This is a genomic window from Seonamhaeicola marinus (assembly GCF_008085455.1).
The window spans coordinates 1,102,784-1,160,454 of sequence record NZ_VSDQ01000679.1 but is presented as its reverse complement, the minus strand read 5'-3'; the positions used below and the strand labels follow the sequence as shown (position 1 = coordinate 1,160,454).

Sequence of the window (57,671 nt, the reverse complement as noted above, 5' to 3'; positions counted from 1 at the left end):
GTAATTAACTGATTAGGATTTTCTTGATGCCATTCTAAACTTCCTTTTTCACCATACACTTTAATAGCCAAATTATTTTCTTCACCTAAAGCTATTTGAGAAAAAGACATCGTTCCTTTAGCGCCATTCTCCATTCTAATTAACACATTACCATCATCATCTAAAACACGACCTTCTCCAAACCTTCCTAAATCTGCGGCAAGTTCTTCTATTCTTAAACCAGTAATATATTCTACCAAATTTTCAGCATGGGTTCCAATATCTCCTAAAGCACCTCCAATTCCCGAACGCTTAGGATCAACCCTCCAAGCAGCTTGTTTTTGCCCTGTAGCTTCCACAGCTGTAGACAACCACCCTTGTAGATACTGTACTTGGATTTTTCTAATCTTACCCAAATCTCCATTATCTACCATCGCTTTTGCCTGTTTAACTAAGGAATTTCCTGTATAATTGTGCGTTAAAGCAAATAACTTTCCACTTTTAGCAACTATCTTTTCTAATTCCACCGCTTCATCTAATGTTAATGTCATTGGTTTATCACAAACCACATGAAAGCCATTTTCTAAAGCCATTTTAGCAGGCGGAAAGTGCATATGATTTGGCGTTACAATAGCTACAAAGTCCATTCTAACATCTTCTGGCAATTCCTTTTCTTTCTGAATCATTTCTTCAAAACTACCATAACACCTATCTTCTGGAAGATACAGTGCTTTACCAGATGCAATTGATTTTTCAGCACTACTACTAAAAGCGCCACAGACCAAATCTATCATCCCGTCTATTGATGCTGCTTTTCGGTGCACATCACCGATGAATGAGCCGGTGCCACCACCGATCATTCCCATTCTTAATTTTCTTGACATTTTTATAATTTAGAATTATATGTTTTAAACTCTTTTAGCTTCCAATTTTTTACGTTGTGTAAATAGAATTCCAAATAGCAGAATTAGCGCTAATGGAAAGAATGCAATATTGCTTAATGTTTCTTGTCCTGCCATTAATTCTGCTTGTTCTACAGAAGCTCCCGCATCTATAGCCGTAGCTTTAGCGCTATCTAACCACGATCCAATTACGGGTTGCCAGATACTTGTAGCAAACATACCTACGCCTCCAATTAAAGACATGCCTAAGGCTCCTGTTTTTGGTAAATATTCACTAACAAAACCAATCATAGTTGGCCAGAAGTAACACACTCCAATTGCAAATAAAATAGCTGCTACATATACCATACTTCCTGTAGCAGAACTCATTAAGAATATAGCTATTGTAGCAATAATTGCCGAAGCAAATAAAACTCCAGGAGGATTTAATTTATGAATAATAGGACCTGCAAAATATCTTCCAACTGCCATTAATCCAGTTACCATTGCTAAAATTAACATTGGACTAGCTCCCGAATTTCCAAGAATTTTTTCAACCCACTGCTGTGTACCTAGCTCTGTTGTTGCTGTAAGCGTCATACAGATTGCCATAAATATGAATAATGGCGATAATAAACTTTTGATATTTACTTTAGTATCAGATACGATATTTTCGTTTTTCGGAAATGTTTGCCCGAAGAATAAGAATCCGTAAATTAATGTTGGAATTAACATAATACCTATTTGTAATTGCCACCCCATATCAAAGTCCGTCATAAATTTAGAAGCCAAAGCTCCAATTACGATACCGCCTGGAAACCAAACATGAAACTTATTCAACATAGTTGTTCTGTTATCTGTATACATATCGGCAATTAAAGGATTACAAGCTGCTTCAACCGAACCGTTAGCAAACCCTATAAAAAATGTAGAAATTAAAAGTGTCCAGAATCCACCTGCAAATATTGTTAAAAGCAAACCTAATACATGCGACACAAAAGCTATAATCATTAGTTTTCTTGCTCCGAAAGAATTGTACACCAAGCCACCAAAAATTGTTGCTATTGGAAATCCTAAAAACGCCATACTATTTACCCATCCTAATTCAGTATCCGACAATTCAAAGTCCGCTCCTAATTGCCCCAGAATACCTGCTCTAATTGCAAATGTCATAGCCGTTACGATTAACGAAATACAAGACGCCATGAACAACCTGTTCTTGTTTATATTTTCCATAAAAATTTAGATTAGTTAGTTATATTTTATGCTAATTGCTTTCTCACTTTAATAAGCAAATCTCTTGTTAATTCAATTCCTTTTTCTTCCGGCTCCTTATGACCTTCATATTCAATACCAACAAAACCACTATACCCTACTTCCTTAACCATTTCCATTACACGTAAATAATCTATAGTAGTTTCATTACCTTCTGCATCAAATTCATAGGATTTAGCACTTACCGCTTTTGCAAACGGCAATAGTTCTTTCATTCCTTTATACCTATCATAATCGTCAAAACATGGTCTTACGCCATTTGCATCCTTTTCACCCTTTTTAATGCAGAAATTCCCAAAATCTGGAAGCGTACCACAGTTGTCGTTTTTCACTTGAGAAAACACCTTATGCATCCACGTTCCATTGGAAGAAAAACCTCCATGATTTTCAACCAAAACATTAATACCTGACCCTTTAGCAAATTCAGATAATTGCCCTAATGACTCAATTGCCGTTTTTATACCTTCATCATAGTCACTCGCACCTGCTAAATTCACTCTAATGGCATGACAACCTAAAAAATGGGCTGCTTCTACCCATTTATAATGATTTTCAATAGCTTTTTTACGTTTTGCTTCATCTGGTGTTGCCAAACCTCCTTCACCATCAATCATAATTAACACATTTTGCTGACCTTCGGCATTAGCCCTAGACTTCATCTCCTTTAAATAAGACATATCTTTAGCTTTATCTTTAAAAAAGCCATTAACATATTCCACGCCTTCACAACCAAAACTTCTTGCTTTGGCCGCAAAATCTAAATTATCCATTTCACCGGCAAACAATGCTTTATGCAACGACCATTGCGCTAATGATATCTTAAATTCCCAAGGAGGTGTTATAATTTTCGAAGTTGTTTCTTCTGAAGCTGTTTTCTTTTCTGAATTCTTACAAGAAGCCAAACCCAGAAATGACAAAGCAAGACCAGATTGACCTGCTTTATAAATAAAATCACGTCTTTTCATACCATATGTTTAGTTAGTTGATATCGGTAATCACGTGAAAATATATAATTAAAATGTATTACATGTTTATTTTTATTCAGTGAAAGAATTTAAACAAAACTGTTAAATTTCAGGATAGGCCGTTAAGGATTCATTTACACAATGCAATCTTCTGTATTCATTTGGTGAACACTTTTCGTGCTTTTTAAACACTGTTGAGAAATACTGACTTGTAGTAAAACCACACATATAAGCCACCTCACTAACCGTTAATTTATCATTTTCTTTTAGAATCTTTTTAGACATCTCTAACCTACGCATTGTAAGATAGCGCATTGGTGTTAAATTCGTTAACTGCTTACAATGATGCGTAAAACGGGTTAACCCAACTCCTGCTGATTGTGACATTTGCTCTATAGTCCAGTTTTCAGACAAGTTCTTATCTAATTCCTTCAAAAAATAACTCACACTTCTAGAACTATCTGTTAAGGCTTCATTTAGCTCTATTTTTTCAGTATCCAATAAATCCAAAATAAGAATAAGCAGATAGTTTACCAGCAACCTTATTCTTGAGGCGTTACTCCCTTGTTTATCAGTATTAACCGCCAAATTGATTCGCTTAAAACAATCCCTAACACGTTGATCTGTTTTTAAAATAGATTTTTCATTATGTCTTAGCATTCTCGTAAGCCTAGATAAATCTGAATCTGTTAAAGTAATCCAATCTGGCCAAACCCATTCTTGATGCGGCCTTCTTACTCCCAAATCTAAAATAACCCAATAAAATTTACCCATCCCAATATTAGGATTACCTACTCTATGCGCTTCCCAAGGACGCGTTATAGTCAAGTGATTTGGCGTTAACAACACTTCCTTATTTTCTTGAGCATACGGCATTGTTCCCGACTCTAAAAAATGAAATTCAATCCCTTCATTCCTATGCCAATCTAACCCCCAATCTTGTGGCTCATCAGCATCCCAATATCCAATACTATTTAAACCCAAAGTATTATCATCTAACCTATCTCCAGGATATGTATGTCTTGCAAGTGCTTTAAACTTTAACTTTCTCCTTCCATAAGCATCAATTAAAGGCAAACAGGTATCAGCATGATACACAACCCCATCGGCTTCATATGGCTCAATTGTTTGTACGTTTACTTTCACTGAAATATTTTAAACATTATTGATTTGCAAAATAGCTATTTTTCAACTTAATATAAAAATTATTGCAATTTTCAACACTTTTAGCAATAGAACTTATATTACATTACCACTTTTAAACTAAAATAAAACAAACTAAATGAACAGTAATTCTGCTATAGAACAAACTGAACACTACGATGCTATAGTTATAGGAACAGGCGTTAGTGGAGGTTGGGCAGCTAAGGAACTCTGCGAGAACGGACTTAAAACTTTAGTCTTGGAGCGGGGACGTATGGTAAAACATATTGAAGACTACCCAACCATGAATATGGATCCATGGGATTTTAAACACAGAGAGAAACAACATCCAGACGATACCAAAAACCAACATAAACAAAGTAGATTATGGGGAGGTGCGTTAACAAAACCAGCTACAAAGCACTGGTTTGTTGATGACTTAAAACACCCATACAATGAGGTAAAAGAATACCTATGGCTACGCGGGTATCACGTTGGAGGGCGCTCAATAATGTGGGGTAAACAATCTTACAGACTGAGTGACTTAGATTTTGAAGCTAACAAAAAAGACGGCCATGGTGTAGATTGGCCCATTCGATACAAAGATATTGAACCTTGGTATGACAAGGTAGAAGAATACATTGGTGTTTCAGGTCAAAACTTAGGATTGGCTCAACTACCAGACCAAAAGCTAGAACCACCAATGGAGCTTAATTGTGTTGAGGAAGACTTACAAGAAAGCATTGAGACGAGTTTTGATGATGACCGCCTATTAACTATTGGTCGCGTTGCCCATATTACAAGTGATAAACCTCATGAAGGCAGAAGCAAATGCCAATTTAGAAATAGATGCATAAGAGGATGTCCTTTTGGTGGTTATTTTAGTAGTAACTCTTGCACCTTACCTGCTGCAGAACGCACTGGTAATATGACACTGAGACCACACTCTATTGCATATGAGATAGTTTATGATGACAACTTAAAAAAAGCTACAGGTGTAAAAATTATAGATGCCGAAACAAAAGAGAAACTCTTCTTTAAAGCAGATATCATTTTTTGTTGTGCCTCAGCAATAGCATCAGCTTCAATTTTAATGCAATCTAAATCTGAACGTTTTCCTAACGGCTTAGGAAATGATTCAGGAGAATTAGGACATAACCTAATGGACCATCATTACGCCGTTGGCGCATCGGCTGAAGTTGAAGGTTTTGATGATAAATATTATAAAGGACGAAGACCGAATGGTTTCTACATTCCAAGATTTAGAAATTTAGGAGATTCAAAAACCAAAAAAGACTTTTTAAGAGGTTACGGATATCAAGGAAGTGCCAGCAGAACCAATTGGCAACATGCCGTTCCAGAATTATCATTTGGAAAGGATTTAAAAGACAAAATACTAAAACCTGGTCCATGGCGTATTGGAATGTCTGGATTTGGAGAGTGCCTACCTTATCATGAAAATAAAATTTCTTTAAATTATCATAAATTAGATGAATGGGGACTTCCAACAATTGATTTTGATGCCGAAATAAAAGAAAACGAGCAAAAAATGCGCGAAGACATGCGAGATCAAGCTGTTGCAATGTTAAAAGCTGCTGGTTATAAAAATGTAAAAGGCCATTTAGGCAAAGCCATACCTGGCGCATGTATTCATGAAATGGGAACGGCTAGAATGGGACATGATCCAAAAACGTCTGTCTTAAACAAACACAACCAAATACATACTTGCAAAAACGTTTATGTAACAGATGGTGCTTTTATGACGTCTTCGGCGTGTCAAAATCCATCATTAACCTATATGGCATTTACAGCTAGAGCAGCAAATCATGCCGCAAAAGAGTTTAAAAAAAATAAAAACAGTTAATTTATGGACAGAAGAACCGCACTTAAAAATTTAACTGCAGACATAGGTTATACTGTAGCTACTCCAACCATATTAAGCATTTTATCTTCATGTAAAAATGATGAACAAACATGGACACCTTTATTCCTATCTGAAGATGAAAAATACATGGTTACACATTTGTCTGATATCATCTTACCAAAAACAGAACTCCCCGGAGCTATAGACGTTAATATTCCGCAGTTCATTGATTTGATGTACAATGACGTTGAAACAGACGAGAATAAGAAAATCTTTAAAAAAGGAGCTCAATTGTTTGCCGAAAAATCCCAAAAGAGCCTAAACAAATCCATTTCAGATATTTCTAAAGAAGATTTTAATGTACTTTTAGATGCATATTTCAATGTTTCGGTTGAAGAATCAAAAAAAATTGTAAACCAACTAAAGAAAAATGTAAAGAACATACCAGAAGCCAAATTAGACACCTATCATATATACAAATTCCTTTATTCAATTAGGCAATATACCATCTTTGGTTATTGTACTTCTGAAGAAGTTGGAGAAAATGTATTAGCATATGACCCAGTGCCTGGTGCTCAATTAGGCTGTATCTCAACCGATGAAACCAACGGAAGAGCATGGTCTTTATAACCTAAGACAAACTAATTATGGAAACTATTAACGAGAAATACGATGCAATTGTTATTGGCACAGGAATTACAGGTGGTTGGGCCGCCAAAGAATTATGTGAAGGAGGATTAAAGACGTTAGTTCTGGAACGCGGTAGAATGGTAAAACATATTGAAGACTATCCTACCATGAATCTAGATCCGTGGGATCAAGAATTAAAAGGAGATATCACTGCTGAAGAAAAGAAAAATTATCCAAAGCAAAGTAGAACTGGCTATACCGTAAAAAACGAAAGCAAACATTGGTTTGTTAATGATTTAGAACACCCTTACAATGAAACAAAACGCTTTGATTGGATGCGTGGTTATCACGTTGGCGGACGTTCTATTATGTGGGGAAAACAAAGTTATAGGTTAAGCGACTTAGACTTTACAGCCAATAAACGTGATGGGCATGGCGTAGATTGGCCCATTAGATATAAAGATATTGAACCTTGGTATAGCTACGTAGAAAAATATATCGGTGTTAGCGGAGAAGCGTTAGGACTTCCTCAACTTCCGGATAGTGTTTTTGAACCACCAATGGAACTCAATTGTGTAGAAGAACACCTTAAGGAAAGCATGGCAAAAGATTTTGGAAGGGTCTTAACCATTGGAAGGGCTGCTCATCTAACCAGCGTTAAAGGACGCGAAGGCAGAAGTAAATGTCAGAACAGAAATAGATGTATTAGAGGCTGTCCTTTTGGAGGTTATTTTAGCAGTAATGCATCTACCCTACCTGCTGCAGAGCGTACAGGAAACATGACATTAAGACCACATTCTATAGCTTACGAAATTGTTTATGATGCAGATAAAAAGAAGGCTACCGGTGTTAAAGTAATTGATGCAGAAACTAATGAAAAATTAGAGTTTAAAGCTGATATTATTTTCTGCTGTGCATCTGCTATGGCATCCGCTTCTATTTTAATGCAGTCCAAATCGGACCGTTTCCCAAATGGTTTAGGAAACGACTCTGGAGAATTAGGTCATAATATCATGGATCATCATTTAGGTGCTGGTGCCTCTGGAAAAATAGACGGTTACGAAGACAAATATTACTACGGCAGAAGACCAAACGGTTTATACATACCGAGATTTGTTAACCTTGGTGATAAAGCTAGTGAAAACAAAAACTTTCTAAGAGGTTACGGCTATCAAGGTAGAGGTTCAAGAGGAGATTATACAACTTCTATGGAAGAACTGGCCTACGGTGCTGAATTTAAGGAGAAAATCCTCGAGCCAGGTGGCTGGCGATTGGGTATGGGAGGCTTCGGAGAGTGCCTACCTTATCATGATAATAAAATGACCTTAGATTATGACAAACTAGATAAATGGGGATTACCAACCATCACGTTTGATGCTGAATGGAAAGAGAATGAATATGCCATGAGAAAAGACATGATTAACCAAGCAGTTGCTATGTTAGAAAAGGCTGGCTTTAAGGACATACAAGTTAGAGACCAACCTAAAGCTCCTGGTATTGGTATTCACGAAATGGGAACGGCAAGAATGGGAAGAGACCCTAAAACCTCGGTTTTAAACAAATACAACCAGATCCATACTGTGCCAAATGTATATGTTACAGACGGTGCTTGTATGACATCATCAGCTTGCCAAAATCCTTCGTTAACCTATATGGCCTTAACAGCAAGAGCTGCTAATCATGCCATTAAACAATTTAAAGCTCAGAACTCATGAAACGTAGAGACGCATTAAAAAACATAGGATTATCTTTAGGATATGCAGCGGTTGCTCCTAGTGCCTTAAGCATTTTACAAAGCTGTACCTCAGAAGCAGAAAAATGGGTACCACAATTTCTTTCTATAGAGCAGGGAGAAGTGGTTAAAAGCCTTGTAGATTTAATTCTACCGAAAACGGAATCGTCTCCGGGAGCTTTAGATGTTAATGTACCCGAGTTTATAGATTTATTAGCATTTAAATCGTACAATGAAGAGGCACAATCTAAATTTTTAGAAGAAATCAATGCTATCGTTTCTGAACTAATAAAAGGAAAGCCTGCAGAATTTCAAATTAAAGATTTAAAAACCGAGGATTACGATGCGCTTTTAGCAAGTTATCTAAAAACCAAACCTGAAGACCGTAAAGATTACAACACCAATCAAAAACTAATTTTTAAAGGTCTAAATGGTTTAAGATCTAGAGCAGTATGGGCTTTTAAAAACAGTGAAGTTGTTGGCGAAGAAATACTGGCTTACAATCCTGTTCCTGGTAATCAAAAAGGTTGCATGGATGTAAATGAAGCTACCAAAGGCAAAGGCTGGTCACTGCAATACTAAAATTCAAAAAATATGAACAAAACAATTTACCTATTACTTTTAGGACTTATAGTTTTAAATAGTTGTGAACCTAAAGAAAAGTGGGTTAAACTTTTTAACGGAAAGGATTTAAATGATTGGGTAATTAAAATAAAAGGACACCCAGCAGGAGACAACTACAATAACACCTTTGTGGTTGAAGACGGTATTCTTAAAGTCAATTACGAAAAATATCAAGATTCATTTCATAACACCTTCGGACATATTTATTACAAAAAGCCTTTTTCAAATTACCGTTTTAGAATGGATTACAGATTTGTAGGCAAACAATTGGCCGATGGTGCAGGTTGGGCCAATAGAAATAGCGGTATTATGATACATTGTGAAGATCCCAATAAAATAGGCTTAGACCAAAATTTTCCAGTGTCTATTGAGGTGCAATTATTAGGAGGAAATGGGAAAGATGATAGAACCACAGCTAATTTATGCACGCCTGGAACTAATGTTATAATGAGTGATGAATTACAAACTGCACACTGCATAAGCTCTAACTCAAAAACCTATCATGGAGAACAATGGGTGAATATTGAAATTGAAGTTAGAAACGACTCCATCATTAAGCATTTTATTAATGGTGAAGAAGTAATGCGCTATTCTAAGCCACAGTATGGTGGTGGTAATGTAGACTATAACATTGAACATTGGAAATCACTTGAAGGCCACCCCTTAAAAGAGGGTTATATTTCTTTACAAAGTGAAAGCCACCCAGTTGAGTTTAAAAATATTGAGATTTTAGAGCTATAAAACCACTCTTAAAAGAGAATTCGGTTTACATTAAAAGGCACAGGTAAGAGCAACTAAATAATAGAAAACACCTATTACTATTTTGGAATTTTAATTTCTACCAACATGAAAAAAAGCAAAATCCTAACGAGACGCAATTTTGTAAAAGATTCATCATTGATTACTGGAGGCTTAATTTTAACGCCTTCTGTAATGATGGGAAACTCTTCCTCCAAACCCATAAAAGAAAACACCTTAAAACTAGCTATTGTGGGTTGTGGCGGACGAGGTACTGGCGCAGCAGCTCAAGCCTTAAAAGCAGATAACAACGTTAAGCTAGTGGCATTAGCAGATGCATTTAAAGATCGTTTAGATAAAGCTCATGAAAGCCTTTCCAAAATGTTCGACTCTAGCAAAGTGGATGTTGCTGCAACAAAACAATTTGTAGGTTTTGGTTCTTATAAAAAAGCCATTGATGAAGCAGATGTTGTTATACTTGCAACACCTCCGGGATTTAGACCTCAGCATTTTGAATATGCTATTGCTCAAGGAAAACATGTATTCATGGAAAAGCCTGTAGCTACAGATGTAGCTGGAGTAAAAAAGGTTTTGCAAGCTGCTAAATTGGCAAAAACAAAAAACTTAAATGTTGTTGTTGGCCTTCAAAGACGGTATCAGAAAAATTATCTAGCAGCTTATGATAGGATAAAAAAAGGAAGTATTGGCAAAATTACTGGTGGTCAGGTGTACTGGAATGGTGGAGGCGTTTGGGTAAGACCAAGACAAGAAGAATGGTCTGAAATGCAATACCAAATGCGTAATTGGTATTACTTTAATTGGCTTTGTGGCGATCATATTTTAGAACAGCATATTCACAACATAGATGTAGCAAATTGGTTTATTGGAGAATACCCAATAAAAGCGCAAGGCATGGGTGGTAGACAAGTAAGAAAAGGAAAGGATCACGGTGAAATCTTTGATCATCACTTCGTAGAATTTGAATACCCAAGTGGCGCCATTATTTCTAGTCAATGTAGACATCAAAAAGACTGTTTTAGAAGAGTAGCAGAATCGTTTCAAGGTACTAAAGGCACTGTAGATGTTAGCGGAAGAAATATTGCAAACCTAAAATCATACAAAGGCAAAACTATTTATGAACATAGTGGAGCAAAAGACCCAAGTCCTTATCAAATTGAACATGACAAACTGTTTCAGGCTATAAGAGGACAACGAGCTTATATCAATGATGCAGAATATGGAGCCAAAAGCACAATGTCTGCAATTCTAGGAAGAATGGCGACTTACTCAGGAAAAGAAATTACATGGAAACAGGCTATGGATTCTAATTACCAAATTGTACCAGATGAAGATAGCCTAACTTGGGATAGTATACCGCCTACCATATGCGATGAACACGGAAATTATCCTATTCCTACACCAGGAAAGACAAACTTTATAACGACCTAAGCTATGGAAAGACGTGACTTCATTAAAAAAAGTGCTACGGCAGCATCTATTGCAGGTCTTGGCATTACTGCTGCAAATGCGATTACAAATCCTTTAGAAGATTCACCTAATCCCAAGCGTTTTAATATGAAATTTGCCCCGCACTTCGGCATGTTTAAAAATCATGCAGGAGAAGACCTTATTGATCAAATTAATTTTATGGCAGATCAAGGGTTTACGGCTTTTGAGGACAATAACATGATGAAGAGAACCATTGAGGTTCAAACTAAAATTGGAGAGGCTCTAGCCAAACGAAATATGACTATGGGTGTTTTTGTTATTCAAAAAGGTGGTAATTTAAAGAACACGCTGGCCGCTGGAAAACAAGAATTTATTGATATATTTCTAGATGGATGCAGAAAGTCCATTGAGGTTGCTAAACGGGTAAATGCTAAATGGCTCACAGTTGTTCCTGGAGCATTCCAAAGGAGACTTCCCATAGGAATTCAAGATGCCAACGTTATTGAAGCCTTAAGACGTGGCGCTGATATTCTTGAACCGCATGGCCTAACAATGGTTTTAGAACCGCTATCGGACTCTCCCGATTTATATTTGCAGCGTTCCGACCAAACCTATATGATTTGTAAAGCCGTTAATAGTCCTGCTTGTAAAATCTTATTTGACATTTATCATCTTCAAAAAACCGAAGGCCATATCATTAGAAACATAGATTTAACTTGGGATGAAATTGCCTATTTCCAAATTGGAGACAACCCAGGTAGAAAAGAACCTACCACTGGTGAAATAAATTACAAAAACATCTTCAAACATATTCAAAACAAAGGCTATGAAGGTGTTTTAGGAATGGAACATGGTAATTCCCAAAATGGCAAAGACGGAGAATTAGCCGTTATTAAAGCTTACAAAGACACATCTAATTTCTAAACAACTATTTAATGAGCAAAAACAGAAAAATCGCAAACATTGTTTTATGTCTTATTTTCGTCTCTTTCGCCATTATGCAATTAAATGATCCAGATGGCTGGCTATGGTTTATTATTTATTTGGTTGTTGCGGCTTTATGCTTAATCAATAACTTTAGAACAATAAACAAAGGAATTTTATGGGTTACTTTTATAGGCCTTTTGGCTTATTCCGCTTTTCACTTTTCTCTGTTTATAGATTATCTTCAGACTGATAACAAAGAAGAGATTTTCGGCGAAATGGTTTATGAAAAACCATACCTTGAAGGCTCAAGAGAGTTTTTGGGATTATTATTGGCTGCTTTAGCTATATTTTACCAAATACGTGGCAAAAAGACACAATAGTATTTGTGCAATTTTTTTCACTGGGCAATTCCAAACACAGATTAGGCAATAATTGTGCATCTTTGCTTAAACTAAAACTAAATTTTCCCAGAACATTTAACTATGAAGCATTTTAGCACAAAACTGTTATTCATTTTTACCATTTTAACCAGTCATTTTCTTTGGTCGCAATCATCTTTAAAAGGATCAGTACATGACGCTAATGAAACACCAATACAAGGTGCGCTGATTTCATTATCGCCTTCAAATCAATCTACAATCACAAGCGCTGATGGCGATTTTATTGTTCAAAATCTTTCATCAGGAAGCTATACTTTAAAAATCACACATTTAGGATATAAACCTCAAAGCATAAATTTTGAAGTATCAAATGAAGATACCATTCTATCTATTACGCTTGAAGAAGATTTACTAAATCTACAAACGGTTGTAGTTACTGGTACTTTTGATCCCAGAAAAACTATTGAATCCTCAACATCGGTAAGCGCGTTAACATCAAAAGACATTCAACAAAATTTCCCAAGAGGGACTGCCGGTTTATTACAAAATATACCAGGAACATTTACAGATGCCTCCGCTGGCGAAGTATTTACTAGAGTTTATACAAGAGGTATTTCTGCTTCAGCTGAAGATGATATGGGTTGGTATTATACCTCTTTGCAAGAAGACGGTTTACCTGTAAGCCTTGTTCAACATTCTTACAATGGACCAGATTTATTCCATAGAACTGATTTAACAACAAGAAAACTAGAAGCTATTAGAGGAGGAAGTTCTTCAATTACTGCAATGAATGCGCCTGGAGGTATTTACAATTTCATATCCCAAGGCCCTAGACAAAGTCTTGGCGGTGAAGTTCAATTAACTCAAGGTTTCCAAGGCAACAACAATAATTTACTACATAGAATTGATGCTAATTTTGGAGCACCCCTTCAGAACAACTGGTTTTTTAACTTAGGTGGTCATTATAGAAAAGATGATGGCGCTAGAAACAACGACTTTACTTTTAGTAAAGGCGGACAGCTAAAATTCAACCTTATAAAAACAAACAAGAATGGGTATTTTAAATTCTACGGAAAGTATTTAAATGATTACACCAATAGGTATACTGGTGTAGCGGCTACAGATTGGAATAATCCAAAAGCAGCATTTGGTCAGGACTTTAATTCAACATCATTATTAATGCCTTCTTTTGACGTTAATATTCCCGACGGCAGAAATCCCAATAACACCAACACTTTTAATCCAACAAATGGTGTAAATGCTAAAGATTTGGCTTTAGGGTTTGATTTTTCTCAAGATTTAGGAAACGCGTGGACTTTAAGTAACAACATTAAATTCTCCTCTAAAAATGCTAATTGGCAAACCTCAATTAGCAATGCCTTTGTCTCTTTAAACGATCCTACGGCTTACCTTTTAAGTGACCTAACTGTTTTCTCCAGAATGGATGCTACGCTTCCTTTTGGACAAATAGTGTTTAAAGATGCTCAATCGGGTTCTGAAGTTGCTCGTGTAGATAATAGTGGATTGTTTAGCGGAAGTCCTTTTCAATATTTAACTGGAGGTTCTTTACCAAATGATGCTATTATGGGAACATCTGCATGGTACAAAGATATAGATGCCAACGAATGGATGCAGCAATTAACAATTAATAAAAAAACAGAACACCATAACCTAACCTTAGGATTTGCAGGAGGCTTATCTAACACGTCTTATTTCGGACAAGGATCTTTTGTTTACGCCACATACGAACCAAACCCTAGGATGTTACAAGTTACCTTAGAAAATCCGGGGCAACCCGTTTTAGGGCTTTCAGATGAAAACGGCGCTAGTAATTATGGTGGTTTGTTTTATGTAAATGCAGAAGCAGACGTTACACAGTTAGCAGCATTTGCAAATGACAAATGGCACATTGCTGAAAACATCTATTTAGATCTTGGTTTACGTTACGAAAGTATTCAGCATAAAGGCCACAAAGATCGTTTTGCCCCTCTTGGATTATCTGGTGGTGTAGATGGAGATCCAAACACAGCTTATGATAGCGGTCTTGTTGGTCCAACTGGAGAAATAGACAATTTCAATTATACTTACAATTACCTTTCCTATTCGTTTGGTATTAACTTTAAACTAAACGAAAACTCGGCAGTTTTTGCAAGATTATCAAAAGGAAATAAAGCTCCAGAATTAAATTATTACTTTGATAATTTTCAAAATGTTCCGATTAATGCGGAAGGCGAAGTACAAAAGATTAATCAATTGGAGTTAGGATTTAAGCTGAGCTCAAACACAGTTTCATTTACCGGAACAGCCTTTTGGAGTAGATTAAAAGATATAGGTACGTCAAATTTTGAATTTGACGACACCAGCGGTTCAATATTCTATACGCCAATTCAGTTTAATAGTTCTAGAACAATTGGATTCGAATGGGAAAGTGTTCTAAAAGCAACAAACCAATTATCTTTTGAGTTTAATGGTGTTATTCAAGATCCAAAAGCAACAAACTGGAAGATTTACGATGCAGCAGGAACTGTAGAAACCAATGACGACACCGTTCTTGATTTCTCTGGAAACAGACTTGCTTTCAATCCAAAGCTAATGTTTAATCTCGGAACACTTTATCAAACCAATAAACTATCTGTTTTTTTTAAATGGCAATTTATGGGTAAAAGAGAAGGTAACGTTTCTAATGGCTTTCAGTTAGACGCCTACAGCACCTTTAATACCGGTATTGGTTATAAAATATCCAAAAGCATTTCTGCAAACGTAGTGGTAAGCAACTTATTTAATTCTGAAGGATTAGCAAACTTCTTTGGAGCCAACTCCTTTGGAGCCAGTGGTAGCGGTGCTACACCAGAATTTATTCAAGCTAACCCCGATGCTAGTTTTGTAGTAGTACCTATTTTACCAAGAAGTTCATTAATTAAACTAAATTATATATTCTAAGTTACAAACAACCTAAACAACTAAACAAAATGAAACAGTACATGCTTTTATGCAGCTTAATATTGCTTGTATGCTCTTGTAAAGAAGACCCAGAAGTAATATTCACCCAAGCTGCTGTAAAAAAAGAGGAGAAAAAGAAATCCTTATCCTATTTGCCCTTTACGCAAATAGAATTAAATGACTTAGGAGGTTTTAAACCTACTGGAGAAAATTGGATTATTGTTGGAGACGTTATATCAGATCGTAAAACAAAAAGAACTGTAACTTTTTCTGAAGGTACAGGTATTATTTTAAATAAAAACGACCAAGAAAAGGAAAAAAACAAAAACCTTTATACACCTTTTGAGCATGGTGATATAGAACTAGAACTAGATGTTATGGTTCCTGTTGGTTCTAATTCTGGACTTTATTTCCAAGGACGTTATGAGGTTCAAATTTATGATAGTTGGAAAGTTAAAAAGCCAAAATATGTGGATATGGGCGGGATCTACCAGCGTTGGGATAAAGAAGCCCCTAAAGGAAAAGAAGGATACGAAGGAACATCCCCAAGGGTAAATGCTGCAAAAGCACCTGGCCTTTGGCAGCATTTAAAAGTTATTTTCCATGCAGCTAAATTTAATAAAGCAGGTAAAAAAACAAAAAATGCTTGGTTTGAAGAAGTTTGGCTTAATGGTGTACTAGTCCAAGAAAATGTAGAATTAACAGGACCAACAAGAGGCGGAGGCACTAATGCCGATGAAAAACCAAGAGGACCATTAATGATTCAGGGGGACCATGGCCCAGTAGCCTTTAAAAATATTAAATACAAACTGTATGAAGACAACAAGCTTAAAATTTCTAATCTAGTTAGAACTGAATATAAACACTCAGGCAAAACAATTGGAAACTTAGATACAATAGCAAAAGTAAGTGAGGAAAAAGCAAAGGTCTTATCCTTTAGTGATGTTACCAGCAAAAGAGAAAGAAAAATGGTTGCTTTTTCTGGTACGCTTTCTGTGCCTAAATCTGGAGATTACCTTTTTGCAAGTCAAACAACAGGTATTGCTGAACTGTACTTAAACAAGAAAAAAGCGTTTCGCTTTAAAGGTAGCCGAGATGAATTTGGTTTTAATACCGTAACTCTAGAAAAAGGCAATATTCCATTCACCGTTGTTTATAACCAGCATGCTCCTTGGGCTCGTGGATGTAACTTGTTTGTAGAAGGACCTGAAATGAAGGCCTATTCACTTTTTGAAGGTGTGAAGAAAGGCGCTGGAGAATTTGACCCATTAAAAGGCATCATTGTTGAGCCCAAAGATAAACCAGTAATGCAACGTAGTTTTGTAAACCATAAAGACCAAAAGCATACGCATGCCATATCCGTTGGAACACCTCAAGGCGTTCATTATTCCTATAATCTTGCAACTGGGTCTTTATTAAAAGTTTGGAGAGGATCGTTTCTAAATACCACACATATGTGGCTTTCAAGAGGATTTAAACAATTAGGTGAACCAGTAGGGTTTGCAATAGCTATGCACGGAGATTTGGAATTTGCACCACTTGAAACCGAAAATACCCCATGGCCTATTCCTTTACCTGAAAATAAAGGTTTTAAACAACTTGGTTATGAATTAGACGCCTCAAGAATGCCGACATTCTCTTATCAGCTTGGAAAAACCGTAATTACTAATACGTTTACAGTACCTGAAGGTAGTCGCCAGTTGAACAAATCAATAACTGTTTCCAAAGGAAAAAATCTATGGCATAAAATTGCAGATGGTGAAAACATCAAGGAACTTCCAGATAATATTTATGTAGTTAACAATGAGAGTTATTATGTCGATTTATCTGGTAATGAGCTTAAGGCAACTATCAGAAATATTGATGGCAAAGATGAACTTTTAATTAAAGTTCCTGATGGAGACAGTAAGATTAATTATAGCATTATCTGGTAAACTAAAAACAATATTAACATGCAAAAAATAGCAAAAATTTTATCCGTAGCCTTATGTTTTTGTATTGGTCAATGCGTTTTTGGTCAATTAAAAACTATAAAAGAAAAAGAAGCTGAATTCTATAAAATTGTAGATGTTCCAATCCCAAAAGACATTAAGTTAGAAGTAGGTGGTTTAGCCTTAACCGATAAAGACAAGTTGGGTGTTTCAACACGTCGTGGTGAAGTTTGGTTAATTGATAAGCCTTATAGCGAAACACCAAAATTCAAATTATTTGCACATGGCTTACACGAAGCTTTAGGGTTAGGTTTTAGAGATGGTGGATTCTACCTATCACAACGTGGTGAGTTAACACGACTTTTAGATAAAGATGGTGACGACGAAGCTGATGTTTATAAAACTATTTTTTCGTGGCCGTTATCTGGAAATTATCATGGTTACTCATATGGACCAAAATTCACAGAAAATGGCGATATGATAGTGAACCTAAATCTAGCCTGGATGAACGGAGGCCAAAGCCCTGTAAGATGGCGTGGTTGGATGTTAAAAATTACGCCTGAAGGCGAAATGACACCAATTGCAACAGGATTACGCTCTCCTGCTGGGATAGGCATTAACCCTGAAGGTGATTATTTCTACACCGAAAACCAAGGAGATTGGGTAGGTTCTGGTAGAATGACACATTTAGAAGTTGGTGATTTTGCAGGACATCCTTCGGGATTAAAATGGAGCGATGACCCACAATCTCCCTTAACATTGAAACCTGAAGACATTCAGGACAATTCAGGGATGACATTATATGAGTATGCCAAAAAGGAAAAAGAATTAAAAGCACCAGCTATTTGGTTCCCTCACACAATTTTGGGTATTTCTACATCTGATATTTTATACGACACCACCAATGGTAAGTTTGGCCCTTTTAGTGGACAACAGTTTATTGGAGACCAAGGCCATAGTAAAATCATGCGTGTATACATGGAAAAAGTAAATGGGGTTTATCAAGGTGCCGCCTTCCCTTTTGTCGAAGGATTTTCTTCTGGAATATTGCGTATGATTTGGGGAAGCGACAATAACATGTTTGTTGGTATGACCAGTAGAGGTTGGGCCTCTACAGGTAAGAAAGAATTTGGCTTACAGCGTTTGGTTTGGACTGGTAAAATGCCATTTGAAATCAAAACTATGAAAGCTAAAGATGATGGCTTTGAATTAGAATTTACGAAACCTATTAGCAAAGAACAGGCTGAGGATATTACGAACTATAAAATGACAACATTTACGTATAAGTATCATAAAACCTATGGAAGCCCAATTATTGACCAACAAAAAGCCATGATTCATAAGGCCGATGTATCTGAAGATGGCCTAACTGTAAAACTAACAGTTCATGGCATGCGTTTAGGATTCATTCACCAATTAGAAATTCCAAAGCTACAGGCCAGTTCTGGTGAAAAATTATTACATAAAAAAGCTTACTATACTTTAAACGAAGTGCCTGGAGGTGAATTGAAATCCATGCAAATGGAAATGAAAAAATCCGATAAGAAAATAGAACAACCTAAACGCGTTAACACAATACCTCATGAATGGGGCGAAGCTGGTGCTGACCAAAAAGTTGTTATTGGAACCGTACCAGGATTGAAGTTTGATCTTCAAGAAATCACTATCAATAGAAATAGCAAGATTGAGCTTACACTTAACAATAATGATGACATGATTCACAATGTTGTATTGACTAGTAAGCCAGGTAAAGACATCGCGCTTAAAGTAGGACAAGAAGCCTTAGGTTTAGGTCTTGATGGTCCAGACCTTAGCTATGTTCCATTTAGTGATTTAGTACAAGCACATACAGGAACTGTAGGACCTGAGGATAAGGAAACAATATATTTTACTTCGCCAAGCGAACCTGGTGAATATTGGATTGTTTGTACATTTCCAGGACATTATTTAACGATGCTTACAAAAGTAACGGTTAAGTAAATAGCTAAAATGAGTTCATAAAAAAAAGCGGCCTAATGGCCGCTTTTTTTATATGTTTCGATTGGATTATTCTACTACAAATTTTCCTTTCATCATTGCGTAATGCCCAGGAAAACTACAGATAAAATCATAAGTTCCAGCTTCCGGAGCTACAAACTCAATAGATGTTGTTTGTCCCCCACCAATAACACCAGTGTGTGCAATAATCTCAGATTCTGAACCAGCAGGAATATAATTTGTTTCTCTTGCTGAAGCTGCTTTTCCAGCAAATGCAGCTAAATCTACTCCCTTTGCAAGAATTACAACGTTATGCCCCATAACATTAACATCTAATTTTCCTTTATGACGCAATGTTAATTTTACTTTCTGACCAGCCTTTGCTTTTATTTCAGTTTTATCAAACTTCATTAAATCATCTCCAACTAAAACAATATTTGCCTCATTAGATGCTTCCTTTACTTCTTCCTTTGAAGATTTATTCTCATAAGAGAATGATTCTTTTTCCTTTTTCTTTTCTCCTCCTCCACAATTCACCATCATCATACAGGTCAAAGTAGCGGCAACTATATACTTAACTTTTTTCATTTTTACTGTTTAATTATTTGTGTTATAAATTAGAAATTGTCTCCCTGATAAGAGAACCAAATATAGCTATATTATTCCAAATTAATGTCTAATATTATTCATTGAAAAAAATTATACTAAGATAAAAATAGCACTATTATTCACCTTATCTTTTAATGCCATAAAAGTTTCCATACGGGTAATTCTGTTCGCTATTTAATAGAATGACACAGCTCTCTACATTTATCATTAAGTAAAGAAAAGTCTAAAGCCTATTGCACATCATTTTTTGTTAACAACGAGATAGTTTCAAAAAATGTAGGCTTATCTAAAAAGTACTTGGTTTACTTTCAGGCTTAATGAGCTACAGCAGTTTTAGTCTTAAAATCAAACAGAAGAAAAAGCAAAGCTTCCATTTTAGGCCCTAATTTTTCATTTAATATTTTAAAAGCTCTTGTAATATGACCTTCTATAGTTTTAGTGGAAATATTAAGATATTCGGAGATTTCTACGTGGGTAAGACCTTCTTTTTTATTTAATAAGAATATTTGTTTGCATTTAGTAGGCAGGTTATTTATTTCTTCATCAACCTTTTTAATTAAAGTATCTAAATCATCATATTCCTTCTCAACGAACAGATCTAAAGCTTCAAAATACTTCTTCTCTAAATAAATAATAGGTTTATTCTTTCTATACTGATCTATAAATTCATTGTAAACCGATTTATACAAATAACCTTTAATAGAATACCCAGGGTTTATCTGTTTTCTGTTCACAAAAACATCAGCAAAAACATTTTGTACAATATCTTCAGCTTTACTATGATTTTTAATTAAAGCATATGCATAGCTACAAAGCTTATCATAAAAAGACTCCATAAGAAAATTATAGGCCTCTTCTTTCCCTAGCTTTAACTGTTCAGCTAAATAAAAATTATCTAAAAATTTTGAATTTTTCATAATTTTTTGAGCTAAAATATAAAAAAATGCAAAAAAATTAGAGGGGTTAAAAAAAACCAAACGTAATAGCTGTATGACGGGTCAGGACAAATTTGAAAATATTGTTACCAAATTTCTTAGTAACGAAGCCAATATCGAAGAATTAGAGCTTCTGGAAAACTACTTGAAATCTCCTAAAAATCTGCAACATTTTAATCGTTTGGTTAAAATTGAGTATTTAACATCAATAACTATGGCTGTTTATAATAAAGCTAATGCTCAAAATGAAATTAATAAAAAAATTAAAGCCATTAAAAAGCAGAAAACGTCTACAATTATTAAAAGGTTTTCAGTAGCAGCTTCAATAATTTTGGCATCAGCATTTGGGCTTGGCTATATCTATTTTAATAAAGATCAAGTAGAACAACATAAAATAGTAAGTCCTCCAGAATCAAATATCATAATAAAACCGGGTTCTGAAAAAGCAACACTTACCCTGGCAAATGGCAATCAGGTATATTTAGAGAAAGGAGAAAATTACACTAACGATTATGTTGAAAGTAATGGTAAAAAATTAACCTACAAAGAACAAGGAGAGCAAACTAAAAATACCATTGAATATAATTATTTGGAGATTCCAAGAGGTGGCGAATATTTTGTGGTTTTAGCTGATGGCACAAAAGTTTGGTTAAATTCAGAATCTAAGCTAAAGTACCCAACCGCCTTCGTTAAAGGCTTAGACAGAACTATTGAACTTCTTTATGGAGAGGCCTATTTTGAAGTATCACCTAGCACAAATCATAAAGGTTCTCATTTTTACGTATTAAGTAAAGGACAAAAAATAGATGTTATTGGAACCGAATTTAACATTAAAGCTTACAACGACGAGAATAGTGTTTATACCACCTTGGTTGAAGGCAAAATAGCTTTAGAAAAAGGAGCTTTCAAAAAAACACTAAAACCTAATCAGCAAGCTCAAATAGATTTAAACACAAATACTGTAAATATAGTAGATGTAGACACATCTCAAGAAATAGCCTGGGTTAAAGGGCTTTTTAGTTTTGAAGAAGCCAAATTAGAAGACATGATGAAAACACTATCAAGATGGTATAACATTGAGGTTCTTTTTGAAAAATCTAGCTTAAGAGCTTTTAAATTTACAGGAATATTACAACGCGAAAAAAAAATAGAAGACCTATTAAAAACTATTAAAACGAGTTCTGATGACAGCATTCAATTTGACATAAGAAACAACATCATTATAATAAGATAATTAATAAAAGGAAAGGCCAACACATTGCACGGTACCAGCCTTTTCCTTGATAATTATAATTAAAACTAAGTTTAATTAAATCTTTACAAATTTATGAAATTTAAATTTACTACTGGTCTTTTCTATCTCAAGAAAAGACATCTGCAGCTAATTACAAAAACGTTTGTTTTTTTATGCTGTACTCTAACATTTGCTCTCAGAGCAAACAACAGTTTTTCTCAAAGTGCAAAAGTCACCATTAACAAAGACAAAGTACTGTCGGTCAAACAAGTATTCAAACTCATCAACAAACAAACAGATTATAAGTTTATATACAGACACGATCTTGTAAAAGCATTGCCTGAATTACCTCTAAAAAAGGGAACTATAAAGGTCTGCGATCTACTTGATAGATACTTATCCCCTAGCGGATTATCCTATTCCTTTACAGAGAACAGCACGGTAATTGTTCACAAACAAAAAGAAACAATTAATCAAAAAAGTAGTAGTCAAAGACTAACCATAAAAGGTAAAGTTACAGATGCCACTGGCCTTCCTTTACCTGGGGCAAATATCCTAGAAAAAGGCGAAAGCAATGGTGCTCAAACCGACTTTGATGGTAGCTTTTCATTAACTGTTACAGATTCTAATGCCATACTGGTAATTTCTTATTTAGGGTATGTAACTCAGGAAATTACAGTTGGAGATCAAACTATGATTAATGTACAAATGGAAGAAGACTCAGCTGCACTAGATGAAGTTGTAGTTGTAGGGTATGGAACACAACTTAAAAAAGATGTTACTGGTGCGGTATCTCAAATCGATACTAAAGCGTTAAATGTAGCGTCACCTGTCAATCTTTCAAATGCCTTGACTGGGCAACTTACAGGGGTACTTTCCATACAAACTTCTGGTCAACCAGGTTTTGATAGTGCTACCTTTCAAATTAGAGGAATAAGTACTACCGGAAATAATACCCCCTTAGTATTGGTCGACGGAGTTGTACGACCTTTTAGCAGGATTAATCCAAATGAAATAGCAAACGTAACAGTGCTTAAAGATGCTGCTTCTACAGCTATTTATGGATCCAGAGCTGCTAACGGAGTTTTATTAATAACTACCAAACAGGGGAAAATATCATCAAAACCAAAATTCAATTTTTCTTCAAGTTATGGATTTCAAACCCCAACTGACAGGCCTGAGCTAATGGATGCCAATGAGTATGTATTAGCATTTAGACAAGCAAGATTTAATGAAGGCGTTGCTGAAGATCAACTACCTTTCCCAGATTTAGTAGATGATGCTGAGAATGGAAGGCTAACTTCTTACGATTGGTGGAATGATGTGCTTACCAATTCTGCAGACCAACAACAATATAATTTAACGATAGATGGTGGATCAGAAAAATTAAAGTACTTCTTTTCTTATGGTTTTCTTGATCAAAATGCCTTCTTTGAAAATGCCGGATTTAAACAAAATAGTATTAGATCTGATGTTGATGCCAAAATATCCGATAATTTGAATATTAGGGTAAGTTTAGCAGGAAGATTGGAAAACAGGTTAAGATCAGCTGATAGTGATGGCGAAATTTTCTCTAATGTTCTAAGAGCAAACCCATTGAATCCTGTATTTGTCAACGGGCTACCAGGTACCGAAAACCTGCCTCCAAAATCCTTAGGGTTTGATGGTTTTTCAGGAAATGCCTTTGGTGATGCCAACCGAAATGGTAGTACAAGAAGGACTAACGATGTTTACCAAAGTAATATACAATTAACATATAAAATCCCTGGATTTGAAGCGTTAAGTGCAAAAGGTTTATATGCTTATGATAGGACTTATACCAGAAACAAAAGTTTCTTTATACCTTATACTTCCTACCAGCTTAATGAAGCAACTGGGCAATATGATATCGCTTTGCAAAGTGATAACAACATCACACTCAGTGAAAGCAGAAGTGATTTTAACCGTCAAACGTTGCAGTTAAGCCTTAATTATGCCAATACATTTGGAAATCATGATGTTTCGGCCTTGTTACTTTTTGAGCAAATTGAAACGTCTTTTAATACTACGTCTGCATTTAGAGATGGTTTTATCTCCTCTGCTATTCCGGAGTTTTTTGCTGGGTCTGTAGAAAATGATTCTAATGATGGTTCTTCTTCTGAAACTGCTAGAAGAGGATATGTAGGTAGAGTAAATTATGACTATAAAGATAAATATCTTCTTCAAGCCAATATTAGACTAGACCAATCTTATATATTTCCAAAAGAGGGAAGAGATGGTTATTTCCCGGCATTTTCTGCAGGTTGGCGTATATCAGAAGAAGCTTTTATGCAAAATGTTGGCTTTATTAATAACTTAAAAATAAAGGGGTCTTGGGGAATTACTGGTAACGATAGGGTAAATCCTTTTCAGTTTCTTTCCGGGTTTAACTTTGGTGGAGGCTATGTAGTTGGCGGAGTGTTACAACAAGGTATTAGACCTTCAGTGGTTGCCAACCCAGATATAACATGGGAAGAAGCTACTTCAACTGATTTTGGTTTTGAAGCAAGTCTTTTCGATAATTTGTTCAGTTTAGAAGTAAATTACTATGAAAAAACCACCGAAAATATCTTAAGACCTCCAAGTGCTTTAGTTCCTGATACTTTTGGAGCCTCATTACCAAGTACAAACATAGGTATTTTTGATAGTTGGGGATGGGAATTTGATATCTCCCATAATAACTCTATAGGAGACTTCACTTATAGTATAGGTGCAAATTTAACAACAATTGATAACGAAGTTGTTTTTATAGACGAAGCTATTGATGAAAATCCTGCCACTAGAAGTACTGGCAAACCATTTGGAGTTAGATTTGGTTATTTATCAGACGGCCTTTACCAAACTCAGGAAGAAATAGATAATGGTCCGCAACAATTTGGAACTATCGCTCCAGGAGATATCCGCTATAAAGACCTTAACGGTAGAGATGCTGATGGCAACCTTACAGGAGAGCCAGATGGCAGAATAACTAACGACGATAGAGTGGTAATAGGTCAGAGTTCTAACCCAGATTTGGTTTTTGGTGTTAACATGAATATGGGGTATAAAGGTCTTAGCTTGGCACTTAACTTTCAAGGAGCTTCTGGTTTTACAAGAAACATACGTCCTACTGGGTTTTTATTAGGTGTAGGTAATAACTTTAGTGTTTTGAATGATTCCTGGACTCCGGAAAACCCTGATGCCAGATACCCTAGGATTTTACCCGATGGTAACTCAAACAATAATGTAGCTAGTGATTTCTGGTTGGAAGATGTACATTATGTACGTCTAAAGCGTGCAGAATTGCAATACGATTTCTCTTATTTAATATCTGGCGCTTTAGAATCTGTGGGTATAGACCATTTAAATATAGTAGTTTCTGGAACAAACTTACTGACGTTTAGTAACATTTCAATAGGAGATCCAGAAGGAAGAGATGGGCTTCTTTTCTATCCTCAAGCCAAAGTATTTTCATTAGGAGTTAATATTGGATTTTAAAAAATAAAGAAAAATGAAAAAATATGTAATTGTATTTGTAAGCTTATTTTTTGTATTTGCTTGCAGTAGTGACTTTTTAGACAGAAAACCTTTAAGTCAAATAGCATCTTCTTCGGTGTTTGAAGATGAAAGTTTAGCCAATGCTTTTTTGAACAATGTAGTTGGCAGATTACCAAGTGGCCAGTATAATAGCCCGGGTGGAGGTTATGGAAACAACTATTTGTTAGCATCTATTACCGATGAAGCACGTGCTAAAAGTGGTTGGATTCCTGCTAATAATGTAATTATTAATGGTTCACTAAGACCCACAAACCATGGAGGCCTTAATATATGGTCAGAGGCCTATAGAGCTATAAGGGAAGCCAATCAATATATAGAAGGCGCAGAGGCTTCTATGTTTACAGACGAATTTAAAGCCAGTACTACTGCACAAGCAAGATTTGTAAGGGCTTGGTTCTATTTTGATTTGGTTCGCAGATATGGTGCAGTTCCACTAATCACCGCAGTGCAAACTTTGGAAGATGACCTTTTTGTTTCCAGAACACCGGTGGCTCAAATTTATGATTTTATAAATAATGAATTAACAGCTATTGCTTCAATTCTCCCTAATAAGTCTGAAGCGCAAACTGGAGAACTAACACGTCAGGCAGCCATTGCTTTAAATGCAAGAGCAATGCTTTATGATAAAAGATATGCAGAATCGGCAGCATTGGCAAATCAATTAATCACCGGATCTGCAAACGACGGTCTAGAATTGTATGGTGCTAACCCTGCCAATGCAGAAGAAGCTATTAATAATTATAAAAATTTATTCCTATCTGAAGGAGGCAATATAGAAACGGTATACGAACAATTGTTTTTAGCTCCTGATAGAATTCATCAATTCGATGAAGGTAATTGGCCGGTACGATGGCGAAATGATAGAGGAGGACAAACAGATCCTACACAAGAACTAGTAGACGCTTATGAAATGGAGAACGGTTTACCCATTACCGATGCAGCTTCAGGTTATGATCCTGCAGACCCATACACAGGAAGAGATCCTAGATTCTATGCTTCTATTTTTTATCATGGTTCTGAATTTTCGGAAGTATTACCTTCTCGTGGAGAACCATTTATCGATATGGAATGGAATGCATTTAACGAAGGCCCCGGAACTCGAAGAGATGGTAATGCCTCTATAACAGGATATCTTGTACGCAAATTTGTTGACCCGAGTCTAGGTTTTGCCCCTGGGCGTTTAGGTAAGACAGCTTGGCAAGAAATTCGCTTTGCCGAAGTATTATTAATCTTTGCTGAGGCAGAAAATGAAAGTAACGGGCCTACAGCTGCTGTATATGATGCAGTTAATAGAATTCGTGCCAGAGCAGCTATACCCGCTTTGCCTGCTGGTTTGAGCCAATCTGAAATGCGTGATCGTATTAGACATGAAAGAAGAATTGAATTGGTTTTTGAAAACCACCGTTGGTTTGATTTAATTAGATGGGATGAAGCCAGAACAGTTCTTAATGCTACTTTTAATGGCATAAGAATTGAAAGAAACGGTATACCAACTGCGGCTGATGGAGGTCCAACACATGTTTTTGACCCAGCACAACTTACTTTTACAACGTTTGAAATTACCAATCGTGTCAGCAACTTTCCAGATGCGTATATGCTTTTACCAATACCTCAAGGAGAGATTGATAAAAACCCAAACTTAAGACCTCAAAATCCAGGATATGAATAACCTTTTGTTAAAAGGATAATAAAACATATTAAGTTCAATTCTAACAACTTGGTAATAAAGCTTAAAGCTTTATTACCAAGTTTTTCGATATAATATTTTGCTCATATGAAGCCAGTTGCTCACATTCATTATTTGCTCATAGTACTTTTTTATTTAACAATTACTCATTTACAGGCACAACAAATTTTTATTGAAAAATCAGATGATCTGGGAATTAATCATTATGCTACCGACCCTAATGCCATGGGTGGTGGTGTTGCTATCTTTGATTTTAATAATGATGGTTTTGAGGACATTTATCTAATTGGAGGTATAAATGATGATAAATTGTATGAAAATATGGGAGATAATACCTTCAAAGATGTTACTGTTGAAAAAAGAATATCTTTTTTTAGTTTGGTGAAAACAATGGGAGTTGTTACCGGAGATATTGACAACGATGGATACTCTGATTTATTTATTACAACAGCTGAAAATGGACATTGTTATTTACTTAAAAATGAGCAGGGAAAATCGTTTAAAGACATTTCAATTCCTGCAGGAATCACCCACGAATCATGGAGCACAACAGCAACAATGGCAGATTATGATTTAGATGGCGACCTAGATATTTATGTAGGAAATTATGTTTCCTATAATGCTTTACCTTTTGAAGATAATATTACCAATGCTGAAAGAGATTTTTTCTACCAAAACAATGGTAATGGAACATTTACTAAAATAGAAAACCCATTGAGAGAAGAACAAGCTGGGTGTACGTTGGTAACTTCTTTTTCTGATTTCGACCAAGATGGTGATCCGGATTTATTTGTTCTGAACGATTTCGGTGATTTTTATCAATCAAATAAATTACTCTCAAACAACTTTCCTCTTACGGATTTCAATGAAATAACAGATACTTCCAATATGAACGCCGAGATTAATAGCATGGGAATTGCTACAGGTGATTTTAACGAAGATGGTAATTTTGATTATTATATTACTAACATAGGCCATAACATTCTATACCAAGGAAATAACAATCATATTTTTATAAATACATCAGATATTGAAAAAGTAAATGATGGTACCGGAGTAAGTTGGGGAACAGCATTCTTAGATGTAAACAACGATAGCTATTTAGATCTTCTAGTAGCTAAAGGAACCTTGGCAGCTTTAGATATTCCTCAAAAGAATAAATTTTATTTAAGGAATAACCAAGGTGTTTTTGAAGATATGTCGGAAATTCAAATGTTAGATGACCCTAATAGGGCACGGGGAATGTCGTTCGGAGATTTGAATAACGATGGCAAGCCCGATCTGATTGTATGTAATATTAAAGTAGAACCAGAAAACCAAGGGGGCACCTTGGTTTATTTAAACAATAACAAGTCTGCTGAAGCCAATTGGGTAAAAGTGTCTTTACAAGGTGTTGAGAATAATAAAAATGCCTACGGAAGTATTGTAAAGGCCTATATAAATAATAGACAATTAATACGGGAAGTATCAGCAGGCCAAAGTTATTTGTCTCAATATAGTCCAACTGCACATTTTGGTTTGGGAAACGCAACTAAAATTGATAGTATAGTTGTTGAATGGCCTGGAAAAAAAACGAAGAATGTTCATAAAGATTTAGATATAAATCAAACATATAAGATTATTGAAAATGGAGCACATTATGTGCTCGAGTCTCTAAAATTAACTCTTCCTGAAGGAGAAAGCGCTTTTTTAGAAGGAGCAGAACAAACTCAACCTGGGATATACAGAGATACTATTTTAACAGCTTCCCCAAAATTGATTAGAATCACAAAGCTTGATTTTGATTCGGATTCTGATCTAGGGAATGATAATTCATCACAATATTCAGTGGCAAGACAATGGAATGAATTATTATTGGAATCTATAAGGAATGACTATGCACGCCCTACAGTGCATGCCAGAAACTTATTTCATATTTCCTTAGCTATGTATGAAGCTTTTTCAGCATATAACCAAGAAACCAAACCTTATTTTTTGGGCAATACAGTTGGAAATTATAAAGTAGATTTTAATGGTATAGCATCACCGAATGATATTCAAAAAGCACAGGAAGAAGCTATGAGTTATGCATGCTACAGGCTTTTAAATCATCGGTTTAAAAATTCTCCTGGATATATTGAAATAAGAGGAGATTATACAAGATTAATGCTTCAATTAGGCTATGAACCCAGTTTTATCTCCACAGATTACAGTGACGGAAATGCCGCGGCATTGGGAAATTATATAGCCGAACAATTAATAGCCTTTGGGCTTCAAGATGGCTCTAACGAGATTTATGGTTATAAAAACACTTTTTACGAGCCTAAAAATGAACCTCTAATTGTAAATGAGCCAGGCAATCCAACGATTACTTACCCCAATAATTGGCAACCTCTTTCTATACGTAATTTCATAGACCAAAGTGGAAATGTCATCGGAGAAGACATTCCAGATTTTTTAAGTCCGGAATGGGGAGAAGTAATTCCTTTTGCATTAGCTAATTCAAACTTAACTATTCATAATAAAGATGGAGAAAACTATTGGATATACCATAACCCAGGAAAACCATCATTGCTGGAAGACAACCGAGCTAAAGGATTAGAAAACGCTTATAAATGGGGATTCTCCATGGTATCGGTATGGTCGTCACATTTAGATCCTAGCGATGGTAAAATGATAGATATATCTCCCGCCTCAATCGGAAATGTGCAAATAGATAGTTTTCCAGAAACATTCCAAGAATATCAATCGTATTATAAGTTTTTTGAAGGTGGTGATATTGGTAAAGGACATTCAGTTAATCCAGTTACTGGGATACCTTATACTCCACAAATGGTACCCAGAGGAGATTATGCCAGGGTTTTAGCCGAATTTTGGGCAGACGGCCCTGATTCTGAAACACCCCCAGGACATTGGTTCACTATTCTAAACTATGTGAACGACCATCCGCTAATGGAAAAGAAATTTTCCGGAAAAGGCAATCTTTTAAGTGATCTTGAATGGGATGTTAAATCTTATTTTTTGCTTGCAGGGGCTATGCACGATGCCGCTATTACTGCCTGGAGTATAAAAGGGTATTATGATTATATTAGGCCCATTTCTGCCATACGTTATATGGCTTCCAAAGGGCAGGATTCCGATCAAAACCTTATAAATTATCATCCTGAGGGTATCCCTCTAATTCCAGGTTATATAGAAATAGTTAAAGAAGGTGATCTTTTAGCCGGAGCAAACAATGAACATGTTGGAGATATTAAATTATATGCATGGAAAGGTACGCATTTTATAAATAACCCCGATACGGATGAAGCTGGTGTCGACTGGATTTTAGCAGAGAACTGGGTGCCCTACCAAAGGCCTTCTTTTGTAACTCCTCCCTTTGCTGGTTACGTTTCTGGCCATTCTACATTTTCAAGGGCTGCGGCAAAAGTATTAACATTATTAACCGGAAGCAGTTTTTTCCCTGGTGGCATGGGAGTTTTTAATACTGAAAAAAATGAGTTTTTAGTCTTTGAAGATGGCCCTAGTATAGATTTAACCCTGCAGTGGGCCACCTATCAAGATGCTTCAGACCAATGTAGCTTATCGAGGATTTGGGGAGGAATCCACCCTCCTATTGATGATGTTCCCGGACGTGTAAAAGGAGAAGTAATTGGAAATGATGCTTATATCAAAGCCGTTAACTATTTCTATGAAGACAAAGATCAAGATGGTTATTTTAGTTTTGAAGACTTAGATGATAATGACAAAAATATTGGCCCAATGAATAGCGAAAATATTACAGAGGTAAAATATAGCTTATATCCAATTCCTGTAAAGGATGAGCTAGCTTTGGACATAGAGGAATTTGAAGGTGTGTTAAATTTAAATGTCTTTGATATTTATGGCAAAAATGTACTTGATACTGTTATTAGAACTAGGAACAATAAGGTAAACATACTATTGCAAAAATTAACTCCTGGAGCATATATTTTAACTTGTACAACTCTAAAAGGGCAAAAAATTATTGCTCAAAAAATAATTAAGCAATAATAATTTACAAATTAGCTTTTCAAATGATTTAGTTAAAAACTATTGTAACTATAACAGAACTACACCAAAAACTCGAACAGATCTGGCTTATCATTTAAATAATCACCATAAAAATCATGATGCTTCATTCTGGCAACTAAAGGCTCTAGGTCTTTAGCAGACTTCAACTGGATTCCTACTACTGCGGAACCATTCTCTCTATTGGTTTTTTTAGCGTATTGAAAATATGTAATATCGTCATGCACCCCCAAAATATCAACCACAAACTCTTTTAAAGCCCCTGCACGTTGCGGAAATTTCACAATAAAGTAATGCTTTAAATTAGCATACAGTAAAGCACGTTCTTTAATTTCTGGCGTTCTAATAATATCATTATTACTACCACTTACCAAACACACTACATTTTTACCTCTTATAGCTTCAGAATAAGCATCTAAAGCGGCAATACTTAAAGTTCCTGCTGGCTCAACTACAATAGCATTTTTATTATAAAGGTCTAATATGGTTTGGCATACCTTTCCTTCTGGAACCGTAATAACATCTGTTAAATGCTCTTTACAAATAGCAAAAGGCAAATCTCCCACACGCTTTACCGCAGCACCATCTACAAACTTCTCAATATGCTCTAAGGTTGTATTCTTACCATTTTTTATAGATACAGACATGGAAGGCGCTCCTTCTGGCTCTACTCCTATTATTTTAGTATCGGGTGATAACGCTTTAAATATAGATAAGATTCCTGCTGCTAGTCCTCCGCCACCTATAGGTAAAAACAAATAATCTACCGGTTCATTTAACTGATCTAAAATCTCTAAACCTATGGTAGCCTGCCCTTCAATAACCTTTTTATCATCAAAAGGATGTATAAATGTTTTCTTATGCTTCTCACAATCTTCCATTGCAGCATGATAAGCATCATCATATGTATCCCCAACCAGTTTGACATCTACAAAATCTTCGCCAAACATTCTCACTTGCTCAATCTTTTGGTTTGGCGTTGGTATTGGCATAAAAATAGTGCCTTGTATTTGTAATATTTTACAAGATAATGCAACACCTTGGGCATGATTACCTGCACTGGCACACACAACACCTCGTTCTGATTCTTCTTTAGACAATGAGCTTATTTTATTATAAGCCCCTCTAATTTTATACGAACGTACTTGCTGCAAATCTTCTCGTTTAAAATAAATATTAGCAGCATACTTTTTTGAATAGTTCTCAATCCAACCCAATGGGGTTTTTAGAACTATTTGGCTTATATTTTTTTGAGCTTTTAAAACGTCTTCAATTAATATCATAGTTTTTTATTGATGCGCTCCCTCATAATCAATTCAATACTTTAGTGGGAAAGGCATATACTTTTAAATTCCGCCATAAACTCCTAAAGCCAAATTCAACAATAAAAAATACTCACGATTAAGAGGACATTCAACACGTCCCCTTTAAAAGACAAGATGATGGTAGAGGCATTCTAATCGTCTTCAGAAAGACCTCCATTAAGATCAAACTTCTGGCACCACATCAATTGCATTCAGGCATGTTTTTTTGCAGAAGTAGTATCCTTTACAACTCATTAAAATAGCAGATGTTAACACATATTTTAATGCTTACTTTTTTAAAATGTTACTTTTTATCTTGACTAATATGACTATAGTGTTTATCGGTCTAAAATACATCAAAAACCTAAGTTTTTAATTTAAAACACTATTATTTTTGAAGCTATAACTTAAAATTTTCCCTGCATATTTGAGCAACAATTACCATTAGTAAAGTTTGAAAACCTATTTTTGTATTTTACTCAGTATATGGCATTATTTAAACCTAAAAGAAACCTTAAACAGTTTTATTATTTAAAAAACTTTATTAAGCTAGCAATTCCTGATTCCTATTTTCAAAACAGACTACAGAAGGAATTAAATGCCTTAAGTAATTTTGACTTTGAATACGTAAAAAAAAGAGTTAATCATTATAACAAGCTTGATGATTTAATTGAGCTCCCAAAAACCGTTTTACCTTTATCTGAGCTAAAATTGCAGAAAAAACAAAGAACCTATTTCTTTGATAGTAAAACCTTTTGCAGATATTTTAATGATGATTTAAAAATGGAGTTTCTCTTTGGAGACATTACCCAAATACCTAATGTTCCTAGCATTGTAAAAAGTAGACCAATCTCTGACACCAATCAAAATTCCGTACTTTTTAAATTGAATAAAATACGGCACTTTAATTTCATTAGTGATAGCAGGACTTTTGAAAGCAAAAAAGATATGCTTATTGGAATGACCACAGTGAAAAAGCGCCTACCACATAGAGAAAAGTTTTTTGAACTATATTTTAACCATCCGCTTTGTGAGTTAGGAGATATTAATAGAAATAAAGAGTTCCCCCAGTGGGCCAAACCTAAAATATCTTTGGATGAACATTTAAAGTATAAGTTTGTCTTATCTATTGAAGGTGAAGATGTGGCTTCTAACCTAAAATGGATTATGTCTTCAAACTCTATTGCGGTGACTCCTAAACTTAAGTTTGAAACTTGGTACATGGAACAAACCTTAGTTCCAGATTATCATTATATTGAAATAAATGATGATTATTCTAACCTTGAAGAAAAGCTGAATTTTTATATAGCTCACCCTGAAAAGTGTTTAGACATAATTAAAAATGCCAACGCTTACACACAGCAATTCAAGAACAAAAAAAGAGAGAAGTTAATTGCACTATTGGTACTTGAAAAATATTTTGTTCAAACAGGGCAATTATCTAAAAGAGACCATAACCTGTATTAATAAAAAAACTGCCAATACCCAAAGGGTATTGACAGTTAACGTATTTAGTTAGTTATGTAGTTTAGTTTTAAACTATTGGCTTCATAGCCGTCATAGACGCTCTTAAGAATGTTCCAATTTCTTCAACTGGGTGTTCTCTTAAAGCAGCATTGATTTCAATTAACTTAGCGTTATCAACACCTTCACCATTATCTTTAGCATAAGGTTTACCAATAACATCTACATCAATTCCTTTCATGAAATCTTCTAATAATGGCTTACATGCGTGGTCGAATAAATAACATCCGTACTCAGCAGTATCTGAAATTACACGGTTCATTTCGAATAATTTCTTTCTTGCAATTGTGTTAGCAATTAATGGTGTTTCGTGTAAAGACTCGTAATAAGCAGACTCATCAATAATACCAGATTCAATCATAGCTTCAAAAGCTAACTCTACACCTGCTCTTACAAATGCTACCATTAACACACCGTTATCGTAGTATTCTTGCTCTGAAATCTCAACATCACCAGCTGGTGTTTTTTCGAAAGCAGTTTCTCCTGTAGCGGCTCTCCATCCTAATAAATTAGCATCGTTATTAGCCCAATCTTCCATCATCGTTTTAGAGAAAACACCTTCCATAATGTCATCCATATGCTTTTGGAATAACGGACGCATGATATCTTTTAACTCTTCAGATAATTCAAATGCTTTAATTTTAGCAGGGTTAGATAATCTATCCATCATGTTTGTAACACCACCGTATTTTAAACCTTCAGTAATAGTTTCCCAACCGTATTGAATTAGTTTAGAAGCATATCCTGGATCAATACCTTTTTCAACCATTTTATCAAAACATAAAATTGATCCTGTTTGTAATAATCCACATAAAATAGTTTGTTCTCCCATTAAGTCACTCTTAACCTCAGCAACAAAAGAAGATTCTAATACACCTGCTCTATCACCACCTGTTGCAACAGCATAAGCTTTAGCTTGCGCTAAACCTTTTCCTTCTGGGTCATTTTCTGGGTGAACTGCAATAAGTGTTGGTACACCAAAACCACGTAAATACTCCTCACGTACCTCAGAACCTGGTGATTTAGGCGCACACATGATAACTGTTAAGTCCTCACGTACTTTCATACCTTCTTCAACAATATTAAAACCATGAGAATATGATAATGTAGCTCCTTTTTTCATTAATGGCATTACAGCATTAACAACATTAGTATGTTGCTTGTCTGGTGTAAGATTTAAAACTAAATCTGCTGTTGGAATTAATTCTTCATAAGTACCAACATTGAACCCATTTTCAGTTGCATTTACAAAAGATGCTCTTTTTTCTTTAATTGCTGCATCACGTAATGTATAAGAAATATCTAATCCTGAATCTCTCATATTTAAACCTTGGTTTAACCCTTGAGCTCCACAACCTACTATTACTATTTTTTTGCCTTTTAATGCTTCTACACCGTCTGCAAACTCAGATGCATCCATGAATCTACATTTAGACAATTGGTCTAATTTACCTGCTAATGTAAGTGTGTTAAAATAATTTTCCATTGTTAATATTCTTGTTTTAATACTTGGTTTACACCACTAACTGGTGCTTGTTTAATTTATATTTATTATTGATTTTTTACTGTCTTTAACAGTTCTGTAATTTTCATTTCCTCTTTAGTAACTGCAATTCTACCAGAACGCACAAATTGCATGATACCGAAAGCGTTTAAATCTTTTCTTAAAGCCTCTATTTCATGGCGTCTTCCAGACTTTTCTAATACAAAAAACTCTTTATTTACTGTAACTATTCTGGTATTACTTTCTTTAATTATATTCTGAATTTGAGGCTCTTCAAACAACAATTCAGATTTAATTTTAAACATACAAGATTCGGTAAAAATAGTTTCAGAATCTGTATGGTAATACGCTTTTATAACCTCAACTTGCTTTTCTATTTGACCAACAATTTTTTTAGCTTGAGTTTCGGTCATATTAACCACAATTACAAAACGGTTAACGTTTTCAATCTCAGACTGAGAAGTGGTTAAACTTTCTATATTTAAATGTCTACGCTGAAAAATTGCAGAGATACGATTTAACAGACCTATATTATTTTCGGTATAAACTGAAAATGTAAATGTTTTTATTTCTTCGTTCATTTTTTAAAATGAATTAGTTCTTTTAACTTAATCTTACGTCTGATACCGATGCACCAGAAGGAATCATTGGGAATACATTATCTTCTTTTTCTACACATACTTCTAAGAAATATGATGCATCTGAAGCAATCATTTCTTTAACAGCATCGGCTAACTCTTCGCGTTTAGTAACACGTTTAGCATCTATGCTATACCCTTTTGCAATGGTAACAAAATCTGGGTTTGTCATTTCTGTAGAAGCGTAACGCTTATCGAAAAACAGCTGTTGCCATTGGCGTACCATACCTAAAAACTCATTGTTTAAAACCACAATTTTAACAGGTACTTTTTGCTGAAAAATGGTACCAAGCTCTTGTATGTTCATTTGGTAACCTCCATCTCCAATAATGGCCACAACTTCACGTTCTGGAGCAGCCATTTTAGCTCCAATTGCCGCTGGTAAAGCAAACCCCATTGTTCCTAAACCACCAGAGGTAATATTACTTTTAGAAATATTAAAATCGGCATATCTACAAGCAATCATTTGATGCTGTCCTACATCTGATACTATAGCTGCATTGCCTTTACTTTGAGCGTTGATTTCTTTCATAACCTCACCCATTGTTAAGCCTTCTTTTTCAGGAAGTAAATCAGCTTTAATTACTTTTTCGTATTCAATCTTATATAAATCCTTGAACTCTTGGTGCCAGGCTTCATGAGAATTAGCATTCAATTCGTTTAATAACAACCCTAAACTTTCTTTAGAGTCTCCAAGCACTGCTATATCCGTCTTAACATTTTTATCAATTTCTGCTGGATCAATATCGAAATGAATCACCTTAGCCTGTTTAGCATAAGTATTTAAATCGCCTGTAACACGGTCATCAAAACGCATTCCTATAGCAATTAACACATCACATTCGTTAGTTAATTTATTAGGCGCATAATTTCCGTGCATACCTACCATACCAACATTTAAAGGATGTGATGTTGGAATAGCAGAAGCCCCTAAGATAGTCCAAGCTGCAGGTACCCCAGATTTCTCTATAACTGCTTTTAGTTCCGCTTCAGCTTTACCCAAAATAACACCTTGCCCCCAAACAATCATTGGTTTTTTGGCATTATTTATCAATTCCGCAGCAGCTTTTACCTGCTCAATATCTGTTTTTGGTGCTGGGTTATAGCTCCTTACTGAAGTACATTTTTCGTATTTAAAATCGAATTCCTGAAACTGAGCATCTTTAGTAATATCAATTAATACAGGACCCGGTCTTCCACTCCTAGCTATATAAAATGCTTTCGCTATAGTTGCGGGAATATCCTCTGCTTTTGTAACTTGGTGATTCCATTTAGTAACTGGTGTAGAAATACCAACAATATCGGTTTCTTGAAATGCATCACTACCTAACAGGTGAGATGGTACTTGACCCGTAATACATACTAATGGTGTAGAGTCTATTTGTGCATCTGCAATACCTGTAACTAAGTTAGTAGCTCCAGGACCAGAAGTTGCCATAGCGACACCTACTTTACCAGATATTCTTGCATAACCTTGAGCTGCGTGTGCTGCCCCTTGTTCATGACGCGTTAATACATGATGAATTCTATCTTGGTATTTAAACAACTCATCATAAACAGGCATAATTGCACCTCCTGGATATCCATAAAGAATATCAACACCTTCTGCTATTAGACATCTTATAATAGCTTCACACCCGGTTATACGTTCAGTTTCTATGGTTTTAGTCTTATTTTGTTCTATGGTTTGTGTTTCCTTCATAATCTTAACTTATGTTTAGAAAGATTTCTGCCTTAACAGAAATTAATACTTATCTGTAACGCATCCTTCAGATGCTGGTGCTACAGATTTAGCATATTTAAATAATATTCCTTTATTATGTTTTAATGCAGGTTCCGTCCAGTTTGCTTTTCTTTCAGCTAATTCTTCTTCAGAAATTAATACGTTAATCGAGTTGTCTTCAGCATTAATTCTAATAATATCACCAGTTTCAACAATACCAATTGCTCCTCCTACCTGTGCTTCTGGAGTAATATGGCCTACTACAAAACCATGTGTACCTCCTGAGAAACGACCATCGGTAATTAACGCTACAGATTTACCTAAACCTGCTCCCATAATTAAAGATGTTGGTTTTAACATTTCTGGCATACCTGGACCTCCTTTAGGACCTACATACCTGATGACGACTACATCTCCTCTCTGCACCTCTCCATTTGAAATACCTGTATTAGCATCTTGCTCACTGTTGTAAACCACAGCTTTACCTTCAAATACTAATCCTTCTTTCCCTGATATTTTAGCAACCGCTCCATCTGTAGCTAAGTTTCCATATAAAATTTGTAAGTTCCCAGACGTTTTAAGTGCTTTATCCGTTGGGTATACAATATCTTGATCTTCAAATTCCATAGCTTCAACATCCGCTAAATTCTCAGCTAATGTTTTCCCTGTACATGTCATACAATCACCATGTAAGTATCCTTCTTCTAATAAGTACTTCATAATTGCAGGCGTTCCTCCTACACCATGAACATCTTCCATTAGATACTTTCCTGAAGGTTTTAAATCTCCAATTAGAGGTGTTCTATCACTAACTCTTTGGAAATCCTCTAAAGTAAACTCTATATCGGCAGCATAAGCAATGGCTAAGAAGTGTAAAACAGCGTTTGTAGAACCTCCTAAAGCATTAACTAGTGTAACCGCATTTTCTATAGACTTTTTAGAAATAATATCTTTTGGTTTTAAATCTAACTCTAATAAATTCTTAATAGCTCTAGCATAACGTTCTGCTTCTGAAAGTTTATTAGGATTCTCTGCTGGAATAGACGAGTTGTATGGTAAAGCAAATCCCATACATTCTATTGCAGAAGCCATAGTATTTGCTGTATACATACCACCACAAGCACCTGCTCCTGGTATAGATCTTTTAATAATCTCTCTATATTCTTCCTCTCCTATTTCTCCTGCAACTTTTTGTCCTAAAGCTTCAAAAGCAGATACAATATTTAATTTACGCCCTTTGTAGTTTCCAGATTTTATACTTCCACCGTACATCATAATAGATGGACGATTTAAACGTAACATAGAAATTACAGATCCTGGCATATTCTTATCACATCCTACAATGGCAATTAGGCCATCGTAGCTCTGAGCTTGAACAACAGTTTCAATAGAATCGGCTATAATATCTCTTGAAGCTAATGAGTAATTCATACCCGAAGTTCCCATAGAAATTCCATCAGACACTCCAATAGTATTAAATCCTAAACCAATTAAACCAGCAATATTACACTCTACCTTCACTTCATCTTTCAATCCATTTAAGTGCATATTACAAGGGTTACCGTCGTAACCGGTACTTGCAATACCTATTTGAGCTTTGTGCATATCTTCATCAGAAAACCCAACAGCATATAACATGGCTTGTGATGCTGGTTGAGATTCGTCTTGCGTTAATCTGCTACTATGTTTATTTAGTTTACTCATTTTCTAATAATAATTTAAACCTTATTAAGTTATTTTATGATATTTTAATATTTTTAAGACTTTTGATAGAAAAATCCAATTTTGCAACAACGAAAATAATTCTTTAGGTATTTTCCGTTATTCTTCAACAAAAAGACTAGTTAAATTCACAACCCCTCAAAAACAATTAATCGACTAAAAACCAGTGTTTTAACTCGTTTTTTTTATGATGTTCAATCACTTAAAAAAAATCATAAAAAAACCTTCCGTATTTCTAGGAAGGTTTTCGTTCTATTTTTAGTTTATTAAATACACCTCCTAGCCTCGTGAAAAAATCACAATGACACTAATAGAAATGCTATTTAAAATTTGTCTTTTCATCTGTTTAAATTACTCTCATAAATTTTAATCATTCCTCCATACAAATTTGAAATAATGAAAATTCATGTTTGTTTCATTTGAACAAGGCAAATATTTATATTTAAAATCTTTTAGACAATATTTTTTTTAAAAAAAGAAAAAAAACATCTCCTTTTACCTAATTTTCATATTTTTGCAGCCATAATCATAGAGGAAAGATTTGACTGATTGCAACCTCTTTGTACTGAACTTGTTTCAGTATCTTTCTTAAACAAGATACCAAAGCAACAACGTATAAACAAAAATGCTAAAGGCAGTGTTAACTTCCTTGACGTTTTCCGTCAAATCTTATCTCATAAATTAAACGATATAATGTCATATTTATTTACTTCAGAAAGTGTTTCTGAAGGGCACCCAGATAAAGTTGCAGACCAAATTAGTGATGCACTTATAGATAATTTTTTAGCTTTTGACGTTGATTCTAAAGTAGCATGTGAAACTTTAGTAACTACAGGGCAGGTGGTACTTGCCGGTGAGGTAAAATCTACTACCTATTTAGACGTTCAAAAAATTGCAAGAAATACAATTAATAAAATTGGTTACACCAAGGGCGAATATATGTTTGACGGAAATTCATGTGGTGTATTTTCGGCTATTCACCCACAATCTCCAGATATTAACCAAGGTGTAGACAGAGGCTCTAAAGAAGAACAAGGCGCAGGAGACCAAGGAATGATGTTTGGTTATGCAACTAACGAAACTGCTAACTACATGCCATTGGCTTTAGATTTATCGCACCTAATCCTAAAAGAGCTAGCTGATTTACGTAGAGAAAATAAAGACATCACTTACTTAAGACCAGATTCTAAAAGTCAGGTAACTATAGAGTATAGTGATGATAATGTACCGCAACGTATTGAAGCTATAGTAGTTTCTACGCAGCATGACGATTTTGATGAAGATGAAGTAATGCTCGCTAAAATTAGAAAGGATATTGTTGAGATATTAATTCCTAGAGTCGTTGCTCAATTACCAGAAGCTATTCAAGCTTTATTTAATGATGATATAAAATACCACATTAACCCAACAGGGAAATTTGTTATTGGTGGACCACATGGTGATACTGGTTTAACAGGTAGAAAAATAATTGTAGACACTTACGGTGGTAAAGGAGCACATGGTGGTGGTGCTTTTTCTGGAAAAGACCCTAGTAAAGTAGACCGAAGTGCAGCTTATGCAACACGTCATATTGCTAAAAACTTAGTGGCTGCTGGTGTTGCAGATGAAATTTTAGTACAAGTAAGCTACGCTATAGGTGTTGTTGAACCTATGGGTATTTTTATTGAAACTTACGGAACTTCTAAAGTAGATTTAACTGATGGTGAAATTGCTGAAAAAGTTTCTGAGATTTTCGACATGAGACCTTTTGCTATTGAAGAACGCCTTAAACTACGTTCTCCAATGTATAGTGAAACTGCGGCATACGGACATATGGGACGTACCAACGAAACCGTTTCTAAGACGTTTACACAACCTAATGGAAATAGCGTAACTCTAGATGTGGAGTTATTCACTTGGGAAAAATTAGATTTTGTAGATAAAGTAAAATCTGCTTTCAACATCTAAAAACAGATAATAAAACATATTCTGAAATCCTCTAGGCATCAATGTTTAGAGGATTTTTTTATTTTTTTTAATTCATAGGGTAGGAATTTCATAAGGTTAACTGTTACATAAGCAGATGACTGCTTTGGCAGTCATCAAACCAAATAATTTTAACCTACAAACACTTATTTTATGAGAACAAAACTACTTTTATTACTTAGCGTTCTTTTATTTTCATTGTCATGCGAAGACGAAAAACTGTCCAATGATGATTTAAATAACAACGACAAGCCATCTAACTTCCATGAAAATTTTGGAAGTGAAATTAACCGCACATTTATAGGGAATATTGTAAACATTAACGATACCCCTATTGAAAATGTAACCATTACTATAGGAGATAAGCAAGCCCAAACAGATGAGAATGGTGTTTTTATTATTGAAAATGCTACCGTAAACGAACAATTTGCGTATGTAAAAGCCTCAAAATCTGGTTATATTCATGGTTCAAGAGCGTTAACACCTACTAATGGCGTTAATAAGGTAAGCATTATGCTCCTAGAAGAAACTGTGGCTGGTACAACTACCAGCGGAACTCAAGAAACTATTGCCATTGCTAACGGTGCATCGGTAAGTTTAAACGGCGATTATATTAAAGAAGACGGCACCCCTTATGCTGGAAGTTTAGATGTTATTCTGCACCATTTAGATCCAACTGATGAAGCTGTAGAACTTCAAATGCCAGGGATGTTATATGCAGAAAATGAAAGTAACGAAGAGCGTATGCTAAAAACGCTAGGCATGCTAGCCGTAGAACTAAGAGGTACGAATGGCGAAGATCTTAATATTGCTGAAGGCAGTTCAGCAGAAATTAAAATTCCAGTAGATGCAAGCTTGCTATCATCTGCTCCTAGCACCATTCCTTTATGGTATTTTGATGAGGCCAAAGGTTACTGGATTGAGGAAGGTGAAGCCACTTTAGTAGGCAGTAATTATATTGGCACTGTAGCCCATTTTTCTTTCTGGAATTGTGACATTCCTGCCGAAGCAATTAATCTTTGTATCACTGTAATGAATGAAGATGAAACACCTTTTGCAAATACCCAAGTTACCATTACTAGTACAACTTTTGGAACACGTAACGGTTATACAAACGAATTAGGTGAAGTTTGCGGATTAGTACCAAGTGGCGAAACTCTAGAAGTTAACGTTTATGATTTTGCCATCTGTGGATCAAATGTAATTTTCACAAGCACTATTGGACCTTTTAACTCAGATGACGCCTTAGCTATTATTGTTGAAGAATCATCCAATATTGTTCATGAAACGGTTACAGGTACTTTTACAGATTGTAATGAAAACCTAATTACAGATGGCTACGTTATTTTAACCTATGGCGATCAGCAATTCTTTGATACTGTTGAAGACGGTGTTTTCGAAATTAACATGTTGCGTTGTAGTACTTCAGATAATTTTTCAATCGAAGCTATAGATACGGGCAACTTACAAACTACGGGACAAATAAATTATACATTTAGCACGCCTGAAACAAACTTGGGGAACCTAATGTCTTGTAATGCCGTAACCGAATTTATTCAGTATAATATTGATGATGATTCTGGTGAAGATGTATTAATTGCAACCAATATTCAAGCAAGCTTTATGGCTACCGGAGGTAATAGTGATAATAACTTAACGATTTCTGGACAAAGAGAAGCTGGCACATCAGATGGTAACAATTGCTTCTATTTATTTGGAGTTCTAGATAATGCTCCGCATACGGGTGCATACGATAATTTAGATTTCCAATCAGAAGGTGATACTGGTATTAACATTGGCGAATGCATTGGCATTTCGCAAAACAACAATAACATAATATATAATGTAACTGCTTTAGGTAATGTTGGTGAATATATAGACATTAATTTTAGTGGTTCTTATGAAGATTACAACGGAAACCCACATACCATTAGTGGTGTTATTCACGTTTTAAGAGATTAATTCCCTAAATAGAATTAATAGCGTTCTAAAAAAGGCGGTCCAAAGGGCTGTCTTTTTTTTTATTTATACAGTTGTATTTGAAAAACTATTTTCTACTTTTAATCTGTAATGCTCAACCCAGAACACATAAAGTTTAAGAATAGTCAGAATACAAAATCTGGATTCGACATTATTACCTTAGAGTCGCTTTTTAGGCGAAAGGACTTAGACCACTCTCCGTTTGATTTTCATTTGGTTGAATTCTATTTACTCCTTATTATTGAAGAAGGTACTGGAAAACACACCATAGATTTTACCACCTACAAGTACACTACAGGAGATATTATAACGATAAGAAAAGATCAAATTCACAAGTTTCATTTTGATGCATCGGTTAAAGGATCTGTGCTTCTTTTTACCGACGATTTTTTAGTAAGTTATCTAGAAAAATTAGAGGCATTAAAGTCATTACAACTATTCAATGAATTATTAGGAAAACCAAAGATTGCCCTAAAGCCAGATGCATTTAAAGATATCTTGGCTATTGTGCACCGCTTAAAAACCGAATACTTCAACATAAATGACACCTACAGCCTTGGCATCATAAGAAGCGAACTCCATATTCTATTGGCTAAGCTTTTCAGAATGAAGTACCAAAACGATACGGTTTCCTCTGAAAAAAAACATTTAAACGATTTTGTACGACTTCAAAACTTGGTAGAAACACATGCGTTACAACATAAAAAAGTAAATTATTACGCCAATCAACTAGCTAAAAGCACTAAAACGCTTAATAACATCACTAAAAGCATTATTCACAAATCTACCAAAGACTTTATTGATGATATTGCTACAAAACAGATTAAGCGCCTGCTTATAAACACCACTCTAAACATCAAAGAAATAGCCTATGTATCGGGGTTTGAAGAAACTACCAACTTCTACAAATACTTTAAAAGGCAGACTAATTTCACACCAGAAGCTTTTAGAACAAAAAACAAATAATTTCCCATTTTTACAGTCTAAAGACCTTTTATTATAGCACTTTTACCTTGTTTGAGTCGCATCTTTGCAGTGTCATTAAAAACTAAGAAAAGATGAAATCAACACTAAAATTAAGTCTACTAGTTATTACAGTATTATTAACCGCATGTAATAACCAAAACAAAAAAGTAGAAACAACAGAACAAATTGAATCAACTCCAAAAACAGAACAAAAAATGGAATTATCTAACAAAGACAAGGCAATAGCATTAATAGAAAGCTTAGAAACAGGCGCTCACGAACCTGTAGGCTATATAAACCCAAACAAATACATTCAGCACAATTTAGCAGTTGAAGATGGTTTAGAAGGTTTCGGAAAAGTAGTAGCAAACGCACCAGAAGGTGGCTTTAAAGCAAAAGTAGTTCGTGCTTTTCAGGATGGTGATTATGTTTTTTTACATAACGAGTATGATTTCTTTGGCCCTAAAGCAGCCTTCGATATTTTTAGATTTGAAGATGGTAAAATTGTTGAGCACTGGGACAATTTAAGCGCTATTACACCTCCAAATCCAAGTGGAAGAACACAATTTGATGGTGCTACAACAATTGCAGATTTAGATAAAACTGCTGAAAATAAAGCTTTAGTTGAAGGTTTTGTTACGGACGTACTTTTAAACGGAAAATCAGATAAAATTACAGATTACATAAGCCCAGAAAAATACATACAACACAATTCTGCTGTAGCAGACGGATTAGATGGCTTAGGTGCAGCTTTAAAATACTTTGCAGATAATGGTTTGGTAATGCAGTATGATAAAGTTCACAAAGTATTAGGCGAAGGTAACTTTGTACTAACAGTGAGCGAAGGAAAGTTTGGAAAAGGTGACCATACCTCTTACTACGATTTATTTAGAGTAGAAAACGGCAAAATAGTTGAACATTGGGATGTTATTGAAACAATTCTTCCTAAGAACGAATGGAAAAATGACAATGGTAAGTTTTAGTGTTGATTTATCCATTTGTTTGAAGCCCTCTTTGTAGAGGGCTTTTGTTTTTTTATAGAAAAACAATTACCTTGTTTTAAGCTTAAAATGCCCAAAAAACATGCAGCAGATCAGAGACTATTTTAAAACACTAGTAGACATTGGAGATGAAGATTGGGCAATATTTTCCTCTAAACTTTTAGAAAGTACGCATCCTAAAAAAGAGGTCATTACTCAAAAAGGAAAAGTTGAAAACTACCTGTACTTTATTACCGAGGGTTCTGTACGCTATTTTATTCCAAAAATTGAAAACGATTTAACTTTTGCTTTTGCTTTTGAAAACCAGTTTATAAGTGCCTACGATTCCTTCTTAAATAGAACACCTAGCACGTACCAAATTGAAACGCTTGCGCCTACCAAACTTTGGCGTATTAGTCATGCTGATTTAAATGACGTTTATAAACAAACTAAAGTGGGTAATACCATCGGGAGATTAGCTGCTGAAAATCTTTTTTTACTAAAATCGGAACGAGAACAATCGTTTTTAAATGAAAGCGCCGAAGAGCGTTACTTAGCTTTGTTTAAAAAACGCCCAAATGTTATTAAAGACATTCCTTTAAAATACATTGCTTCATACATCGGGGTAACCCCACAAGCATTAAGCCGCATTAGAAAGCGCATTACTTAACCCAGGTTCATTGTTTGCAAAGGCAACTTTCTTCAACTTTGCAAAAAAGAAAAACATGAAACCACTAACAGTTTTAGTTGTAGTAACATTAATTGCAATTGGTTACTACAAAATAGCACAAGGAAATTTTAATGTAGCCGCTTCAGCAAGAATAGGAATGGCGGTTATGCTCGTATTTACGTCAATCGGACATTTTATCTACGATGATGGCATGGCCATGATGTTACCCGATTTCATTCCATTAAAAAAGCAAATAGTACACCTTACCGGTATTATGGAATTAGTAGCTGCTGTCGGACTTTTAATTCCGCAATATCGCGTACGTACAGGATGGTTATTAGTTGTATTCTTCATTTTAATTATTCCTGCCAATATTTATGGCGCCATGCAGCAAGTAGATTTTCAAAAAGCCACATTAAACGGTAAAGGTCTAAGCTATTTATTCTTTAGAATACCTCTGCAAATTCTATTTATTACTTGGGTTTACTTTAGTGCAGTGAAGGATGTTCCTTCGGTCGCAAATTAATCTGAATCCGATTTATTTATAACAAAATCAATTATTAATCCATTAAAAATATAGTTTATCATTTCGACAGAACGAGGTACGAGTGACGAGAAATCTAATGATTTTAAGATTCTTCCTCAAAAGCTACGCTTTATACCTTCAAACAAAATGTATTTTGTTTTTGGTAGTATCTGAATGACAACCCTCTAGAAAAAAATTACGTATTAAGGACATTAGTATTTATTATTTGAAAAGTTTCTTGTAAGGTCTTCATCTAAATTGGGACAAATTTCAATATTTTACCGATTGTTCGGTAATTAAATAAATTTATATATATTTGTACCATGAGACCACAGAAAGTTTTAGAAGATGATATTTTAGTAGGCTTAACCCAAGTGTTTCGCGCAAGAGGTTATGAAGGTGCTAGTCTTAAGGAGTTGGCGGATGCTACAGGTCTTAAAAAAGCAAGTTTGTACCACCGCTTTCCTAGCGGAAAACAAGAAATGGCAGAAGCTGTTTTGGGGCATGTAAGTACTTGGGCTGATCAAAAAGTTTTTAAGCCGCTTTTAAATTCTGAAAGTTTTCCTCCGGAGGTAAGACTAAAGGAAGCGCTTACACAGATTAAAACTTTATACAATGATGGTAAAAACACATGTATTCTAAGAGCCTTATCTATGGAAGACAGTTTATACCTTTTTGAAAGTCACATACAAACTGGCATGAATAAGTGGATTAATGCATTCACCCAAATTGCAGAAGAATTAAATTTTTCGAAGAGTGATGCAAAAGCAGAAGCTGTAAATACCTTGATAAACATACAAGGATCTTTAGTTGTTTCTAAAGGATTGAATGATTATAGTATTTTTCTAAATACCATTAAAAACATAGAAGACAAATATTTAAACCCTTAAAAAATTTTAATACTAATTTTACCAAACGTTCGGTAATAAAACTAATTTAAACACAACATTATGAAAAAAGTAGCCATTAATGGAATGGGGCGCATCGGTCGCGCCACTTTAAAAATTATTTCAGACACTCCAGAAATTGAAGTTGTAGCTATTAATGATATAGCGCCAATAGATAACATTGCCTATTTATTAAAGCATGATAGCGTTCATGGTACATTTGAAAAAGACGTAGATGTTACAGAAAACAGTCTTGTGGTAGATGGTAAGACCATTCCGTTTTACCAAGAACGCAATCCTTCAGATTTACCTTGGAAACAATTAGGTGTAGACATTGTTATTGAAAGCACGGGCGTATTTACAAAACAAGAAGACGCTCAAAAGCATGTAGATGCAGGTGCTAAAACCGTTATTATTTCGGGGCCAACATCTAGTGCAGATGTTCCAACCGTTGTACATGGTGTAAATACTAAAGACGGACAAAGTACCATATTTTCATGTGCTAGCTGTACCACCAATAACATTAGCCCAGTAATGGAAATTTTAGGCAGACGTATCGGTATCGAAAAGGCTATTATGACCACCATTCACGCTAATACGGCATCGAACAAAATGGTAGATGCGCCTTCAAAAAAAATGCGTATGGGACGTTCTGGAATTAATAACCTTATACCAACAACAACAGGAGCCGCAACCGCAACAACAAAGGCACTACCATTATTTAAAGATAAGTTTGATGGTATGGCCATTAGAGTTCCAGTGGCCGTGGGTTCTGTTTCGGACATTACTTTGGTAACTAGCAAAAAAACAACTGTAGAAGACATCAATGCTATTCTAGAAGAAGAAGCTCAAACGTCTCAATACAAAGGTGTACTTAAAGCTACCTATAGCCCAATCGTTTCTAGTGATATTATTAAAGACCCGCATGCTTCAATTGTAGACTTAGAAATGACTAAAGTTGTAGATGGCGACCTTGTTAAAATTCTTGCGTGGTACGATAACGAATGGGGATTTGCCAACCAAATGGTGCGACAAATTCAAAGTTTATAATCCGCAGACCACAAAACCTTCAAATTATGGAAAAAACATATATAAGTGATATTGCCTTTAGTGATGCTGTTAAAAAACGTCAGGAAGAAAATGGTTCCCGAAGAATTTACGAAAATATGGCCAAAAAGCGCGATTGGGACAATACCATCTCCGAGCAACTTAAGGGGTTTATAAAAGAACGCGATTCCTTTTATATGGCCTCTGCCAACGCCGAAGGACAACCTTATATTCAGCATCGTGGCGGACCAAAAGGCTTTTTAAAAGTTGTGGACGATAGGCATTTAGCCTTTGCTGATTTTTCGGGTAATAGGCAATACATTTCCACAGGAAATTTTGACGATAACCCTAAAGTACATTTGTTTTTAATGGATTATCCTAACAGAACAAGAATTAAAATTTGGGGCGAAGCACGTATCGTTCCCGCTACAGATGATCTCATAGAATTGGTAAAAGATCCAGAATACAATGTGCCTATAGAGCGCATCATAAAAATTAAAGTAACAGCATGGAATGCCAATTGTCCGCAGCACATCAAAGAGCGTTATACACTAGAAGATATGGATCCTAAACTTCAATTTCTTAGACAAAAAATAAACCTTTTAGAAAAACAAATAGAAACCTTAGAGTCGAGACAATAAAATTTTTGACCTATTACTTTACCGAATATTCGGTAACAAATAATTAATAACTATGGAAATAAAACATCCCCTACCGCCTTTTAACAAGGAGACAGCACAACAAAAAATTCAAATGGCGGAAGATGCCTGGAACAGTAAAGATCCTGTAAAAGTATCTAAAGCTTATACCGTGGATACCGAATGGCGTAATCGCGATCAATTTATTAACGGAAGAGACGCTGTACAAACCTTTTTAGCTAACAAATGGCAAACCGAATTAGACTATAAACTTAAGAAAGAACTTTGGGCCTTTTCCGATAACAGAATTGCGGTAAGGTTTGAGTACGAGTACAGAAACGAAAACAACCAATGGTTTAGAGCTTACGGTAATGAGAACTGGGAGTTTGATGCCAACGGCTTAATGCAAAAACGCTACGCCAGCATTAATGATGTAGCCATAAATGAATCCGATAGAAAACTTTAAAATCATGAAAAACACAGTATTTAATTTAACCTTCCTTTTCCTTTTTGCCTTAGGAAGTGCAACGCAAGCGAACGCTTTAAACAACACAACCATGACCCCAATACAGTACAAATCTTTAGATGTTAACGGTGTAAACATAGCCTATAGAGAAGCAGGAAACACTAACAATCCAACCATTGTTTTATTGCATGGGTTTCCTTCATCTTCACACCAATACAGAAAGGTTTTAAATCAGTTATCAGATGAATTTCATTTAATTGCTCCAGATTATCCTGGTTTTGGTAATAGCGATTTCCCTTCGGCAGAAGCGTATGAATACACCTTTGATAATATTGCCAACACCATTAACACACTTTTAGAACTCAAAGGCATACAACAATATGCGCTAATGGTTCAAGATTATGGTGCACCAGTAGGATTTAGAATTGCAACCGCACACCCAGAACGTGTCACTGCAATTATTAGTCAGAATGGTAATGCTTACGAAGAAGGTTTAAGCAACGCTTGGGCAAAGATTAAAGAGTTTTGGCACAACAGAACTAAAGCAACTGAAGACGCCCTGTTACCAATATTTTCATTAGAAAGTTTAAAGTGGCAATACACTCACGGTACCCGAAATCCGGAACTTGTAAATCCAGACACTTGGCATTTAGACTACTTAAGACTTTCAAGACCAGGAGCACATGCGGTCAATATCGATTTATTTTACGACTATCAAAACAACGTAAAACTCTATCCAAAGTGGCAACAATACTTAAGAGATAATCAACCACCATTACTCATTGTTTGGGGTAAAAACGATGCTTATTTTCCAGAAAGCGGTGCGGCAGCCTATAAAAAAGATGTAAAAAACATAGATTACAATATTTACGACACAGGGCATTTTGCTTTAGAGGAAGATGGTAATGCCATTATTGAAAAAATTAGAAGCTTTATGCATAAGCTTTAATAATTAAAGTCAATTGTATCTTTACAGATCCTGTCAACCTGAACTCGCTCGTACCAAACGTGTTTTGGTATTGAAGGTTCTCATTTATGTGTAGATGCTGAACTAAATTCAGCACGACAAAGTTAAAGACACAGATACATATTCTTTAGTTAAATCTTTGGTCATTCTCAGTATTAATCGTAATTTTACGATTGATACTGAGAATTATACTTATGGGCGTAACCAAATCTGAAAAATTTACGGCAGAACAAAACGACATTGCTAAAATTGCCAAAGTACTTGGGCACCCTGCTCGTGTGGCTATTCTTCAGCATTTGTTTCATATAGACACTTGTATTTGCGGAGATTTAGTAGACGTTATTGGTTTAGCGCAACCCACCATTTCACAACATTTAAAGGAATTAAAAAACGTTGGTTTAATTCAAGGTAATATTGAAGGCACCAGCGTTTGCTATTGTATAAACCAAGAGAATTGGGCGGCAATGAAAACAACGTTATCCGCCTTTTTAAATCTTGATGTTTCCAAAAACAGCTGTTGTTAAAAAAAATTTAAATTCATTAATCGCAAAATAACAATAAAAGAATATATCGTATGACTTCGAAAGAGCAAGAATTAAAAGACATTGTAAAAGAACGGTATGCTAAAATAGCGGAACAAGGTAAAGCAGAAAACGCCTCATCGTGTTGCGGTGCCACTACCCCATCTAACAAGGTGTATAATATTATGATGGACGATTACTCTGAAACCGACGGCTACGTTGAAGATGCAGATCTTGGTTTAGGTTGCGGGCTTCCAACAACTTTTGCGCAAATTAAAACTGGCGACACCGTTATAGATTTAGGTTCTGGCGCTGGTAACGATTGTTTTGTGGCAAGACATGAAACTGGAGCTGAAGGTAAAGTTATTGGTATAGACTTTACGCCTATTATGATTGAAAAGGCACGTACCAATGCCGAAAAACTAGGTTACAACAACGTAGAGTTTAGAGAAGGTGATATTGATAATATGCCGGTTAATGCCAATGTAGCAGACGTTATTGTAAGTAACTGCGTTCTTAATTTGGTTCCCAACAAACAAAAGGTTATTGCCGAAATTTTTAGAGTTTTAAAACCTGGAGGTCACTTTAGTATTTCTGATGTGGTGTTGGTGGGTGATTTACCAGATGCCTTAAAGCAAGATGCTGAAATGTATGCTGGTTGTGTAGCAGGCGCCATTCAAAAAAGTGATTATTTACAACATATAAAAGACCAAGGATTTGCCAACATTACCCTGCAAAAAGAAAAGCCAATTGTTATACCAGATGATATTTTAAGCAAATACCTTTCTGAAGAAGAACGTAACAACTTTAACCAAAGCGGTGTTGGTATTTTTAGTGTTACCGTGTATGCCGAAAAACCAAGTGCAAAAACACAAAAGCCTAAAATAAAACTATCGGAATTACAAAATGCATGTTGCGACCCTCAAAGCGGGTGTTGTTAAGAATGTACTTATGATTTAAGTATAAAAAAGCAGGCTAAAATTAGCCTGCTTTTTTGTTTGTTATTCGTTTTAATTGTACTAATTTTCACAATATTCGTTTTTCAGCGTATGTATTAAGTATACCAGCAATAAACACCTTAACCTATGTCCTATTTAAAGCTTTATACCTATTTCCTTTTTACATTGTTTTCTCTGTCTGTTATAGCACAAACGGAAACCGAAACACTCAAAGAAGCCAAGCAACTTATAGAAAATAAAAAGTATGAATCTGCTTTTAAATTATTGGACAAATTTGATCCAACAAACGACAAACCCAACGTGGTTCTCCTTAAAGAAGACATTCTTTTAAACTACTTTACCACAAGCTTAATGCACCAAATGTTTGCGCTCAAAGACTTGGAGCCTCATGAAGATATTATGGATTACAGAGGAAAAGATGGCTCTTTTGGTATGCAAGTCTTTCAGGTGGATAGCCTTTTAAACAGGCTTATAAAAATGCACCCTAACAACTGTAAATTATACAAAGGCCTTGGCGATTATTACTATGATGCGCATTTGAGATATTCCGATAATTGGGTTAAAAGTAGTGAGGAGCAAATACAACTCATGAAAACCAATTTTGAGAAAACTGTTGAAGGTGGTTGTGCCGATTTCCTATCTTATTACGTTTTGGGTTATACAAACTTGGTTCAGGAGCATGATAAAGAGAGTATTCCCTATTTTTTAAAGTCTATTGAAATGAACAGTGCTCATGCTAGTTCGCATTACAATTTGGCCTATGCCTATCTTTTTAATGACGACCGTCAAAACGCCTTAAAATATGCGAAAAACGCTTTAGATTTATACGAAGACACCACTTATAAAAGTGATGCCGCAAGAATGATTGGGCAAATTTATTCTGAACTAGAAGACGACCAAAATGCATTGAAATATTACGAAGAGGCAGATAAAATAGACCCTAACAACTACTACAACATTAAACTAATTCTCTATGCTCATATAAAAAGTAATAGCCCAAAATTACCTGAAACTACACAGTACTTTTTTGATTTAGCTCCAGAAAACCCAACCATTTACAATGACCTAGAAGAAATATATATCGAATACAAAAAAGAAGACCTACTTATAGCATATTACAATAGCCTTTTCTCAAAATTTAAAGAGAACAACACCATTACAGGCAACCTCAACTTTTACCTAGCTAGAACGTATTTAAACTTAGGTAAAAAGGCAACCGCTAAAGACTATTTTAATACCTCTAAAACCTACTTTGAAAAGGCTTTTGAAGAAGATCATCCTGTTTTTAATTCTATAAAGCAAGGGCTTGAAAAGTGTGAGGAGTAGTATTTATTACTATTTACTTATCAAAACAAGACTATATTTTTAGATTTTTTTTATTACAAAAATATTTAATTTGTAGTCTTTTTATATTACATTCGTTTAATTACTGACAAAGTTCATTGAAACGGAACTTTATCTTTGCATTGTAGCTAATGAGGAAAAACAGAACTCAAAATTGAATGATAGGATAAATTAATAATTATCTTTGAAAAAACTTAAAACAGAATGAATAGAAGCAAATATTTTGAATATATAGATGAAAAAATTCATACACTTGCTCATCGCATTCAAACAAAAGGTAAATTAAATATTCTTAATCTTCACTTACATTCAGAAAATTTCTATCTACATTTTTTCAATTTATTATATGGCTATGAACTGATTAATCTAAATAGTAGCGCTCAAAATGTTGAGGCTATTGATTTAATAGACCATAAAAACAAAATAATTTTTCAAGTATCAGCTACTTGTACTAAACAAAAAATTGAATCTACTTTATCAAAAGATATTTTCAAAAAATATAATGACTATAGTTTTAAGTTTATTTCAATTTCAATAGACGCAACAGATTTAAGAACTAAAACATTCTCAAATCCTCATTCAGTGAGTTTTGACCCTAAGAATGATATCTTCGATATAAAAACGGTTTTAAATTATATTCTCACAGAGAACATAAAAACTCAAAGAGAGCTTTATGAATTTATAAAAGATGAATTAGGCGGTGAAATTGATATTGTAAAATTAGATAGCAATTTAGCAACAATAATAAATATTTTATCTCTTGAAAAATGGGATGATACTCATTTAGACGATAATTCAAATAGTTTTGAAATTGAAAGAAAAATTCAATTTAATGAACTTGATGATGCTAGAGAAGTAATTGAAGAATTTTGCATCTATTATAAAAAAGTAGATGAAAAATACGCAGAATTTGATTTATTAGGTGCAAATAAAAGTAACTCTGTTCTAAATTCGATAAAAAAGGAATACCGAAAATTAAAAAAAACGGAAAATAAAGATGATATCTTTTTTAATACTATAGAAAACATTAAAAACAAGGTTTTAATTAGCAATAATCTAAACAATATCCCTATTGACGAAATTGAATTGTGTATTGATATTTTAGTTGTTGATGCGTTTATCAGATGTAAAATTTTTGAGAACCCTAAAGATTACAAATATGTTACTACCTGATAATGTTCATCCAGAAAACAGCATCTATTTTAATGCTTCTCTTGTTTTAAAAACTTTACTAGAGTTTAATAAACTAGATATGATCGATTTATATCAAAAAGTAATTGAAAATAAAAAAATGTCATTTCCAGTTTATATTTTATGCCTAGATTGGCTTTATATAATTAATGTAGCTGAATTAAATAAAGGGGAAGTAAAATTATGTTCTTAAAATCACTTCAAATAATAAATATTAAGAATTCCTCAGTAATTCGTGAAATTGCATTTCGTAATGGAATTAACTTAATCGTAGATGAGAGTGAAGAAAGCATTACAGGGAATAACATTGGAAAAACAACTGTTTTAAAACTAATTGACTTCTGCTTTGGAGCTAACAAAAATAATGTTTGGCAAGACCCAGAAAACCCAAAAGAAGTATATTCTCTAGTAAAAAACTTTCTAATCGACAACGAAGTTTTAGTAGTGCTTACTTTATCCGAATCTTTAAATTCAACAGAAGAAAATGACGTAGTAATAGAACGCAATTTCCTTAGTTCAAGAAAAACAGTTATCAGAAGAATAAATGGTCAAGCATATACTGATGAGGAATTTGAAGATGAACTAAAAGAATTATTTTTTCCAAATCTAGTAGCAGAAAAACCAAGTTTTCGCCAAATCATTTCACATAACATTCGTTATAAGGACTTAAGTATTAATAATACCTTAAAAACACTGGATAAATTTACTTCTGATGCTGAATACGAAACGTTATATCTATACCTTTTAGGTTGTGAGTTTAATGATGGAAATCAAAAGCAGGAGATAATTCAAAATATTAGGCAAGAAGATAATTTCAGAAAACGTTTAGAAAAATTTCAAACAAAATCTGCTTATGAAACTACACTTTCTCTGATTGAAAATGATATTGAGGAATTAAATATCAAAAAGTCTAAATTAAACTTAAATGAAAATTTTGATTCTGATTTGAACAAGTTAAATCAAATTAAATATGAAATCAACAAATTAAGTTCCGAAATAAGTAAAATAAATATTAGAAAGGAATTAATAATTGAAGCAAAAAATGATTTAGAAGCAAATAAATCGGAAATTGACCTTCCACAACTTGAACAAATATATAATCAAGCAACAGACATATTAGGAGAATTGCAAAAATCATTTGAAAATATGGTGAACTACCATAATCAAATGATAACAGAGAAAGCAAAGTTTATCGATAATGAATTACCTAATTTGGAACAAAAACTTGAGCAAAAAAATAAACAACTTGATACGTTGCTAGGTCAAGAATCAAACTTATCTAAGGTTATTGCAAAAAGTGACTCATTTGAAGAATTAGAACTTTTAATTAGCCAATTAACTGAGAAGTACAGATTAAAAGGAGAATATGAAAATACAATTCAACAACTACAGCAAGTTGAAGACAATCTGAGTTCTTATAATGATAAATTAAAAGAAATCGATGAAGCATTATTCTCTGATGAATTCGAAGAAAAAGTAAAAACTCAATTAAATAAATTCAACAAATATTTCTCATCAGTTTCTGAATACCTTTATGACGAGAAATACGCATTGAAATACGAGAAAGTAACAAATAGAAAAGGACAACGATTATATAAGTTTTCAGCTTTCAACACAAATTTTAGTTCTGGTAAAAAACAAGGAGAAATTTCTTGTTTCGATATTGCTTACATACTTTTTGCTAGGAATGAAGAAATGCCAAGTATGGATTTTCTATTGAATGACAAGAAAGAGCTAATGCACGATAACCAATTAGTTAAAATAGCTCAGTTTGTAAATGAAACTGACATTCAATTTGTTGCATCAATACTAAAAGACAAATTACCAGTTGAATTAAATAATCCTGATAATTTTATATTAGAACTCTCAGAAGATAACAAACTCTTCCGAATTGAAAACAGTTAAAAGCACTAGCTACAACAACGTGTATAATTCATTGCTAGTACTCGCCTACTTATGAAAATCATTGCGGATTTTCTATTCGGTTTGTATTTGCTAATTTAGTTGCTGAAACACGCAACAAAATCATACACAAGACCGTTAAACGAAACCTCAAAAAACATAATAAAAAAAGCAAGCTATTAAGCTTGCTTTTTTGTGGGAAGAGTAGGGTTAAATATCCTTTTTACCCAATCCTGAAAATGTAAAGTCTAACTGCTATCGCAGTAAACATTTTTTGTTTCAAAACATGTTTTGAAGTAAACTTCAGCATATTTTGAAACAAAAAAAGTCTGCACTTTCGTGCAGACTTTTCGCTTTAAGTGGGAAGAGCAGGATTCGAACCTGCGAAGGTAAAAACCAACAGATTTACAGTCTGTCCTCGTTGGCCGCTTGAGTATCTTCCCAAAACCGAGCGCAAATATATTATTGTTTCAGAATTTTACCAAAGAAAAAAGCACTAGAATTTAAATATTTTTAGTTGTATTAGAGACTAAAATTTAATCCCAAGACGTCATTACGAGAAATCTCATTTCGAAGTAATCTCATCATCAATAGCTTAAGCTTATATTTAACAGATGCCTTCACTTCGCTCGGAACGACTTTCTATACTTAATGGCTCTTTTTAAAGAGAACAGTTTCCCTCCTAACAAGGAGGGCGTAAGGGAGGTGTAAAAACCACTTTTAGAAGAATAACACACCCCTTACTCCCCTCTTTTTAGAGGGG

44 protein-coding genes and 1 tRNA gene (1 of these 45 cut by a window edge) are annotated in these 57,671 nt (G+C 34.7%); 33 read left to right on the top strand and 12 right to left on the bottom strand.

The features are described from left to right. From FUA24_RS15855 to FUA24_RS15840, 4 genes are all read right to left on the bottom strand, one after another. Positions 1-863, bottom strand: partial view of a Gfo/Idh/MocA family protein gene (locus FUA24_RS15855; protein WP_246147062.1) — the 5' portion only. It extends 286 nt beyond the left edge of the window; 863 of the gene's 1,149 nt are visible here — the first part of the coding sequence; it begins with the start codon at positions 861-863; the stop codon falls past the left edge of the window. 24 nt (positions 864-887) lie between these two features. After that, complete coding sequence (locus tag FUA24_RS15850; RefSeq protein ID WP_148544024.1) at positions 888-2,096, bottom strand: MFS transporter; 1,209 nt, start codon at positions 2,094-2,096, stop codon at positions 888-890. Between the two features lie 26 nt (positions 2,097-2,122). Further along, positions 2,123-3,100 (bottom strand): sugar phosphate isomerase/epimerase family protein, encoded by a 978-nt coding sequence (locus FUA24_RS15845; protein WP_148544023.1) that lies wholly within the window; start codon positions 3,098-3,100, stop codon positions 2,123-2,125. 102 nt (positions 3,101-3,202) lie between these two features. Then, positions 3,203-4,246, bottom strand: a complete 1,044-nt coding sequence (locus FUA24_RS15840) for a helix-turn-helix transcriptional regulator (RefSeq protein WP_148544022.1) — start codon at positions 4,244-4,246, stop codon at positions 3,203-3,205. A gap of 136 nt (positions 4,247-4,382) precedes the next feature. Between FUA24_RS15840 and FUA24_RS15835 the strand changes: the two genes are divergently transcribed. From FUA24_RS15835 to FUA24_RS15785, 11 genes are all read left to right on the top strand, one after another. Continuing rightward, complete coding sequence (locus FUA24_RS15835; protein WP_148544021.1) at positions 4,383-6,107, top strand: GMC oxidoreductase; 1,725 nt, start codon at positions 4,383-4,385, stop codon at positions 6,105-6,107. A gap of 3 nt (positions 6,108-6,110) precedes the next feature. After that, the gene (locus tag FUA24_RS15830; protein WP_148544020.1) at positions 6,111-6,737 is read left to right on the top strand and encodes a gluconate 2-dehydrogenase subunit 3 family protein; all 627 of its coding nucleotides are present in this window, start codon (positions 6,111-6,113) and stop codon (positions 6,735-6,737) included. A gap of 17 nt (positions 6,738-6,754) precedes the next feature. Continuing rightward, on the top strand, positions 6,755-8,452 hold the full coding sequence (locus FUA24_RS15825) for a GMC oxidoreductase (protein ID WP_148544019.1): 1,698 nt from the start codon (positions 6,755-6,757) through the stop codon (positions 8,450-8,452). Continuing rightward, positions 8,449-9,051: a gluconate 2-dehydrogenase subunit 3 family protein gene (locus FUA24_RS15820; protein ID WP_148544018.1), complete on the top strand. Its 603-nt coding sequence runs from the start codon at positions 8,449-8,451 to the stop codon at positions 9,049-9,051. Before FUA24_RS15825 ends, FUA24_RS15820 begins: the two co-directional genes overlap by 4 nt. 12 nt (positions 9,052-9,063) lie before the next feature. After that, positions 9,064-9,834 carry a 3-keto-disaccharide hydrolase gene (locus FUA24_RS15815; RefSeq protein WP_148544017.1) on the top strand — a complete coding sequence of 257 codons (771 nt, stop codon included), beginning with the start codon at positions 9,064-9,066 and terminating at the stop codon, positions 9,832-9,834. Between the two features lie 105 nt (positions 9,835-9,939). Then, on the top strand, positions 9,940-11,280 hold the full coding sequence (locus tag FUA24_RS15810) for a Gfo/Idh/MocA family protein (protein ID WP_148544016.1): 1,341 nt from the start codon (positions 9,940-9,942) through the stop codon (positions 11,278-11,280). A gap of 3 nt (positions 11,281-11,283) precedes the next feature. Continuing rightward, complete coding sequence (locus FUA24_RS15805; protein ID WP_148544015.1) at positions 11,284-12,204, top strand: hydroxypyruvate isomerase family protein; 921 nt, start codon at positions 11,284-11,286, stop codon at positions 12,202-12,204. Positions 12,205-12,215: 11 nt separating this feature from the next. Then, positions 12,216-12,587, top strand: coding sequence for a transmembrane 220 family protein (locus FUA24_RS15800; protein ID WP_148544014.1), 372 nt, complete (start codon positions 12,216-12,218; stop codon positions 12,585-12,587). Between the two features lie 102 nt (positions 12,588-12,689). Then, complete coding sequence (locus tag FUA24_RS15795; protein WP_148544013.1) at positions 12,690-15,527, top strand: TonB-dependent receptor; 2,838 nt, start codon at positions 12,690-12,692, stop codon at positions 15,525-15,527. A 29-nt stretch (positions 15,528-15,556) separates the two neighbouring features. Continuing rightward, on the top strand, positions 15,557-17,461 hold the full coding sequence (locus FUA24_RS15790; protein ID WP_148544012.1) for a family 16 glycoside hydrolase: 1,905 nt from the start codon (positions 15,557-15,559) through the stop codon (positions 17,459-17,461). Between the two features lie 18 nt (positions 17,462-17,479). Beyond that, positions 17,480-19,438, top strand: coding sequence for a plastocyanin/azurin family copper-binding protein (locus FUA24_RS15785; protein WP_148544011.1), 1,959 nt, complete (start codon positions 17,480-17,482; stop codon positions 19,436-19,438). 66 nt (positions 19,439-19,504) lie between these two features. On the opposite strand, the gene FUA24_RS15780 is transcribed toward FUA24_RS15785, so the two are convergent. Both FUA24_RS15780 and FUA24_RS15775 read right to left on the bottom strand, forming a co-directional pair. Then, positions 19,505-20,023 carry a plastocyanin/azurin family copper-binding protein gene (locus FUA24_RS15780; protein WP_148544010.1) on the bottom strand — a complete coding sequence of 173 codons (519 nt, stop codon included), beginning with the start codon at positions 20,021-20,023 and terminating at the stop codon, positions 19,505-19,507. 335 nt (positions 20,024-20,358) lie between these two features. Then, positions 20,359-20,961 (bottom strand): RNA polymerase sigma factor, encoded by a 603-nt coding sequence (locus FUA24_RS15775; protein ID WP_148544009.1) that lies wholly within the window; start codon positions 20,959-20,961, stop codon positions 20,359-20,361. A gap of 73 nt (positions 20,962-21,034) precedes the next feature. Between FUA24_RS15775 and FUA24_RS15770 the strand changes: the two genes are divergently transcribed. The 4 genes from FUA24_RS15770 to FUA24_RS15755 all read left to right on the top strand — a co-directional run bounded on the left by FUA24_RS15770 (position 21,035) and on the right by FUA24_RS15755 (position 31,466). Then, on the top strand, positions 21,035-22,213 hold the full coding sequence (locus FUA24_RS15770; protein WP_148544008.1) for a FecR family protein: 1,179 nt from the start codon (positions 21,035-21,037) through the stop codon (positions 22,211-22,213). 93 nt (positions 22,214-22,306) lie between these two features. Continuing rightward, positions 22,307-25,708 carry a SusC/RagA family TonB-linked outer membrane protein gene (locus FUA24_RS15765; protein WP_148544007.1) on the top strand — a complete coding sequence of 1,134 codons (3,402 nt, stop codon included), beginning with the start codon at positions 22,307-22,309 and terminating at the stop codon, positions 25,706-25,708. 13 nt (positions 25,709-25,721) lie between these two features. After that, positions 25,722-27,437, top strand: coding sequence for a RagB/SusD family nutrient uptake outer membrane protein (locus FUA24_RS15760; RefSeq protein ID WP_148544006.1), 1,716 nt, complete (start codon positions 25,722-25,724; stop codon positions 27,435-27,437). Between the two features lie 105 nt (positions 27,438-27,542). Beyond that, positions 27,543-31,466 (top strand): FG-GAP-like repeat-containing protein, encoded by a 3,924-nt coding sequence (locus tag FUA24_RS15755; RefSeq protein WP_148544005.1) that lies wholly within the window; start codon positions 27,543-27,545, stop codon positions 31,464-31,466. 59 nt (positions 31,467-31,525) lie between these two features. Here the strand turns inward: FUA24_RS15755 and ilvA are convergent, their stop codons facing one another. After that, positions 31,526-32,767 carry a threonine ammonia-lyase IlvA gene (gene ilvA / locus FUA24_RS15750; RefSeq protein WP_148544004.1) on the bottom strand — a complete coding sequence of 414 codons (1,242 nt, stop codon included), beginning with the start codon at positions 32,765-32,767 and terminating at the stop codon, positions 31,526-31,528. A 507-nt stretch (positions 32,768-33,274) separates the two neighbouring features. Here ilvA and FUA24_RS15745 point away from each other — a divergent pair. Beyond that, positions 33,275-34,255, top strand: a complete 981-nt coding sequence (locus FUA24_RS15745; protein ID WP_148544003.1) for a glycosyl transferase family 90 — start codon at positions 33,275-33,277, stop codon at positions 34,253-34,255. Between the two features lie 67 nt (positions 34,256-34,322). Here FUA24_RS15745 and ilvC read toward each other — a convergent pair whose 3' ends face one another. The 4 genes from ilvC to ilvD all read right to left on the bottom strand — a co-directional run bounded on the left by ilvC (position 34,323) and on the right by ilvD (position 39,881). Further along, entirely contained in the window at positions 34,323-35,798 is a 1,476-nt protein-coding gene (gene ilvC, locus FUA24_RS15740) for a ketol-acid reductoisomerase (RefSeq protein WP_148544002.1), read from the bottom strand. A gap of 65 nt (positions 35,799-35,863) precedes the next feature. Further along, positions 35,864-36,397 (bottom strand): acetolactate synthase small subunit, encoded by a 534-nt coding sequence (gene ilvN / locus FUA24_RS15735; RefSeq protein ID WP_148544001.1) that lies wholly within the window; start codon positions 36,395-36,397, stop codon positions 35,864-35,866. 22 nt (positions 36,398-36,419) lie between these two features. Then, positions 36,420-38,156: a biosynthetic-type acetolactate synthase large subunit gene (ilvB, locus tag FUA24_RS15730; RefSeq protein ID WP_148544000.1), complete on the bottom strand. Its 1,737-nt coding sequence runs from the start codon at positions 38,154-38,156 to the stop codon at positions 36,420-36,422. Between the two features lie 42 nt (positions 38,157-38,198). Continuing rightward, on the bottom strand, positions 38,199-39,881 hold the full coding sequence (gene ilvD, locus FUA24_RS15725) for a dihydroxy-acid dehydratase (protein ID WP_148543999.1): 1,683 nt from the start codon (positions 39,879-39,881) through the stop codon (positions 38,199-38,201). A 711-nt stretch (positions 39,882-40,592) separates the two neighbouring features. Here ilvD and metK point away from each other — a divergent pair. The 17 genes from metK to FUA24_RS15640 all read left to right on the top strand — a co-directional run bounded on the left by metK (position 40,593) and on the right by FUA24_RS15640 (position 56,911). Beyond that, a complete protein-coding gene (gene metK / locus FUA24_RS15720) occupies positions 40,593-41,846 on the top strand; it encodes a methionine adenosyltransferase (RefSeq protein WP_148543998.1) in 1,254 nt (417 codons plus the stop codon). A gap of 171 nt (positions 41,847-42,017) precedes the next feature. Next, a complete protein-coding gene (locus tag FUA24_RS15715) occupies positions 42,018-43,826 on the top strand; it encodes a hypothetical protein (RefSeq protein ID WP_148543997.1) in 1,809 nt (602 codons plus the stop codon). A 108-nt stretch (positions 43,827-43,934) separates the two neighbouring features. Then, the gene (locus tag FUA24_RS15710) at positions 43,935-44,810 is read left to right on the top strand and encodes an AraC family transcriptional regulator (protein WP_148543996.1); all 876 of its coding nucleotides are present in this window, start codon (positions 43,935-43,937) and stop codon (positions 44,808-44,810) included. 92 nt (positions 44,811-44,902) lie between these two features. After that, on the top strand, positions 44,903-45,793 hold the full coding sequence (locus FUA24_RS15705) for a nuclear transport factor 2 family protein (protein WP_148543995.1): 891 nt from the start codon (positions 44,903-44,905) through the stop codon (positions 45,791-45,793). A gap of 100 nt (positions 45,794-45,893) precedes the next feature. Beyond that, on the top strand, positions 45,894-46,460 hold the full coding sequence (locus tag FUA24_RS15700; RefSeq protein WP_148543994.1) for a Crp/Fnr family transcriptional regulator: 567 nt from the start codon (positions 45,894-45,896) through the stop codon (positions 46,458-46,460). Between the two features lie 55 nt (positions 46,461-46,515). Next, on the top strand, positions 46,516-46,986 hold the full coding sequence (locus FUA24_RS15695; RefSeq protein ID WP_148543993.1) for a DoxX family protein: 471 nt from the start codon (positions 46,516-46,518) through the stop codon (positions 46,984-46,986). Between the two features lie 323 nt (positions 46,987-47,309). Beyond that, complete coding sequence (locus FUA24_RS15690; protein WP_148543992.1) at positions 47,310-47,876, top strand: TetR/AcrR family transcriptional regulator; 567 nt, start codon at positions 47,310-47,312, stop codon at positions 47,874-47,876. Positions 47,877-47,936: 60 nt separating this feature from the next. Further along, a complete protein-coding gene (gene gap / locus FUA24_RS15685; protein ID WP_148543991.1) occupies positions 47,937-48,923 on the top strand; it encodes a type I glyceraldehyde-3-phosphate dehydrogenase in 987 nt (328 codons plus the stop codon). 26 nt (positions 48,924-48,949) lie between these two features. After that, positions 48,950-49,561 (top strand): pyridoxamine 5'-phosphate oxidase family protein, encoded by a 612-nt coding sequence (locus tag FUA24_RS15680; RefSeq protein ID WP_148543990.1) that lies wholly within the window; start codon positions 48,950-48,952, stop codon positions 49,559-49,561. Between the two features lie 52 nt (positions 49,562-49,613). Continuing rightward, positions 49,614-50,024, top strand: coding sequence for a nuclear transport factor 2 family protein (locus FUA24_RS15675; RefSeq protein WP_148543989.1), 411 nt, complete (start codon positions 49,614-49,616; stop codon positions 50,022-50,024). Positions 50,025-50,028: 4 nt separating this feature from the next. Further along, positions 50,029-50,973: an alpha/beta fold hydrolase gene (locus FUA24_RS15670; RefSeq protein ID WP_246147061.1), complete on the top strand. Its 945-nt coding sequence runs from the start codon at positions 50,029-50,031 to the stop codon at positions 50,971-50,973. A 212-nt stretch (positions 50,974-51,185) separates the two neighbouring features. After that, positions 51,186-51,515 carry an ArsR/SmtB family transcription factor gene (locus FUA24_RS15665; protein ID WP_148543988.1) on the top strand — a complete coding sequence of 110 codons (330 nt, stop codon included), beginning with the start codon at positions 51,186-51,188 and terminating at the stop codon, positions 51,513-51,515. A 50-nt stretch (positions 51,516-51,565) separates the two neighbouring features. Then, positions 51,566-52,453 carry an arsenite methyltransferase gene (locus tag FUA24_RS15660; RefSeq protein ID WP_148543987.1) on the top strand — a complete coding sequence of 296 codons (888 nt, stop codon included), beginning with the start codon at positions 51,566-51,568 and terminating at the stop codon, positions 52,451-52,453. Between the two features lie 144 nt (positions 52,454-52,597). After that, positions 52,598-53,797 carry a tetratricopeptide repeat protein gene (locus tag FUA24_RS15655; RefSeq protein ID WP_148543986.1) on the top strand — a complete coding sequence of 400 codons (1,200 nt, stop codon included), beginning with the start codon at positions 52,598-52,600 and terminating at the stop codon, positions 53,795-53,797. A 222-nt stretch (positions 53,798-54,019) separates the two neighbouring features. Continuing rightward, positions 54,020-54,988, top strand: a complete 969-nt coding sequence (locus FUA24_RS15650) for an ABC-three component system protein (protein ID WP_148543985.1) — start codon at positions 54,020-54,022, stop codon at positions 54,986-54,988. Next, positions 54,975-55,199, top strand: coding sequence for an ABC-three component system middle component 6 (locus FUA24_RS15645; protein ID WP_148543984.1), 225 nt, complete (start codon positions 54,975-54,977; stop codon positions 55,197-55,199). The genes FUA24_RS15650 and FUA24_RS15645 overlap by 14 nt, the downstream gene beginning before the upstream one ends. Continuing rightward, complete coding sequence (locus tag FUA24_RS15640) at positions 55,190-56,911, top strand: DUF2326 domain-containing protein (protein ID WP_148543983.1); 1,722 nt, start codon at positions 55,190-55,192, stop codon at positions 56,909-56,911. Before FUA24_RS15645 ends, FUA24_RS15640 begins: the two co-directional genes overlap by 10 nt. A 357-nt stretch (positions 56,912-57,268) precedes the next feature. Here FUA24_RS15640 and FUA24_RS15635 read toward each other — a convergent pair. Continuing rightward, positions 57,269-57,351 (bottom strand) — tRNA-Tyr (locus FUA24_RS15635). Between the last annotated feature and the right edge of the window lie 320 nt (positions 57,352-57,671).

What these genes read in the sequence shown, in the direction of transcription:
- FUA24_RS15690 (WP_148543992.1), top strand. Translation starts at nt 47,310, where the DNA reads ATGAGACCACAGAAAGTTTTAGAAGATGATATTTTAGTAGGCTTAACC.
- FUA24_RS15700 (WP_148543994.1), top strand. Translation starts at nt 45,894, where the DNA reads ATGCAGCAGATCAGAGACTATTTTAAAACACTAGTAGACATTGGAGAT.
- FUA24_RS15825 (WP_148544019.1), top strand. Translation starts at nt 6,755, where the DNA reads ATGGAAACTATTAACGAGAAATACGATGCAATTGTTATTGGCACAGGA.
- FUA24_RS15830 (WP_148544020.1), top strand. Translation starts at nt 6,111, where the DNA reads ATGGACAGAAGAACCGCACTTAAAAATTTAACTGCAGACATAGGTTAT.
- gap (WP_148543991.1), top strand. Translation starts at nt 47,937, where the DNA reads ATGAAAAAAGTAGCCATTAATGGAATGGGGCGCATCGGTCGCGCCACT.
- FUA24_RS15760 (WP_148544006.1), top strand. Translation starts at nt 25,722, where the DNA reads ATGAAAAAATATGTAATTGTATTTGTAAGCTTATTTTTTGTATTTGCT.
- FUA24_RS15770 (WP_148544008.1), top strand. Translation starts at nt 21,035, where the DNA reads ATGACGGGTCAGGACAAATTTGAAAATATTGTTACCAAATTTCTTAGT.
- FUA24_RS15815 (WP_148544017.1), top strand. Translation starts at nt 9,064, where the DNA reads ATGAACAAAACAATTTACCTATTACTTTTAGGACTTATAGTTTTAAAT.
- FUA24_RS15665 (WP_148543988.1), top strand. Translation starts at nt 51,186, where the DNA reads ATGGGCGTAACCAAATCTGAAAAATTTACGGCAGAACAAAACGACATT.
- FUA24_RS15655 (WP_148543986.1), top strand. Translation starts at nt 52,598, where the DNA reads ATGTCCTATTTAAAGCTTTATACCTATTTCCTTTTTACATTGTTTTCT.
- FUA24_RS15755 (WP_148544005.1), top strand. Translation starts at nt 27,543, where the DNA reads ATGAAGCCAGTTGCTCACATTCATTATTTGCTCATAGTACTTTTTTAT.
- ilvC (WP_148544002.1), bottom strand. Translation starts at nt 35,798, where the DNA reads ATGGAAAATTATTTTAACACACTTACATTAGCAGGTAAATTAGACCAA.
- FUA24_RS15790 (WP_148544012.1), top strand. Translation starts at nt 15,557, where the DNA reads ATGAAACAGTACATGCTTTTATGCAGCTTAATATTGCTTGTATGCTCT.
- ilvA (WP_148544004.1), bottom strand. Translation starts at nt 32,767, where the DNA reads ATGATATTAATTGAAGACGTTTTAAAAGCTCAAAAAAATATAAGCCAA.
- FUA24_RS15810 (WP_148544016.1), top strand. Translation starts at nt 9,940, where the DNA reads ATGAAAAAAAGCAAAATCCTAACGAGACGCAATTTTGTAAAAGATTCA.
- FUA24_RS15775 (WP_148544009.1), bottom strand. Translation starts at nt 20,961, where the DNA reads ATGAAAAATTCAAAATTTTTAGATAATTTTTATTTAGCTGAACAGTTA.
- ilvN (WP_148544001.1), bottom strand. Translation starts at nt 36,397, where the DNA reads ATGAACGAAGAAATAAAAACATTTACATTTTCAGTTTATACCGAAAAT.
- FUA24_RS15710 (WP_148543996.1), top strand. Translation starts at nt 43,935, where the DNA reads ATGCTCAACCCAGAACACATAAAGTTTAAGAATAGTCAGAATACAAAA.
- FUA24_RS15645 (WP_148543984.1), top strand. Translation starts at nt 54,975, where the DNA reads ATGTTACTACCTGATAATGTTCATCCAGAAAACAGCATCTATTTTAAT.
- ilvB (WP_148544000.1), bottom strand. Translation starts at nt 38,156, where the DNA reads ATGAAGGAAACACAAACCATAGAACAAAATAAGACTAAAACCATAGAA.
- FUA24_RS15705 (WP_148543995.1), top strand. Translation starts at nt 44,903, where the DNA reads ATGAAATCAACACTAAAATTAAGTCTACTAGTTATTACAGTATTATTA.
- FUA24_RS15795 (WP_148544013.1), top strand. Translation starts at nt 12,690, where the DNA reads ATGAAGCATTTTAGCACAAAACTGTTATTCATTTTTACCATTTTAACC.
- metK (WP_148543998.1), top strand. Translation starts at nt 40,593, where the DNA reads ATGTCATATTTATTTACTTCAGAAAGTGTTTCTGAAGGGCACCCAGAT.
- FUA24_RS15805 (WP_148544015.1), top strand. Translation starts at nt 11,284, where the DNA reads ATGGAAAGACGTGACTTCATTAAAAAAAGTGCTACGGCAGCATCTATT.
- FUA24_RS15650 (WP_148543985.1), top strand. Translation starts at nt 54,020, where the DNA reads ATGAATAGAAGCAAATATTTTGAATATATAGATGAAAAAATTCATACA.
- ilvD (WP_148543999.1), bottom strand. Translation starts at nt 39,881, where the DNA reads ATGAGTAAACTAAATAAACATAGTAGCAGATTAACGCAAGACGAATCT.
- FUA24_RS15765 (WP_148544007.1), top strand. Translation starts at nt 22,307, where the DNA reads ATGAAATTTAAATTTACTACTGGTCTTTTCTATCTCAAGAAAAGACAT.
- FUA24_RS15820 (WP_148544018.1), top strand. Translation starts at nt 8,449, where the DNA reads ATGAAACGTAGAGACGCATTAAAAAACATAGGATTATCTTTAGGATAT.
- FUA24_RS15785 (WP_148544011.1), top strand. Translation starts at nt 17,480, where the DNA reads ATGCAAAAAATAGCAAAAATTTTATCCGTAGCCTTATGTTTTTGTATT.
- FUA24_RS15800 (WP_148544014.1), top strand. Translation starts at nt 12,216, where the DNA reads ATGAGCAAAAACAGAAAAATCGCAAACATTGTTTTATGTCTTATTTTC.
- FUA24_RS15850 (WP_148544024.1), bottom strand. Translation starts at nt 2,096, where the DNA reads ATGGAAAATATAAACAAGAACAGGTTGTTCATGGCGTCTTGTATTTCG.
- FUA24_RS15695 (WP_148543993.1), top strand. Translation starts at nt 46,516, where the DNA reads ATGAAACCACTAACAGTTTTAGTTGTAGTAACATTAATTGCAATTGGT.
- FUA24_RS15780 (WP_148544010.1), bottom strand. Translation starts at nt 20,023, where the DNA reads ATGAAAAAAGTTAAGTATATAGTTGCCGCTACTTTGACCTGTATGATG.
- FUA24_RS15835 (WP_148544021.1), top strand. Translation starts at nt 4,383, where the DNA reads ATGAACAGTAATTCTGCTATAGAACAAACTGAACACTACGATGCTATA.
- FUA24_RS15715 (WP_148543997.1), top strand. Translation starts at nt 42,018, where the DNA reads ATGAGAACAAAACTACTTTTATTACTTAGCGTTCTTTTATTTTCATTG.
- FUA24_RS15675 (WP_148543989.1), top strand. Translation starts at nt 49,614, where the DNA reads ATGGAAATAAAACATCCCCTACCGCCTTTTAACAAGGAGACAGCACAA.
- FUA24_RS15845 (WP_148544023.1), bottom strand. Translation starts at nt 3,100, where the DNA reads ATGAAAAGACGTGATTTTATTTATAAAGCAGGTCAATCTGGTCTTGCT.
- FUA24_RS15640 (WP_148543983.1), top strand. Translation starts at nt 55,190, where the DNA reads ATGTTCTTAAAATCACTTCAAATAATAAATATTAAGAATTCCTCAGTA.
- FUA24_RS15670 (WP_246147061.1), top strand. Translation starts at nt 50,029, where the DNA reads ATGAAAAACACAGTATTTAATTTAACCTTCCTTTTCCTTTTTGCCTTA.
- FUA24_RS15660 (WP_148543987.1), top strand. Translation starts at nt 51,566, where the DNA reads ATGACTTCGAAAGAGCAAGAATTAAAAGACATTGTAAAAGAACGGTAT.
- FUA24_RS15745 (WP_148544003.1), top strand. Translation starts at nt 33,275, where the DNA reads ATGGCATTATTTAAACCTAAAAGAAACCTTAAACAGTTTTATTATTTA.
- FUA24_RS15680 (WP_148543990.1), top strand. Translation starts at nt 48,950, where the DNA reads ATGGAAAAAACATATATAAGTGATATTGCCTTTAGTGATGCTGTTAAA.